This window comes from Flavobacterium sp. XN-5 (genome assembly GCF_008033395.2).
In the GTDB taxonomy this organism is placed as follows: domain Bacteria; phylum Bacteroidota; class Bacteroidia; order Flavobacteriales; family Flavobacteriaceae; genus Flavobacterium; species Flavobacterium hiemivividum.
The window spans coordinates 1-49,887 of sequence record NZ_VOGZ02000013.1; the positions used below are offsets into that span (position 1 = coordinate 1).

Sequence of the window (49,887 nt, forward strand, 5' to 3'; positions counted from 1 at the left end):
ACTTACGTGGGTGCTGATTTAACTATTGGTGCAAAAACCATCACGGTAACAGCAGCAGCAAAAAGCAAAACTTATGGTGACGCTGATCCTTCATTGACGTATACTTTTGCTCCCGCATTAGTAACAGGAGATAGCTTCAATGGAAGCTTAACCAGATCATCTGGTGAAAACATAGGTACGTATGCAATTAGCCAAGGAACAGTTGCTTTAAACGGTAATTATAATTTGACTTATGTGGGTGCTAATCTTACCATTGGTGCAAAACCAATTACAGTTACCGCTAATGCGTCTCAGTCTAAAGTTTACGGAACTGCTGATCCAGTTTATACCTATTCGGTTTCGCCAAGTTTAGTAAATGATGATTCATTTACGGGAGCTTTATCTAGAGCAACTGGTAACAGTGTTGGAACCTATGCTATTGCAAGTAGTTTGAATAATACAAACTACGCTATAACGTATGTGTCAGCTGATTTTACTATCACTGCCAAAGCAATAACGGTTACCGCTGCTGCTAAGACAAAAGTGTACGGTACGGTTGATCCTAGTTTGACTTACAGTGTTTCACCAAGTTTAGAAACCGGAGATTCATTTACGGGATCATTAACAAGAGCTGCAGGAAGTAATGTAGGGGCTTATGGAATTTCAAGTACTTTGAACAATACAAACTACGCTATAACATATGTGCCAGCTGATTTTACTATCACTGCCAAAGCAATAACGGTTACCGCTGCTGCTAAGACAAAAGTGTACGGTACGGTTGATCCTAGTTTGACTTACAGTGTTTCACCAAGTTTAGAAACAGGAGATTCATTTACGGGATCATTAACAAGAGCTGCAGGAGATAATGTAGGTACTTATGGAATTTCAAGTACTTTGAATAATACAAACTACGCTATAACGTATGTGTCAGCTGATTTTACTATCACTGCCAAAGCAATAACGGTTACCGCTGCTGCTAAGACAAAAGTGTACGGTACGGTTGATCCTAGTTTGACTTACAGTGTTTCACCAAGTTTAGAAACCGGAGATTCATTTACGGGATCATTAACAAGGGCTGCAGGAAGTAATGTAGGGGCTTATGGAATTACAAGTACTTTGAACAATACAAACTACGCTATAACGTATGCGTCAGCTGATTTTACTATCACTGCCAAAGCAATAACGGTTACCGCTTCTGCTAAGACAAAAGTATATGGTACGGTTGATCCTAGTTTGACTTATGTAGTTTCACCAAGTTTAGAAACGGGAGATTCATTTACGGGATCATTAACAAGAGCTGCAGGAGAGAATGTAGGGGCTTATGGAATTACAAGTACTTTGAATAATACAAACTACGCTATAACATATGTGCCAGCTGATTTTACTATCACTAAAGCCAATCAAACCATCACTTGGAACCAAACTGTGGGACTAGGCTGTGATGCAGTAACTACAGCTGTACTAACTGCAGCTTCTACAAGCGGTTTGCCAATAAGCTACACTTCTTCAAATGTTAATGTTGCCGCCGTTTCAAATGCGGTGTTAAGCTTTACTGATTTTGGTTCTGCAACGATTACTGCTACACAATCAGGAGATAGTAATTATAATGCTGCTTCTGTCATTACTATACCAGTTCTAAGAAGTCAACCAAATTTAATTAAAAGGCATTTCGACAATATTATTTTCTTTGATAATAGCTCTAATAGTTTTAAAGCGTATAGCTGGTATAAAAATGGAGTTTTAGTAGCTGGTCAAACGAGTCAGTACTTTAAGGACAATGGCGCTTTAAATGGGACTTATTATGCAAAAGCAACTAAAAATGATGGAACGGTAATAACAACTTGTCCACTTACTTTTTCACCTTCAATCGAACAAGAGTTCATCAAAATTGCACCTAACCCTGTTAGAAGTAACTCAAGCTACCAGCTGATCACTAATGTTACAGCTGCGAAGTTACAAAACGCACGTGTTACTGTGATTAGTATGCTAGGAAAGGTTTTGAGTGATACGGTAATTGATAAGAATACGGTAGAGTTGGTTGCGCCAAGCGTTGAGGGAATTTATATTGTAAAAATGACTTTGAGTAATGGTCAATACTTCACAAAAAATCTATTAGTTAAAAATTAAATTAAATAGTAAGAGTAGGAAGTCCTCATTCGATTAGAATGAGGATGGACTATTCTATTTATAAAAAAAACAGAAAAAAGTATGAAATTTGATGTTAAATATATTTTAGGAATTGCTATAATTCTATTCTCTACGGGAATGAATGCGCAGTTTTATGTGGGAGTTCAATCAGGAATTGCTAATCTTCAATCCGATGTAAAAGGAACAAAATCAGGTAATGAATTAGGTGGTGCATTAAAAGCAGGTTACATTTATTTTTTAACAGATCACATTGGTATTGGATCTGGAGTAGAGTTTGCACAATACAAGCAAAAGGTGTCTTTAAATCAAGGGGCAACAACGTTAACCAATTTTGAGGTTGATGCGTCAGGTTCTGCATTTGTTTACAATGTGACTTCAGCTAACTATAGAGAAGAGCAAACATTACAAGCGATTCAGATTCCGCTTTTTTTACAGTATAAAAGAAATATTAATAAAGGAGTTGACTTTAATTTTAGAGCTGGTGTTAAGTATTTTCTACCTGTAGCTTATAAGGTTGAATCATCGGCGTCATCTGTAAAAGGAGTTGGATATTATCCAGATGTTAATTTGTTAATTGATAATTTACCTGAATATGGTTTTGGAAGTCAAAGCAATTATTCTGCATCTGGAGAATACCAAACAAAAGGAGTTTTGATGAGTACATTTGAGTTAGGATTTACTTTCGAAATGGGTGAAAAGAACGCTTTGTATGCTGCAATGTTTCTTGACACCGGTTATGGGTCAGTTATTGATCAAAAACAAAACGAGTCTTACATAGGTTATAATCCAACAGCTGTTAATGATAGAAAAGCAAACGGATTGTATAGTACTGATAAAAATGCAAAAATTCAACCTGTAGCATTTGGTCTAACATTAGGATGGAATTTTAAATAGAATCATTTTTTATTTTTTAATAGAAGGCCTTGATGAAAAATCAAGGCCTTTTTTTGTTGATAACTTGCCTTCGTTCTTACTTGAAAAAAACTTAATTTTGAAATTCATTTTTTGTAATTTACATAAAATGTAATCACCTCATTTGCAGATATGTATTTAATATTCGATACCGAAACTACAGGATTACCAAAGCGCTGGGATGCGCCCATCACCGATACTAATAACTGGCCGCGTTGTATACAAATCGCATGGCAGCTGCATGACGATATGGGGAAACTCATCGAACATCAGGATTATTTAGTGAAACCGGATGGGTTTAATATTCCCTATGATGCAGAGCGAATTCACGGGATTTCTACTGAATTGGCTGAAGCAGAAGGGGTTTCTTTGGCAGAAGTATTGGAGAAATTCAACATAGCTTTAGGTAAGGCTAAATTTATTGTGGGTCAAAATCTAGGTTTTGACGTTAACATTATGGGTTGTGAGTTTCATCGTTTAGGGGTTGAAAGTCCAATGAGCGCGATGCCAGTTCTTGATACCTGTACTGAAGTTACTGCTTCCTTATTGAAATTACCTGGTGGTCGTGGAGGAAAATTCAAATTACCAACATTAACTGAATTACATCAGTATTTATTTAATAAACCATTCTCAGAAGCGCATAATGCCACTGCCGATGTTGAGGCAACTACGCGTTGTTTCTTGGAATTAATTAGAAGAGAGAATTATACGAAGGAGCAATTAGATGTTCCGGCTGGTTATTTCCAGGAGTTCCAAAGTAAAAATCCAAGGGAGATTCAACTTATTGGGTTAAAGCATATCAATTTAAAAGCAGCTTCTGATACTATTCGTCAGCAGTTTGGTGAAAAACAAACGGCAACGGTTTCTAAACAGGAACTTTCAGAAAATAAGAAAGTACTGGTTGATACGGATTTTGTGCATTTACATAACCACACTCAATTTTCGGTTTTACAATCTACAATAAGTATAGCGCAACTTGTTAAAGCAGCTTCGAAGGAAAAAATGCCTGCGGTTGCCATGACAGATCACGCTAACCTAATGGGAGCCTTTCACTTTGTGCGTGATATTTTAAATCATAATAAAGCGGCTGAAGCCAAAAATGCGGCCCTAATAGAAAATGGTGAGGAACCTACAGAGGTTCCTATGAAACCTATTGTGGGTTGCGAGTTTTTTGTTTGTGAAGATCATAAAGATAAATCTCGAAAAGACAATGGATACCAAATAGTGCTTTTAGCGAAGACCAAAAAAGGCTACCATAATTTGGCCAAAATGTCTTCGATCGCCTATACCCAAGGCTTTTATTATGTGCCTAGAATTGATAAAAAAGTCATTCAACAATACAAAGAGGACATCATTGTATTGTCTGGAAATCTTAATGGAGAAATCCCGAATAAGGTTTTAAATCTTGGAGAAAACCAAGCCGAAGAAGCCGTATTGTGGTGGAAAGAAGAGTTCAAGGAAGATTTCTATATGGAGGTGATGCGTCACAATCAAGAAGATGAAAATCGTGTGAATACAACTTTGATTTCTTTGGCCAGAAAGCACGATGTAAAAATTGTCGCGACAAACAACACCTTTTATATAGATAAAGAAAATGCCAATGCGCACGATATTTTGCTTTGTGTGCGTGAAGGCGAAAAGCAAACTACGCCAATAGGTCGTGGTCGTGGGTATCGTTTTGGTTTGCCAAATCAAGAATACTATTTCAAGACTGGTGATGAGATGAAGCAACTCTTTGCTGACTTGCCTGAAGCGATTTCGAACTTATCGGAAATTGTCGATAAAATCGAAGTATATAATTTGGCGCGGGAGGTTTTGTTACCAAAATTTGAAATTCCAGACGAGTTTTTAGTTCCAGAAGATGCTGTGGATGGTGGAGTGCGTGGAGAAAATGCTTATTTGAGACATCTTACTTACGAAGGTGCTAATAGAAGATATCCTGAAATTACAGAAGTAATCAGGGAGCGTTTGGATTTTGAATTGCTAACTATTTCTAACTCTGGTTATCCGGGATATTTCCTGATTGTGCAGGATTTAATTGCCGAAGCTCGAAGTATGGGCGTTTCGGTGGGGCCAGGCCGTGGATCTGCGGCTGGATCAGTAGTGGCTTATTGTTTGAAAATTACAAACATTGACCCTTTGATGTACAACCTGCTTTTTGAGCGTTTCCTGAATCCCGATCGTGTGTCTCTACCCGATATTGATATTGATTTTGATGACGAAGGCCGAAGCAGTGTAATGGATTATGTGATCCGGAAATACGGTTCAAAACAAGTGGCACAAATTATCACTTATGGTAAAATGGCGACTAAATCGGCGATTCGTGATACGGCTCGTGTGCTGGATTTACCTTTGTTTGAAGCCGATAAAATCGCCAAATTAATTCCGGGAATGATGCCTGGAAAATGGAATCTCGCCCGATTTTTAAATGAAGACGAGGCCTTAATAAGAAAAGCCGTTCGTCCCGAAGAGTTTGATAAAATTAAAGAATTAATTGCTCTAGCAGGCGAGGATGATTTAGGTGGAGAGACCATTCAGCAAGCCAAAGTGCTGGAGGGGAATTTAAGAAATACAGGAATACATGCCTGTGGGGTGATTATTACGCCAAGTGATATTACTGATTTTGTTCCTGTGGCTACTGCCAAAGATTCAGATCTGTATGTGACACAGTTTGACAACTCGGTTGTGGAAACCGCCGGATTGTTAAAAATGGACTTCTTGGGTTTGAAAACCCTAACACTTATAAAAGACACAGTCAAATTAGTAAAATATAGAAACGGAATCGATCTGGATCCAGATACCTTTCCTATCGATGATTTAAAAACATACGAGCTTTTCCAACGTGGAGAAACGGTGGGGATTTTCCAATATGAATCTGCCGGAATGCAGAAATACATGAAGGAATTGAAGCCAACGGTTTTTCCTGATTTGATTGCCATGAATGCCTTATACCGTCCGGGACCTATTGCTTATATCCCGAGTTTTGTAAAAAGGAAAAATGGTGAAGAGGAAATTATTTATGACCTTGAAGCCTGTGAGGAATTATTGAAAGATACTTATGGGATTACCGTTTATCAAGAACAGGTAATGCTTTTGTCCCAAAAACTAGCGGACTTCTCAAAAGGTGATGCCGATGTTTTGCGTAAAGCGATGGGAAAAAAGCAAAAGGATGTCTTGGATAAAATGAAACCTAAGTTCATTAGTCAGGCTGCGGCCAAAGGACATCCCGAAGACAAACTAGAAAAAATTTGGAAAGACTGGGAAGCCTTTGCTGAATATGCCTTTAACAAATCGCACTCCACTTGTTATGCTTGGATTGCCTACCAAACCGCCTATTTAAAAGCAAATTATCCTGCCGAATATATGGCTGCGGTACTTTCGAATAATATGAGTGACATTAAGCAAGTTTCTTTCTTTATGGAGGAATGTAAGCGAATGGGACTTGAAGTATTAGGACCAGATGTAAATGAATCGTTCTATAAATTTACCGTAAACGATAATTATGCGGTTCGTTTTGGTATGGGAGCCATCAAAGGAGTGGGAGCGGGAGCAGTAGCAACCATTGTCGAAAACAGAAAAGATGGTAAGTATAAGTCGGTTTTTGATTTAACCAAACGCATTGATTTGCGTGCTGCCAATAAAAAAGCCTTAGAAAATTTAATTCTGGCGGGTGGATTTGATTCTTTTGAGGGGACTCTACGATCACAATATTTTCATGATGACGGCGACGGAATCACCTTTTATGAAAAGGCAATAAAATATGGAGCTAAATTTCAGGAAAATGAGAACTCCTCTCAGGTAAGTTTGTTTGGAGAAAGTAGCGATGTGCAAATTGAAGAGCCGGTTATTCCGCCATGTGAGGATTGGAGCACCATGGAAAAGCTTGCTAAAGAGAAAGAAGTCGTAGGAATCTATATCTCTGGACACCCATTAGATGACTACAAATTTGAAATGAAGTATTTTTGTAATGCCAAGCTCGAAGCACTTAAAAACTTAGAGCTTCATGTGGGTAAGAATCTAACTTTTGGCGGAATCATAAATAACGTGCAACATCGTGTAGCTAAAAACGGAAAAGGCTGGGGAATATTTACCTTAGAGGGATATGATGAAAGCTATGAGTTTAAGATTTTTGGAGAAGAATACTTAAAGTTTCGTCATTTCTTTATTCAAAATAATTTCACCTATATGAAAGTTTTGGTCAAAGAAGGTTGGGTAAATCAAGATACGGGTAAGAGAAGTGAACCAAGAATACAATTCATGCTGGTGCAATATTTACAGGATGTACTCGATGATTTTGCAAAGAAACTAATAGTATTGCTTAACATTAGTGATTTGGATCCTGAGTTTATCCATAAGTTAGGACATCTTTTTTTCGAAAATAAAGGTGATAATCTAGTAACCTTCGAAATCATGGAATTGGAAAAAGTAAAAAAAATTGTGGAAGCTGCTCCAATTATTATTGAAAACGACGCCGACGATTTTATTGAAGATACGGATGCGATGGAAGTTTCTGAATCTATAGAGACGGAGGCGGCTAATGTTGTTGAAATCGAGGAAATTAAAGTGGTTACTAAACTGTCAATGGCCAGTAGGAAACTTAAAGTAAAGATTTCTAATGAGTTGTTATTCGAATTAGAGAAAATGCAAATTAATTTTAAACTTAATTAGGCTAGAAATGTTGCAAACACATAATTAATGGAGTTTATAGACTACTATAACGTTTGAAAAACGTCATTTTCTGCGATGAAAATGGCGTTTTTGCATTTTATTTTAATTATAAGAAAAACTGTTTTTGTGTAACTAGCTGGTTGTTATATGCATGCATAATATTTTGGTTTTTGAGGGTAATATTTAAGGAAATAGAGAATAATTCTTTAAATTTGGTAGCATTAAAAAAAAATAAATTATGAAAAAGAACCTATTTTTATTAGGATTTATGGCTTGCTCTTTGACGATGTTGGGCCAAACAGACAAAAAAGAAAGTTGGTATTTTAAAGCGGGTGCATCTTATTTTGGTCAAACTGCTGCAACTGAATTTCCAACCGTTGGAGGGAATTTACCTTTAAATAGAACTTACGTTGGTGGAAAATTAGTATCAGAAGAAAGTGTTACTGGATCTTTTGGAGAGGGTTTTAGAACTGGAGTTACTGCTGGTTATAGATTCAATACTCGTTTAGGAGTAGAGATGGGTGTGAACTACTATTCTAGTGCTGATAAAACAATGGCGCAAACAACTACTGACCAAATTTTTGTGGCTAATGGTAAGCCAGTTTATAACTTTAAATCAGTTGGACAAATTACAGCATTCGATTTAGCTCCGGCTTTGGTTTTGTTTCTAGGAGAACATGCAGGTTTTGAATCTTATTCTAAGGTAGGAGTTATTGTGCCTATTCATGGAGATTTAGAAATTACTACAGATGCAATAGCACCTACAGGTGTTGCGTCTCCTGCAACAGTAGCTGTCCATAGTGTTGATAAAGTAAAGCCTAACCCAACAATTGGTTTTATGGCGGCATTGGGTACTTCTTATAAATTAGGGAAAAACATATCTGTTTTTGGAGAGTTAGAATATCGCAACTTCACAGTACATGGTAAAACGAAGGAGACGATTGAGTTTACTCAAAATGGTCAAAACGCCTTAGCTGGTAGAACGCAAGCGCAAATACATACAAATTATCAAGATCGTTTAGATACTAATTCAAACAACGCTGCTACAAATCCAAATGGACTAGATAGCTCAAAACCAATGGATGAGTTAAGTTCTTACGTAGGAATTAGTGGTTTAGGCCTGACATTGGGACTAAAATACAGTCTATAAATTTTAAATACAATATTTTTAAATGAGACCTTCTGAAAAGAGGGTCTTTTTTTGTGTATTATAATGTACTATAAATGTTTTAGTACTGCTAGTCGCGGCATCCTTTTTATACCTCACTTGTTTCAGGATTCTGAAAAAAGTGCGGTATAAAAAGATACGGCGAAGAGCGGGAATAGCTTCTAAAAAATTATATAAATGGTTGTTTTTAATGATTTTTATAAATAAAGTCAATGCATATATAATCAAAACTAATTTGGGAATAGTGATTCTTTTGGTTTTAATGCCTAAATTTGTGTCCAAGTTTTGAATGAGATTAGAACTTTAAATTTTAAATATAAAAAATATGGCTTTAGCAATAACAGATGCTACTTTTGAAGAAGTAGTTTTGAAATCAGACAAACCAGTAATGGTGGATTTTTGGGCAGCATGGTGTGGACCTTGTAGAATGGTAGGACCAATCATTGACGAATTGAGTACTGAATATGACGGTAAAGTTGTAATTGGAAAAGTAGATGTTGATGCAAACCAAGAATTTGCTGCAAAATACGGTGTGAGAAATATTCCAACAGTTTTGGTTTTTCATAACGGCGAAGTAGTAGGGAAGCAAGTAGGTGTAGCTCCTAAGCAAACTTACGCTGATAGTTTAGACGCGTTGTTGTAATCGGTAGATTATAATTTATATACCCTCTGAAGTAATTCAGATAAAAAAGTTTGATGCAAGTCAAACTTTTTTTATTTTTAGTCTGTTTTAAATCTAAGTTTTGATGAAAATAAATTTCGTTTTCCTGTGTTTTGTCTCTTTATTGTTTTCTTGTCAGTCAGTAAAAAAGCCGATTTTGTTAGAGAGGGGAATATCTAAAGAATTGGCTGTCTTTCGTAAAAGTCAGGTTTCTGATGTTTCTTACGCTTTTTCATTCGATTTGCCAAAAGAAAAAGAAAGTCCTATTTCCTCTTCGTTAATTTTGAAACTAAAAATTAGTAGCCTTCAAGAACCATTGTATTTGGATTTTAATGAAAGCAAGGAAAACTTAAAAACGATTGTTGTAAACGGAAAAAACATTCCCGTTCTGCATGAGAAAGAACATGTGATTATTCCGAAAGAACAGCTGTTAAAAGGACAAAATACCATTGAAATTAAATTTATTGCTGGGAATCTATCCTTAAATAGAAATGAGGATTTTTTATATACCTTATTAGTTCCTGATAGAGCCAGTACTTTGTTTCCCTGTTTTGATCAACCTGATATTAAAGCTAGCTATACACTTACTTTGACGGCGCCAAAGGATTGGTCTGTTTTAGCAGGAGCTTCTGTTAAGAAAAAAACAGAACAAGGCGATTTCACTCATTATCAATTTGAAGAATCAGATAAGATGAGTACGTACTTGTTTTCTTTTGTTGCAGGTAATTTTAAAAGTGCTGCCCAAACGCTTGATGGTTTTCCTATGACGATGTTGTACCGAGAAAATAATCCTGAAAAAATAAAAGCAAGCACCGATACTATTTTTAATTTACACCACAGTGCAGTTAAATATTTAGAAAACTATACCAAATATGCATTTCCTTTTAAGAAAATGGACTTTGCCACTATTCCTGTATTTCAATATGGCGGAATGGAGCATGTGGGCGCCATACAATATAGGGAAGGTACCTTGTTTTTAGATAATAATGCGACAGATAGCGAAAAGCTGAAACGGGGTAAACTGATTGCTCACGAAACGGCACATATGTGGTTTGGAGATTTGGTGACGATGAAGTGGTTTAACGATGTATGGATGAAGGAAGTCTTTGCTAACTTCATGGCCGATAAAATTATGAATCCTGCTTTTCCACATATTAATCACGATTTGCAATTTCTTACAGCGCATTATTCTGCGGCTTATTCCGAGGATCGAACTCAGGGAACGCATCCCATTCGTCAGGGATTAGCAAACTTAAAAGATGCCGGTTCGCTTTATGGTGCAATTATCTACAATAAAGCACCTATTATGATGCGTCAGTTAGAAGCGGCTATAGGGAAAGATGCTTTTCAAAAAGGAATTCAAAAGTATATTTCTAGTTATGCTAATGATAATGCAGACTGGAATAATCTAGTGGAGATTCTAGATCAAGAAACGCCGAAAGATATTAAAAAGTGGAGTGCTGTCTGGGTGAATCAGCCGGGAAGGGCAATTTTTACTGATGAAATATCTTATGATGCGGATTCGAAAATCAAAAGTTTTGTAATCGAACAAAAAGCGGAGGACGGCTCTAATAATGTTTGGTCCCAAATTTTCGAAATTGGATTAGTCTATCCTGAAACTACTAAAGTAATTAGAGTGGCTGTTGAAGGCCGCTTTTCAGAAATAAAGGAAGTAGTAGGTTTGCAAAAGCCATTGGCGATTATCTATAATTATAATGGATTTGGCTATGGTGTGTTTCCATTGGAAAATAATGAAGTAAAAAGTATTCCAGTAATTAATAATGAGGTTGCCCGAGCTTACAGCTATATTAATCTATATGAGAATACGTTGACGGGAACTATACCACCTAAAGTGGCTTTTGATAATTGTCTAAAGGGAATTAGTATCGAAAAAAACGAGCTAATCGTAAAACTGCTTTCAGGCCAAATCAGTTCACTATATTGGAACTTCCTCACCGAGGAGCAACAACAAGAACGTCAAAATCAGCTGGAAGAAATAGTTTATGATAGACTTCAAGAAGATTTACCTTCGAATGTTAAAAAAACGTTGTTCGGTTTATTCGAAGAATTGGCCTATTCAGAAAGTGGTAAAGAAAAATTATATCAAATTTGGAACAAAGAATTGTTAATTTCTGGTTTAAAATTTAATGAAGATGATTATTTTGATATGGCTACTAATTTAGCGTTGTTTAAACATGATAAGTCAGCTCAAATCCTCTCAAAAACTAGAGAATTAATTCGCAACCCCGATAAGCAAAAACGATTTGATTTTTTACTACCTTCACTATCTAATGAGGAAGCAGTTAGAGATTCATTTATGGAATCAATGAAAGAGGAGAAGAATAGAGAGAAAGAATCATGGGTACAATCAGCTTTATCGAATATCCATCATCCATTGCGTCAGCAAAATTCGGTGAAATATTTAAAAAGTACTTTAGATTTGATTGAAGAAATCCAGCTAACGGGAGATATTTTTTTCCCAAAAGGATGGCTTAATAATAGTATTGGCAAATACACAAGTCCCGAAGCGTTAAATATTATGACCACGTTTTTAAAGGACAATACTGAATTTAGTCCTATTTTGAAAAGAAAATTACTGCAGGCTACAGATGATTTGTCGCGTGCGCAACTAATTAAAAAAGAATAAAATTAAGATAGAATCGCAAATAGAGAAGATTTCGAGTTTCCAACATCTAGAATTGTTGGCATACCAAGTTGTGGAAGGATTTATCTCCGGAATGCACAAGAGTCCTTTTCATGGATTTTCGGCTGAGTTTGCAGAGCATAAAGTGTATAATGTTGGCGAAAGCACGAAACACATAGACTGGAAGCTATTTGCTAGAACAGATCGCTTATATACGAAACGTTTTGAAGAAGAAACTAATTTACGATGTCATATTATAATTGACAATTCCTCGTCAATGCATTACCCAAAGTTAAAGAAGAGTCAAGAGTTTCATGAAAATAAAATTGGCTTCTCTGTTTTGGCTTCTGCAGTTTTAATGAATCTCTTAAAGAAGCAGCGGGACGCTATTGGATTAAGTGTGTTTTCGGATACTTTCGAATATTATGCGCCAGAGAAAGGCAGTGATCGGCATCACAGAATGGTGTTGAATGCGTTAGAAAATCTTTTAGTGGAATCGAAGGTTAAAAAAAGTACAAATACCATTAGTTTTTTACACCAGATCGCTGAGAAAATGCATCGACGCTCTATGATTATATTGTTTACAGACATGTTTCAGTCTGGATCAGGAGACGAGGCGCTTTTTAGTGCGCTGCAACATCTCAAGCATAACAAGCATAAAGTGGTTTTGTTTCATGTTATAGATAGCGCTACAGAGTTGAATTTTGATTTTGACAATACACCCAGGAAGTTTATAGATGTTGAGACTGGCGAATCTGTGTCGATTTTTGCCGATAATGTGAAGCAAGAATATGAAAAGCAGACTGCTTTATATTTTAAAAAACTGGCTTTAAGCTGTGCTCAAAATAAGATTAAGTATGTTCCGGTTAATGTTGGTGCTGATTTTGAAAAAATTTTACTGACGTATTTGGCTGAAAAACAAAACTTTGGATAATAGTAATAAAAAAAGACAAATTTTTTAACTATAAACCCTTGTGTAAGTCGAAAGTAATTGTATCTTTGCAACCGCAATAATGCTGAGGTCTGGTAGTTCAGTTGGTTAGAATACCTGCCTGTCACGCAGGGGGTCGCGGGTTCGAGTCCCGTCCAGACCGCATATTGGGGAGAGCCTTTCTTAACGGAAAGGCTTTTTTGCCCCATGAAAGTATCTAAAGTTAGTTGTGTTGTTTGGTCGAGTTGGTAGCAACGAGACCGGGTTTAGTAGTTAGACCAATGAAAAGCTTTCCATGTTTTTGAATTTATTCAGAACCTACGGATGGCTTTTTTGATTTTCTATAAGTTCGGTTTTCGGATCAATCCATTAATTATAGATATGTATCAAGTCCGATACCACTGGTGCAATAAAATATTGGGCCACGTTGAAAATAGTGTGACTAGGAAATTAATGGTTTAATAAAAAATCAAAGCCTTTGCTACAGTTACTAGTGTGAAATCCTGCCAAATATTTTTTGAACTGAAATTATTCTAGCGTTTTTGGAGTTTTTAGAGTCGAATAGTTTAAAGATTTAAAGTTTAAGAACTTGTTTACCGCTGCTAAAAAAGGATAAATCGTACTTTTACAAGCAAGTTAAAGCTGCTAAATAATTAATACTGGTCTGATGTTTAGTATTTTGGAAAAAGGTCGTTTATTATTGCTGTTTTTTTTGATTTTAGTGTTGGATTTAAACTAAAATGTATTGTATATTTGCAACCGCAATAACGCTGAGGTCTGGTAGTTCAGTTGGTTAGAATACCTGCCTGTCACGCAGGGGGTCGCGGGTTCGAGTCCCGTCCAGACCGCATAATAAGTAAAGCCTTTCTTAACGGAAAGGCTTTTTTTATGTCTAAAAAATATGTTGTGGAATTGTGGTAGATAATCTAGAGTTTGTGTTGAAGCAATTCAATATTGCGTGAACTGTAGTTTAACTTAAACTCTTCATCATTATCAAAGTTCTGCTTTTATTACTTTTGTGAAAGTAAAGCTTCTTCTTCTTCTTCTTCCCGCTTTTTTGGAGACAACTCGAGCTATGGGACAAAAATTTAAGGTAAGTTAATGCAATATTAGAATCTTTAGTTTGTATTACATTTTTTGTATTAAAAGTATTTTGCATTATTGAAATTTTCTCCGACACCATTAGCCTTGTTTTAAGATTTTATTAAAAGTAAGGTAAGTCTTATATTTTTTGATAAAAGACGTGTTTTGTCTATTAAAAATCACACTTAAACGAAATAAGTAGTACATTTAAGTCAGCTTGGTATGCCGCTTTAAGGTTCCTATTTTGAATTGTTTGAAAGTGCTGTATACTTTTTAATTTTTTTTGTCTTTATAGCACTTATTTTATTTGTGTTTTAATTTGGAAAAGAAATAGTCAAAAACACTTTAAGTATTGTGTTATGAAAAAATATATTTTATTAGTAGTCTTTTTATTCCTAGGTTTTTCAAGTATAGCGAATGCTCAAGTTAGAGCTAGCGCGACTGCTTCTGCGACTATAGTGACTCCGATTAAAATAGTTAAAAATTCAGATCTTAATTTTGGAAATTTCACTACTAATGGTGGGGCAGGTGCTGTGGTGTTAGCTGCGGGAAGTGTAGCGTCTAGAACAAGTTCTTCAAATGTTAAGATGCCGGCTGTTACAGGAAATGTCACTGCTGCAGTTTTTGCGGTTTCAGGAGAAGTAGGGTTTGTTTACAGTGTTACTTTGCCTGCTAGTGACCATATAATTTCGAATGGGACCGATAAAATGGTTGTTAATGAATTTACTTCCTCTGCTTTAAATACACTTTCAGCTGGAGAGGAAGTGATATATCTTGGGGCAACAGTTCATGTAGATGCTGGTCAAGAAATTGGTAGCTATTCAAGTGCGGATTCTGGCTTTGAGGTGGCTGTAAATTATAATTAAGCCAAAGTTTTTTGGCTTTTTATTATCTAATTTTTTTTTCTTCTTTTTTTAGATTTTTTCATTGGTTATTTTTGTTATAGAGTCGAGAGTCATTTTTTGCTTGAAACCGTGAATAATTAACTAATAGGCTATTTACAAATCGATTGAGTAGCTTTTTTTTACCTCCTGTACTCTCTTTATTTGCTGGGTTTCTAAGGCAACGTTTATTATTGATTTTATCACTCTTTTAAATTTTTTGGTCTTTTCGTGCTCATTAGTGGAAGCTATCTTTTCTATAGATAAAGAAACGCCTTCTTACTTAGTTTGATAGGGGCTTTAGGATTTATTTTACATTTTCATAAAACAACTGCAAATCTTTTCTATCGTAACAACTTTATAATAAGAACGCTATGCTGTTTATAGTATTGGTAATGTATTTCTTTTAATAAGGTGTATTTTTTTTGTTGATTATTATTGAATTAATGAAAAAGACGGTTCAATGTATAGAATAGTGTAGTTTAACGATTATGTAGGTTATTCATCGAGAATATTTTTAGCTTCGTTTTTATCACTGTTAATTTGCACCATCAAAATAAAACAAGTCGTTTTATTCTGATTAAAAAACATAAATAAAACAACGAAAAAGATATAATTCCCAAATTCTATCTGCAAAAATTAAAACCTACTTATTATGAAAAAGATTACATTATTAGCTATCCTAGCTATCGCAGCATTCTCAAACAAAGTAAACGCTCAAGCTACTGCAACTGCAACTGCTACTGCAATTATTGTTACTCCAATCGGGATTACAAAAACTTCGGGTGTTGATATGAGCTTTGGAAACGTAGCGGTAACTGGTACGGCAGGTACGGTTGTATTGTCAACTGCTGGCGCAAGAACCGCTATTGATGGGGTAACTCTTCCTAGTACAACGGGTACTGTTTCGGCAGCGTCTTTTGATGTTTCTGGTACAGCAGGATATACATATACTATTACTATACCGGAAACTATAACTCTTACCCGCGATAGTGGAAGTGAGACGATGACTGTAACAGCGATTAACAATAGTGTTGGTTCTACAGGAAAGCTTGACGTATCATCGGCTAAACAAAATATTAAAGTTGGGGGAACACTTAATGTAGGTGTTAATCAAGTTGCTGGTGTTTATAAAAATGATACAGCTTTGACTGTTACTGTAAACTACAACTAGATTTTAAATTGATAAAAAAGAAGCAAGTATCGCGTATAGTGGCACTTGCTTTTTTTTTGTCTATATTGCGACTGTTTTAAAAAAGGCGTATGTATATGATTTTGAAAGAGTGTTGCTTTAAAAAAAATCTTCTTAGATTTTTTATTTTTAGTTTGTTTAGTATATTGTCAATTAATAAAACGATAGCTCAAGGCGACTTAGTTATTTTTCCAAAAAGACTAGTTTTTGAGGAGGGAAATAGAACACAACAGATTAATCTTGCTAATGTCGGCAAGGATTCTGCGGTTTATAATGTTTCTTTTGTCGAGTTTAGGATGAACGAGTCAGGTGGTTTTGAAGAAATTAAGGAGCCTGATTTAGGGCAGCAATTTGCAAGTCCGTTTTTGAGACTGTATCCAAGGCAAGTTACTTTGGCGCCTAACGAATCTCAAACTGTTAAAGTGCAAGTAATAAATACTAGCAAACTCCAAGTAGGGGAATATCGATCCCATCTTTATTTTAGAGCAATAAAAAGTAGTAAGCCACTCGGTCAAGAAAAGACTGAAGGCGATCCTGCTGCTTTGTCTGTTAAAATAGAAGCTGTTTTTGGAGTTTCTATTGCCAGTATTATTCGCAAAGGGGAGTCAGACACTGCTGTTACTTTATCAGGATTAGAATATGTAGAAACGGCTGAGTCAGGCAGTGTTCTAAATTTCGATATTAATAGAAATGGTAATATGTCAACTTATGGCGATATTACGGTAAGCTATAATTCTCCAAAAAACATAGTGTATGAAGTGGGGAAGATAAACGGTATTGGCGTTTACACACCTGGAACTTTAAGGAAAAATCAAATGCGATTACAAAAACCGGAGGGGGTCAACTTCACTGGTGGAAAATTTAAAATTGTTTATACTGAGAACGAGAGCAAGGAAATTATTGCCGAAAAGGAATTGAACTTATAAAAATATAAATTATCTATAGTTGGAAAAAGTAGATTTACATATCGAGAAAAAATCATTATTTTTTATAGTGGTTTTCTTTTTGTTCCTAACTATTTCTTATGCTCAACCAGCACTCCCTCAGAGAACCATTACGGTACAGTCAACGCAACCAATCGATTTTGGAATTTTCTATGACACGGGTTCAGGTGGAACTATTACAGTAGATTATCAAGGGAATAGAACTACAACAGGTGGTCTTATTGCGCTTTCTGGGTCTGCTGCTAAACCTGCTATCTTTGAGGTAAAACTATGTCAGGGAAGAAACATAATCATCGACTATACTTTAACTACAACCTTAAGTAATGGGGTAGGATCGCCGCTAACATTAAATATAGGTCCAACAGAAAAGGGACCAAGAGGTGCTAGATTTTCAGTGAATACCAATTGTAATTTTATCACAACATTACGTGTTGGAGGCACACTTCATGTGCCTGCAGGTTCAGCTAAAGGTACCTATTCGGGTAATTTTGAAATGACTTTTACTCAAGAATAATCATAGCGATAAGCAATATAAAAATGAAAACTTCTTGTTGTATTTTGTGTAATAATCATCGTTATTTTTGGCTTTATGCCTTTTTTATGGTTGTAACTGTGATGCATACTCATGCACAGGGAAATTCTTTTCATGAAGAGGTAGCGTTATTTGCTGCTTTTGATGAAGTTCCTGTAGAAATTGTGGTTGATGGTAAATGGAGTTTTGAAACCAATGCAATTATTACAGATTCTAATCTACTATATATAAACGTTTCTGATTTGTTCAAGCACCTCAAAATAGTGTGCAATGAGAGTAAAGTTGGGAATAGTTTAGAGGGTTTTATCGAAAGTGAAACCAAAACCTACGCAATTGATTACAATACCAAGCAAATTAAAGTAGGTAGTAAAATAATTACGTCCAAAAATGGTCTGCTGGAAGAAATGGGTGTTAAATATATGGAAGCTTCTGTATTATCTGAAGTTTTTGGTTTAACATTGACATTCAATCCCAGATCGCTTTCTGCTAAATTAGTGTCTAGTTTTGAATTGCCTTATGTAAGAGAAATGCGCATTGAAAACAGTAGAAAGAATATTTCAAAATTGCAAGGACAGGAAATAGCCGTTGATACTATAATTCCTCGCAATTATAACTTGTTTAAATTCGGGATGTTAGACTGGGCTGTAAACTCTAATCAGACCGTAGACGAAGCCACTACTAATAATGTTATTTTAGGCGTTGGGGGTGAGTTGCTTTTTGGCGAAGCTAATATTTCGATTAATTATAATGATAGGTACAAATTTGATAATCGCCAACTGCAATACAGCTGGCGGTGGATTGACAATGATAAGAAAATTATTAAGCAAGCTCAAGTAGGTAAGATATACAATCAAAGTATAGCCTTTCTCGATTCACCAGTAATTGGAGCGACAATCAATAATTCACCTAATACCGTTAGAAAAGCAAATGGAACCTACGCTATTAACGAGTATACAGAGCCTAACTGGACGGTGGAGCTTTATATAAACGATGTTTTGGTCGATTATACTAAAGCCGATGCATCAGGATTGTATGTTTTTAATGTTCCCATTGTCTATGGCTATACAACTCTAAAATTAAAATTTTACGGACCTCTAGGGGAAGAACGTACAGAGGAGCGTGTTATGAATACGCCCTATACTTTCATACCAGCAAAAACTTTGGAATATAGTATGTCTGGAGGTTTTTTACAAGATGAGAATGGAAGTCGTTATGGAAAAGGGGATTTTAATTACGGTGTGAATCGCTTTTTAACTGTAGGAGGAGGCCTAGAGTATCTTTCGAGCATACCAAATAGTCCATTTATTCCTTTTGCAAAAGTGGCATTTCAGCCTTTTAGTACGATGGTTGTCAACTTAGAATATGACCATGATGTGAGAATGAAGGGGTTGTTGAATTATAATTTTACAAAAAGCGCTTTTTTAGAACTGGATTATACCAAATATGTAAAAGGACAGTTGGCAACGCGTTTTAATGCACAAGAGGAAAGGAAAATTAGAGTATCGGTTCCTTTTAAAATAAATCAATTTTCAGGTTTTTCTAAATTGAATTTTAGCCAATTTGTCTATGACTCTTTTAATTTCAATCAGCTCGATTTTGTATATTCAGCCTATTACAAACAATTAAGTTTTAATTCGTCAACATTAGTCAATTGGGTGGGGACAAAATCGCCTTATATGACTACTAATTTATCAATGTCGTATAGGATGTTGAATGGTTTTGTTTTACGTCCGTCAGTAGCCTATGATTTGAATGATAATATGTTGACGAGATATCGCGCCGAAATCGAGAAAAGAGTTTCTAAAATGTATTTTTCAGCATCTTATGAAAGGAATGTTGCGTCTAAAAATGATGCCGTTTTCCTAAACTTTAGATATGATTTGCCTTATGCCCGTACTGGTGTGTCTGCATTTTATAGCAATAATAATTTCAGTTTTTCCGAAAATGCGCAGGGAAGTTTGGCCTTTGGAGGAGACAATAATTATGTTCATGCTGGCAATAATTCAGCCTTAGGAAAAGGAGGTATCTTATTTTATCCATTTTTGGACCTGAATCAAAATGGAATATTAGACAAAGGAGAAAAAATGGTGTTGTTAACGACGGTTAAAGTAACAGCGGGTAAAGCGGTAATAAGTAAAAAAGATTCTATTGTTAGAGTTTCTGATTTGAATGCATTTGTCAGTTATAATGTAGAGTTTTCTAACGATGATTTAGAGAGTATATCCTGGAAGTTCAAACACAATACTTATCAGATATTGGTTGACCCTAACCAATACAAACGAGTTTTTGTACCGATTCTCTCTTTAGGGGAAGTAAACGGTACCGTTTATTTGAATCAAAAAGGCGCTACGAAAGGACAAGGCAGAGTAACGGTTCAGATTTATGATTCTCAAAGTAAAAAAGTAGCGGAAACCTTGAGTGAGTCCGATGGATATTTCAGTTATTTGGGATTGAAACCAGGTAATTATACCATACGAGTTGATGACCAACAGTTAGAAAAGCTGAATTATCAATCTTTTCCAAAAGAACATAAGATTGAAATAGCAGTTTCTGAGGATGGAACGATAGTGGACGGACTGGATTTTGAAATTAAAACTAAGGTAGCGACCGCTGAAATTGAGATGGAAGCTTCTGAGGTTAATGTCCAAATCAAGCCCAAGAAAATTTCTGAAGATCTAGCTACAAAACCTATAGAAAGTATTACTAATACTGAAGAAATTTTTTATAGTATTCAACTTGGATTGTATAAAGATCATACAAAACCAAAAGTGTTGGATAATCTAGACCTAGTTTTTTATGAAGATTTAGCAGATGGTAATGTTCAGTATTATTATGGGTTTTTTAGAACTCAGGAAAGAGCTCTTATTGCTAAGAATACGCTAATACTGAGAGGAATTAATGGAACGTCAATTGTTGCATATCAGTTTGGAAAAAAAATTGCGACTCCTGAGAAATCGGTAGTTAAAGAAGAAGAGTTAAAAGAAAGTCTTGTTCCCGTTGAAGCAAAAGAGCAAAGTAGCACTAAAAAGAATGCTGTTTTCAGGAAGATATCAGATGAAAAAGGGCTTTTTTATAGTGTTCAGATAGGAGTCTTTAAAAATTACGTACATTCGAACTGGTTTTCAAATTATAAACCAGTGTTTTATGAGTTTTTATCCAACGATAGGATTCGGTATATTTCGGGTAAATACAATTCGAAAAAGGAAGCTAAAGCTGCACAAAACAGAATAATAGCTAAGGGAATAAAAAAAGCTTATATTGTTAAATACAATGATGGAAAGAAGGTTGATACCAGTAATGGAGGACATTAATCAGAAATGAAGAAGCACTGAAAGTAAAAATAAATAGGTCAGTTCAGGATAAGTTGGATAGCGTTAGCTTTGAAAGCAAAGGAATAGCAGCTGAATTATAGAGTAAACAATTGAATAGAAATAAGTTAATTAATAAAAAGTTACATCTGTGACTTGAATTTAAATATGAAAAAAATTACTTTTTCAGAAAAAACAAAAATAACAATAGCTACAAATAGGTATGTAAAAATACTTTTTGTCTTGTTTTTGCTATTTGGATTTACTTCCGTTTTTGGACAATCAAAAACAACATTTACTACAGCAGGAACTACTAGTTTTACGGCGCCTCCAGGAATTACTGGTATTACGGTAGAAGCCTGGGGTGGTGGAGCAGGAGGTAGTAGTGATGCAACAGGAAGAGCAGGAGGAGGAGGGGCATATGCTTCAGGATTTGTCAGTGTTAATTCTGGGTCTGCACAAACAGTAACTGTTGGCGCAGGTGGTAGTGCAAATGGTAATGGCGGAAATTCTATTTTTGGTTTGAGTAGTGTGCTGGCTGCTGGTGCATTAGGACAAGCTGGCGGGGCAATCAATTCAAGTATTGGAACAATAAAATTTGCTGGTGGTGATGGAGGATTTGCAAATGGAAGTAGTGGTGGTGGTGGTGGTGGATCTGCTTTTGCGACAGCTAATGGAAATGATGGGGCTATAGGATCAGGGAGTTTTGGTGCAGCTGGGGGAACAGGTGCAGGAGCAGGTGGTCGCGGTGGAGGAAATCAAGTAAATGGAGGAAACGGGGTTGTTCCTGGCGGCGGCGGCGGCGGTGGCGGTAATAAGGCCAGTGGCGGTAACGGCGCAAGTGGCCAAGTTATTGTGGCATATTATTTATTAACAAGTACATCAACGGCAAGTTCTGTGTGTTTAGGTAATAACTTAACGATAACCATAAGTGGTAGTGCCGAAAGCTTACCAGTTGGAGATTATACCGTTACTTATGATTTAAGTTCGCCCAATGCTTCAACAAATAATAGCGCCACTATGACCGTAAGTGCCTCAGGAATAGGAAGGTTTGGAACAGTAGCATTAAATAATGTAGGAGAAACAACTATTACAATTACCTCTATCTCTTCTACTATTGGAGGTGTCGTATATAAAACGACCTATGATAGTACAGGAAATGCAAAAAATAAAGCAACAATTACAGTAAACCCAGCGTCAGTTGGTGGAACAGCAATAGCAACAACATCTACTGTTTGTTTAGGAAGTGGTGCTACTATTAATTTAACTGGAAGTACCGGAACAATTCAATGGCAACAATCCTCTAATGGAGATACAGAGTGGACTGCTGTAGCGGGAGGAAGTGGTGGAACTACTACTAGTTATACAACTCCTAATCTTAGTACGACAACCTATTATCGCGCTTTAGTAACTAGTGGGGTTTGTGCACCTGCGATTTCTACAACAGCTATGGTGATGATGTCGAATATTCCTGCTACTCCTGGAGCAATCACAGGTTCAGCTACTCAATGTTCTGGGGCCATCACGCAAATATATAGTATTGCAGCAGTACCTAATGCAAGCAGCTACGCATGGACAGTTCCAGGTGGATGGTCAATCACTAAGGGGCAGGGTACAAACGCTATTGAGGTTAGTGTTGGGACTGGTTCTGGAAACATTTCAGTAAACGCATTAAATACTTGCGGAACTAGTTCTGAAAGTGTTTATAAGTATATCACTGTTGGTTTAGTGCCTACGGCACCTGGGTCACCTAGGGCTGATAGTCCAACCTGTACCGGATTTATGGTTCAATGGGGATGGACTTCTAATGCAGTAAAATATTATCTCGATGTATCCACAAATAGTGGGTTTTCAACATTTGTATCAGTGTATAATAACTTAGATGTAGGAGATGTTCTAAAATATGGTTTAACCGGATTAAACCCTGGAACTACTTATTATTACAGAGTTAGAGCTGATAATAGCTGTGGTACCAGCCCTAGTTCAGAGACTATGACTTATGCTACAAGTCCTATTCCAATTACAGCTCCTGTTGTGACTATTGCAGATAATATACAATGTGCTTATGCAATGCTTTATTGGAATAAAGTTGATAATGCAACAGGATACTATTTAGATATCGCTAAAGATGCTAATTTTGTTAATTATGTTGGTGTTTATCAGAATTTTATCGTAGACGGTAATAATGGTAATAAGGGTGTTTCTAATCTCCCTTCCGGAGATTTATATTATAGAGTGAGAGCCTATAATAGCTGTGCAGTAACTGGAAATTCTAATACAGGAACCTTTAAAACAGCTACTCCTTTTGGAGGTACAATTTCTCCTGCTCAAACGATATGCTATGGGACCTCGCCAACCACTAATTTAACATTGAATGGAATCATACCTGCAAATGCAAAAGTATTGAATTGGCAAAGAGCAAGCGATGCAGCGTTTACTACTAATGTATCTAATATCGCTGAAACGACGAATATTTTAACTGTAAATAAGATGGGTGCGATAACGGAAAATACCTACTTTAGGGCATTCATAAATAATCCGACTCCCTATTGTAATTCATATTCTTCGCCAGTTTTAATAACTGTTAATAATGGAGGCTCTGGAGGTGTAACTCCTGGCACACCGGGTGCAATTGCAGGAACAATTAATCAGTGTTCTGGATTAGCAAATCAAGTTTATAGTATTGTCGCTGTTGCTAATGCTACAATTTATAATTGGACTGTCCCTACAGGATGGGCGATAACCGCAGGTGAGGGAACAACATCGATTTCTGTGACTACTGGAGCGGCTGGACAGAATGGAACTATAACGGTATCGGCTGGAAATGGCTGTGGTACAAGTGCAAACACAACTCTTGCGGTAACAGTCGCTACTTGCATAAACAAATGGAAAGGAAATATTAGTACGGATTGGAATAATGCCCGTAATTGGACACAGAACTTCGTTCCAGCTGCCGATGCCAGCATTGTTTTTGATGATGCTCCGGTAAACCATTTAGTATTAGACCAGAACCGATCGGTTACCAACATTACCAATGCACAATCTATTTATAGGGTGGTTTGTTATGGTTTTAAACTTACCCAAAAAGGGAATACTCTTTTTACAAACGGCGCACAAATTGATGCTTCAACTGCAGGTTCTGTAATGGAGTTCGCCGGTGCTGCTGCCCAATCAATTCCTGCGGGATCTTTTGTTAATGATGCCGTTTTTAATTTAACGGTAAACAACGTAAATAATGTAACAGTAAACGGGAATCTTCGTATATTAAATTTACTTAATGTTTCTGTAGGACGTTTGGACGCGTTTTCAAATTCACCAACTATTATATATGGAGGTTCTTCAGCGCAAACCATTGAAAGCGGTCAATACCTCAACGAAAAAATGTTTAATTTGAATATTGACAATGCAACTGGGGTTATCCTCAATACAAACTTTACCCTTGCTAATAATTTGACAATTGACTCCGCTAAAAAATTTATCGTTGATGCAGCCAAAAACTTAACGGTGACAGGAGCTATTGTAAACTCAGCAGCTACTTCTGGCTTAGTGTTAAAATCAACAGCCGCAGGTACAGCCTCATTAATTCATAATACAGATAATGTTCCTGCTACGGTACAAAGATATATTAGTGGGGCTAAAGAAGCTTGGCATTTTCTCTCTTCTCCTGTTTCTAATCAAACAATAGTGGGAAGTAGTTTGACTCCCTCTGGAACGTATGGCAATGGAACTGGTTATGACTTATATCTTTGGAATGAGCCAACTCCTTGCTGGATCTATCATAAAAACGATGAAGGCGGTTTAACGGTTGATCCTAAGAATCCAAAGTGGCCAGCGGTACATTCTTCGACAAATTTCATTCCTGGCCATGGCTATTTGTATAGTGTTCAGGCTACGAATCCAACTACTGAATTTGCAGGAAATTTAAATAATGGTAATGTCAATTGTCCTGTGACAAATAAGGGACCCAATCAAGGTGATAGCGTAAATGATGTTAGAGGGTTTAATTTAATTGGAAATCCATACCCTTCTTCAATTGATTGGTTAGCAACTTCAGGCTGGACGCGTGATGCTTTACTAGTTTCTGGTGGAGGTGGTTTTGACATGTGGATATGGAACCCTGTCACAAGTAATTACGGGGTGTACAATTCATTAACAGCTGAAGGGACAAATGGAGTGAAACAAAATATTGCTCCAATGCAAGGTTTTTTCGTTAGGGCGGCAACCAATGGTAATATTGGCATGACAAACAGTGTTAGAGGAACTACCGGTACAAGCAATTGGATGAGGATGAAAACAACCAAAGCTGAAATTGTTAAGGTCCAAATAGAATCCAATGATAATTATGGTTCTGACGAAATTTTACTTCAATTTGGCGCTCCTGCAAATGAGGCTGGTGCGGCAAAACTTTTTAGTACGGTTACAACAGCGCCTTCACTCTTTTTAAACCATGAGAAAAAGGAATTATCAGTGTTGAATTTAACTGATATTATCGAAAACTCGTCGGTTCCTCTGATGTTCAAAGCAGGAAAGGATGGTAATTATGCGTTGAGCATTAGTAATGAAAGCGCCTCTTATGATGTTCTATTATTAGAAGATAAGAAAACAAAGACGATTACTGATTTAAATGCCAATGCAACATATCAATTCAAAGGTTCAGTTAAAGACGCTGCAGACAGATTTGTACTCCATTTCGTGCCTATAATTCCAGAGGTGGTTAATTTACCGGCCACAATTTATTATGATGGAAATGAAATTAATGTGGACTTAACTTTGGTAGAGGGACAAACTGATATTAAAGTATATGATATGTTAGGTAGGTTATTAGTAGATAAAAAAGTGGAAGGAAAAATGATTCATAGTTTTGCTATCAAGGTAAAAAACGAGGTTTATATTGTTTTAGCAAATAGCAAAGGAAAATCTATCAGTCGAAAAGTTTTGGTTTACTAAGAACAGTTAGTAGCTTTTATAAAAAATCTATTCATGAAGTTGAATAGGTTTTTTTTGTATACGTGCTTTCCGCGTGAGGGATTGTAGCGGCATCCTTTTTATTCTGAACTTATTTCCAGATTCTGAAATAAGTTCAGGATAAAAAGATATAGCGCATAGCCCGACCCGATTTTTAGCGGGTCACGCCCTAATAAAACTACGTTTTAAGTGAGTGCTGATTTATTTAACTCTAAACAGATTGTCAGAATTAGCGCTTAAAAACCTTCCTTTAATGATACTGAATAATAGTATTGTCTAAGTTATAATTTGGAAAATTTGCTGCAGTAACAATCCACAAACATAAGCTCCATAAGTTCCCACAGCATAACCTAAAACTGCAAGTAACACACCTACAGGAGCTAAAAACGGACTAAATGCTGCAGCAACAATTGGTGCCGAAGCTGCTCCGCCAATATTCGCTTGACTTCCTACTGCCACATAAAAGAAAGGTGCTTTAATAATCTTGGCTACAATTATCATAACAATAATATGTGTGGTAATCCATATAATCCCCACAAGGAATAATAATGGATTGTCAAAAATAGCACCTAGATTCATGTGCGTTCCTATGGTTGCTACTAATATGTACAAGAATACCGTTCCTACCTTTGAGGCACCATAGCTTTCTATTTTTCGTGCTTTGGTAAACGATAATAAGACCCCTGCTGTTGTAGTGATAATTACCAGCCAGAAGAATTCATTAGTAAAAGAATATTTCTCTAATGCAGGATAGTTTTCCTTAAAAAATGGAGCCAGGATGTCGGCTAAAAAGTGTCCTATTCCAGTCAGTCCAAAAGCCACCATCAGAACGATCATTAGATTATTAGTCGTCAGCGGTGTTCTTTTACCAGCTTGTTCTTCTTCTAGTTTTTGTTCTAATTCGGCAATTGCAGCATTATCGGCTTTGAGCCATTTGTCAATTTTGTCTGATTTTTGAGCACCATAAAGAAGAAAGCCCATCCATAAATTAGCAACCAAAACATCTACTGCAATCATTTGAGCAAACATGCTTTTGCTTGCGCCAAATACTTCGAGCATGGCGGTTTGATTTGCACCACCACCAATCCAACTTCCGGCTATTGTAGATAATCCTTTCCAAACTTCTTCTCCGTTTGATAAAGCTACTTCAGGGAAAAAACTCCCTACAATATATAATGCTAATGGACCGCCTATAATTACACCTAAGGTCCCAGCAAAAAACATAATAATAGCTTTGCTTCCCAGTTTTTTTAATGCCACAAAATTGATGCTTAAAGTAAGCAACACTAAACTCGCGGGTAATAAATAGCGAGACGCAATATTATAAAGATTTGAAGTCTCTCCTGATATGATATTGAAGGTGTTGAAAAGTGCTGGTATAAAATAGCACAATAAAACCGAAGGAATTATGCTGTAGAATTTCTTGAAAAAAGGTTTCTCGCTGGAAGAAGTGATAAAAATAAAACCTAATATAGTCATAAGAATTCCTAGTACGACAGCATCGTTTGTTATTAGGGCAGTTGGATGTTCAATCATTGTTTTTTGGTTTGTATGGTTTTGATTAGCAAATCTAACATTTCGTTTTTAGTTGCAGCATCAATTTTTAATAGTTCGCTTGAATTTCTTCATTTTAAAAGAAAACGAAGGATTTAATTAGTTGTTACAAGTTTAAGCTTTAAATGGGAGCTTTTTTTTCAATAGAAAAGACTATCAGTAGCAAAGAAATAAATCCCCCTCAATTTCTTTAGTTTCCAATGTATTAATTTCGCTCTTCTAAGTTTTAAAACAAAACATCTTTGTAGCGCCAAACAATAGTAATGTATAGTCCTAAAAACAACACGCAAACTAAAAATTGCATGAAAGTAGATGCTAGAAAACCTATAATTGATCCTGTTGCTGCTCTTAAAGCTCGCTTTTGATTCTTAGAATCATAAATTAATTCTCCAATAAAAGCGCCTAAGAAGGGGCCGATCAAGAAACCAAAAGGAATAGGAGCGAAGATGCCGACAACCAGTCCGATATTTGTTCCCCAAATTCCATATTTACTTCCGCCAAAGTGCTTCGTTCCTTTAGCAGGAATAATGTAGTCTAAATAAGAAATCACGACCATAATCAATAAAGTAATACTAAGAATCCAATAGTTTGCAGGAACAGCATTGGTAAAATACAGTAATACAAGTCCCAGCCAACTAATTCCAGGACCTGGTAAAACTGGAATTATACTTCCTATAATGCCAATAAACATACAGCCAAAACCGAGAATTAAAAGAAAGGTATCCATAAATTTATTTTTAGTATTTTTGAAAAATAGAAAACGAACGCTTATTTACAGAACGCAAATGAGAAAATTAGCGGTGATAATTCTGATTTTATTTTTTGTCAATGCCGCTCTCACCCAATTTAAAGAGTACAAAGTCGCGGATTTGAAACAAAAAATATATTTAGCGAACAAAGCAAAAGTATTGAAATTTTCGATGAAAGATTTTGAACGTCTCTTTTTTCAGATAAAAAGGCAATAGCCGAAGCAAGTAAAAAAAAATGGTTTTCTGAAAGCTATGAAGATTATTCGCTTTCGAAACAATCTCAACAATAATAATTGTATTTTTATAGCCAAATACTCCCATTCAAAAACAAAACATTGAAGCACTATTATTTTTTTTTAGTACTCTTACTTTTTAACTCCTGTCAATATTTCGAAAAGCAAGTGCCTTCGGAAAAGGAATTATTGAATAAAGAGCTGAAAGCCATCAATTGGAAAGAAGTGGATGAGTATCCATCCTTTGTAGACTGCGAAAAATTAGAAAATAAATCACAGCGCCAACTCTGTTTTTTTGAGTTTTTAACCGAATTGATTCAGCAAAAACTGACCAGCGACACACTCTCCATCTTGTATCCTGAACTAGATACCATCGAAGTTAAAGTGACTATTTTTCCTAATGCCAAGATGAAATTTGAACCCCAGTTTCCTAAGGATTCAGTTGCTTACGATACCATTAAAATCGACAGTATTCTCCACGCGCGATTGGTTGATTTCCCTAAGGTTAATCCAGCAATTAAAAGAGGAATTCCGGTAAAAACGCAGTTTATACTTCCAGTAATTCTTAAAGTAGAGTAGTTTTTTAGTCTTAAGTTCGATCTACATTAGGAGCTATTTCCGGCTTTCGCTTTTATCTCGCTTCGTTTCACTCCGCGAGGATATCAGCTCTATCCGGGCTAGGGATTTAGTTTTTCACAACAACTATTTATAAAACTTAAAACCTACGTCCTTTCCATTCGTATTTTCCAAATAGCGAATATAAGGCAACACTCACGCTGAAGAAAGGATAAAATAAGCTGCTCAAAACTACGTAGCGCATTTTAGTTGTAGTCAAAAAAGAATGAGATTTGCGGATTAAAACAAGATCTAAAACAAATTTTAACAGCAATAATAAAACGATTGTCGGCCAGGAGAATAAATCTAAAATCCAGAACCCAATACCAACTACAATACTTAAATTCCCAGCAAAAACGGTCAATCCTAACACTTTCCCAAAACTACTTTGGTAAGAAGTTGTCTTCGATGCCCAGCGAACTCTTTGGTAAAATAATGCTGACCAACTGTCAACTGGTTTAGTAACCACAATATTACTTTTGGATTTTAAATAATGCACTCTTTCGGGGAACTTGGCGACCGCTTTTTGCAGCAAGAAAACATCATCTCCGCTAGCAATGGAGTTATTGCCTTCAAAACCATTCAACTCTTTAAATAGGGATTTTGTGTAAGCCAAGTTGGCACCATTGCACATAAAACCTTTCCCAATGCCAAAACTACCAATGGTAGCTCCCTGCAAACTCGTTAAATCCAACTGCTGAAAATGATGCAAGAACGAATTTCTACAATCATAGGTTACTGCTCCAGCAATCATACTCACATCATGATTCTGAATGTAATTGTCCAATGTCAACAACCAGTTTTCAGCCACCACGCAATCAGCATCCGTAGTGATAATCCAAGCGGTATTTAGCTGCTGCATTGCAGTCGTAATCGCATCTTTCTTGGGCGAATTAGAAACTCTATTATTTTTTATAACCCGTACTGAAAACTGAAAACCGAAAACTGAAAACTGTTCCTCAGATTCATCATCGACCAGAAGTACTTCAAACAGTTCCGTTGGGTAATTCAACTTCGAAAAGCTATCTAAAAGTAGAGGTAGCGTAGCCGCTTCATTTCTAAAAGGAACTACAATAGTGAATTTATTTATTGGCTTTAAGCCAACAAAATTAAAGGAAGTAATTTTTGTAAAACCATAGATTAACCATGCAATGGTAATGCAGTAAATAATTAAAATCAAGGGCAAAAAAAATGTAAACATATACTTGACGCATTAATTTTTATTTCCCCCTTCGGGGGTTAGTGGGACTTTAAAATTCAGCACATAATAACTGCCTATAATAACAGGAATAACCACATTTAGAAACCACATTAAGGTAGTGATAAAAATAACAATCCACTCATTTACGCGCAATATTCCGAAAATATAAATAGATACACCGCCTTTTACAGCAAAGTCTAGAAATTGAAAAGTAGGTAGGGAAGACGCTAGGAAATAAACAGCGGTGATCGCTGCCATTAATGTTAGATAAGGTAAATCAACATCAAAAGCCAAAAACAAGAAATAGTATTGATGCGAGAAAACGAAATAGCGGCAAACCGCCAAAAAAATATTTTTCTGATGAATTGATTTTGGGATTTGGTTAATCTTATGAATCAGTTTTTCGATGGAATATCCTTTTATAGTTAGTTTTTTTACTAAGAACAATGATCCGAAAATGAGAATTAAAACTCCAAAAAGGATGATTACCGTTTTTGTGGTAATGACATTGTATTGGACATTAAAATACAACAAACCAAAAACTCCAAGGAAAACAGTCAGTACCATCTGGATTCCGTTACAAATCAAGTTTAGAAACAGTACCTTCTTTGTTTCCGATTTTTCGAAAAACATGGCTTTTCCGGCATATTCGCCAACGCCATTTGGAGTAAACAGTCCAACAGTCAGGGCGGAGAGAACCTGTTTAGTAGCTTCTGCTTTAGAGATTTTGCGTATTACAGAAACTAGATTTTGCCATTTTAGAATCTCAAATAAACGATTTAATACACTCAACAACAATATGAAACTAATTCCCACAACCGACTGTTTTTTTTCGAATACAACTAGAAATTGGGCCCAATCGAGTTTGTTGTTATTTGCCAGCTGATTGTAAATAAAATAAAAGGCAACACCTACAATCAAAAGTTTGATTAGAAGTACGAGGAAATGCTTAGTTTTGTGAGGAATCGAAATCATTGATGTAAAGTAAAGCAAACTATTGTGAAAATGCTATTCGGATCGAGTTTGCTTATACCGGGTGAAGTAAAGAAAGTATTCCGCAAAGATTCACAAAGCAACAGCTGCATAAATATTTAAATTAGTTTTGCGACTCTCTGAGAATTCTTTGCTAGGCTCTGTGTAATAAAAAAAAAAATTGATCCTTCGCAGCAAAAAAAACGAACAAAATAATGGCAAACGAACGCATCATACTAGGTATTGACCCAGGAACCACCATAATGGGTTTTGGTTTAATACGGGTTATCAATAAAAAAATGGAGTTTATTCAGTTGAACGAACTGCAGTTGAATAAAATGGACGACCATTATATGAAACTGAGAAGAATTTTTGAGCGTACCATCGAATTGATTGACACCCATCATCCAGACGAAATTGCAATTGAAGCGCCTTTTTTTGGAAAAAATGTGCAGTCCATGTTAAAATTGGGAAGAGCGCAAGGCGTTGCAATGGCAGCAGGACTTTCGAGAGATATTCCCATTACTGAATACGAACCCAAGAAAATTAAAATGGCCATTACCGGAAACGGAAACGCAAGCAAGGAACAAGTAGCCAAGATGCTCCAGCAGTTACTAGGCTTGAAAGAATTGCCCAAAAATTTAGATAGTACAGATGGACTGGCAGCTGCGGTTTGCCACTTTTTTAACTCTGGAAAGGTGGTTGGAACAAAAAGTTATACGGGCTGGGATGCTTTTGTAAAACAAAATGAAGAACGAGTTAAAAAGTAGTGTTTACATATTTTAAAAGCACTGAACACTAAAAACGCGTAACAATAATTATGTCCGGAATCTACATACATATCCCTTTTTGCAAACAGGCTTGTCATTATTGTGACTTTCATTTTTCAACTTCGATGAATAAGAAGGAGGAAATGGTTTTGGCTTTGGCCAAAGAGATCAAAATGCGTAAAAGTGAATTCGAAAATGATACAATAGAGACTATTTATTTTGGAGGAGGCACGCCTTCGGTTTTGACTTCAACCGAAATTAATTTTCTGATTGATACTGTTTATGAAAATTATAAGGTGAATGAGGATCCAGAAATTACGCTAGAAGCAAATCCAGATGATTTGTCAAGTGAGCGAATTCTGGAATTATCAAAAAGTAAAATTAATCGTTTGAGTATTGGGATTCAATCGTTCTTTGAAGATGATTTGAAGATGATGAATCGCGCACACAATTCGGCGGAAGCCCAAAGATGTTTAGAAGAAGCCACAATATATTTTGATAATATTTCGCTTGATTTGATTTATGGAGTTCCCGGAATGAGCAATGAAAAATGGAAGCAAAACATTGAAAAAGCACTTTCTTTTGGGGTGCCGCACATTTCGAGTTATGCTTTGACTGTAGAACCCAAAACGGCGATGAATAAAATGATTCAAACCGGAAAGATCGAAGCACCCAAAGACGAAGTGGCTCAGGAACATTTCATGATTTTGGTGGAAACATTAGAGTCAAAAGGATTTATTCACTATGAATTGTCTAATTTCGGAAAAGAAAATTATTTTTCAAAAAACAATTCAGCCTACTGGTTGGGGGAAAAATACATGGGCATTGGTCCATCCGCACATAGTTACGATGGTATTTCTCGAAGTTGGAATGTAGCTAATAATCCACTTTATTTAAAAGCAATTCAGGATGACAAATTACCAAACGAAATAGAAACCTTATCAGAAGCCGACCGTTATAACGAGTACATTATGACCGGATTACGTACTATTTGGGGAGTTTCATTGGATAGAATTGAAAGTGAATTTGGACAAAGTTATTTAGATTATTTGATGAAACAAGCTCAGAAATTCTTAAATGATGACTTGGTTTTTATTGAGGATAATATTTTGAAACCCACTAAAAAAGGAAAGTTTTTGACAGATGGGATTGCGAGTGATCTATTCATCCTGAACTAGTTTCAGGATCTCATGATCTTAACTCAGAACGTGACGAACTAGTTTCGGGATTCTTTATAATTAAAATGGTGTTGTATGGAAAAAAGATTTACATATATTTTGACAAATAAAAATCAAACCGTTTTATATGTTGGAGCAACGTAGGATTTAAAAAAGAGAATTGAAAAACATATAAGTGGTACCGGAGCAGCCTTTACCAAAAAATATAATGCTACAATGCTAATTTATTTCGAGGAGTTCGAGGAGTATTCAGATGCTTTTATAAGGGAAAAACAATTGAAAAATTGGCACAAGGACTGGAAATTGAATGTAGTAAAACTAAGCAATCCCGAATTAAAAGATTTATATTTGAGTTTATAAATGTATCTCATGATGAGATGCTGAAATAAATTCAGCATAAATGATAGCAACGATCAACAATTTTCAAATAGATTTATCAAAACCCATTGATATTTCGATTCCGATAACTAATTCTGAAGCGAATCCAATTGCATGGTATATAGAAAAACCAGTAATTGAACCAGTACGTTTTGGAGAATGGGTAGGAAAAGTGTCTTCAGGAATGTCTTCTACAAATTTTAATACTATTTCTTACAATCCTCATGGACATGGAACCCACACCGAATGTCTGGGACACATTACGCGTGATTTTTATAGTATAAATCAATCCCTAAAACAGTTTTTTTTCATGGCTGAATTAATTTCGGTAGCACTCGAAGAAAAAGATGGAGATTTTATTATTAGTAAAGAAAAAATTGTAAAAGCTTTAAATCATGATAGGCCCGAAGCTATTGTTATTCGAACATTACCAAACGAAACTTCTAAATTGTCAAGAAAATATTCGCACACAAATCCGCCTTATTTAGATGAAGATGCGGCGCGTTTCATTCGCGAAAGCGGAATACAACACCTGCTTATTGATTTGCCAAGTGTCGATAAGGAAAAGGACGAAGGAAAATTATTGGCGCATAAAGCATTTTGGAATGTAACTGACGTGAATAATTTAAATTCGGATGCCCGATTAGAAGCTACTATTACGGAACTGATTTTTGTGCCTGATACTGTTGCAGATGGAAGTTACTTGCTCAACTTACAAATTGCTTCTTTTGAGAATGATGCAAGTCCAAGCAAACCCGTTTTATATGCTGTTGAGAATACTAAAACAGAGCTATGATAACCGTCTCTACCGATAAAAATAAATTAGACGTTCCGTTTATTCAGCATTTTCTAAAGGATATTTATTGGGCTGCGGCACGAACAATCGATGAAGTACAAACTACAATTGACCATTCATTTTGTTTTGGAATTTATCTTAATGAGAAGCAAATTGGTTTTGCCCGAGTAATTACGGATTATATAGTTTTTGCCTATGTGATGGATGTATTTATTACTGAAGAACATCGCGGCAAAGGATATTCTTCCATTTTAGTTGATGCCATGATGAAGGAACCACAATTAAAGCAAGTGCAAGTTTGGCGATTAGCAACTGCTGACGCACATTTTTTATATGAAAAATTCGGATTCACCCTTTTGGCAAAACCAGAAAGGATGATGGAAAAGATACTTAACTAATTTTTTAAAGTAGCGATAGATGAATTTAGAAACCTACTACGAATATTGTTTGAGTAAAAAAGGAGTGACAGAGCATTTTCCTTTCGATAAAGACACTTTAGTTTTTAAGGTGGGTGGAAAAATGTTTGCCTTATCGTCTTTGCAAAAATGGGAATCAGGGGAGCCAGCTGTGAATTTGAAATGTGATCCTGAGCGCGCTCTGGAGCTTAGAGCGCAGTATGACAGTATTAAACCTGGTTTTCATATGAGCAAAACGCATTGGAATACCGTTGCAATGCATCAAGATGTCCCTAATTCTCTTGTTAAAGAATTGATTGATCATTCTTATGAATTGGTCTTCAAAAGTTTAACAAAGAAATTACAAAATGAAATCTCAGAATTATCAAATTAGGTATTACTTTTGCATTCCAATTCTCACACTGCATTTTAAGAAAGTGTATTGGGAATTAGTACTGAGAAATATTCAATTGGGACAAAGAATTTTGAATTAAAAAACATGAAAGAACAGATAAAGAAATTTTTAAACGAGGAGCAAGACCCTAAAGCTATTGAAAAAATCACTTCAAAGCTGAATGATCTCCTTATGAAATATGAGGAAATAGGATATATTGCGGTTCAGAAAAAACCGGCACTTACCGTTTTTCCAGATAGTATTGTGGTGACAAACAAACGAATTATAATCTGTCAGCCTAAAAACTTAGGGCTATCGATGGATTTTACTGATTACACCTGGGATCAAATTGAAGGAACCTCTGTGAAAGAAAACATCTTAGGGTCGGAGTTTTCATTTTCGACCAAGACAGATATGGAAGTTTCAATCGACTATATTCCGAAAATTCAAGCTAGAAAGATATTTACTTATGCTAAAGAGCAAATAGATATTCTAAAAAGTGGAGCTGTTCCAAATGCTACAATAATTGAAGAAGTTGCCGCCGATGCTACTGATGAATTTGAGGATGTTGAAGAAATGGAAACCGTAGAGGTAACTAGTTTTATGGAGATAATGCCAAGCACTCCGCCGCCATTACCTACTGTTAACGAGTATTTTGATACTCGTATTGAAGCTCACAAGGAAACTCACAAAGAGAGTGGACTAGCTGGATTATCGCAAGATGAGCTTTTCGAAAAATTACAGAATTATAAAAAACTCTTGGATAACGGACTGATTTTACAAGGAGAATATGATAATTTCAAAAAGGAGATTTTGAGCTATATGTAGTTCTTAAGAATAAATAAAATTTAAGGCTGTCTTTTATAAGGCAGCCTTTTTTTTGAATTTAACTTTCATAGATGTTTAATGGTCTCGTTATGTTTTGCTGATTTTTTAAAGGGAGAAACCTTTATGAATTGTGGCATATTTTTATACTTTTATGGATTGGAATTGTAGTGTGTTTATTGGGATAAGTTGTAAAATTTCGTAGTTGTGCTAATTGTATGTCTTTTAAAAAAATATGCAATTATTAGTAAAGAAAATAGGATGACTACAATTAAATTGATGACCACACAATCAGCTGCTGTTCCAGCTAAAATCTTTCAATTATAAAATTATGCGATATAAATCGATTCCCGCTACTTTATTTGTTGCAAACAGAACGCAGTTTGCCAAAAAAATGAATGCAAATAGCATTGCGATGCTGTCTTCTAATGATGTGATGCCTAATAATGCTGATGATGTAATGGGTTTTGCCCAAAATAATGACTTATTTTATTTGTCAGGAATCGACCAGGATGAGACGATTTTAATACTATATCCAGATGCTATAAAAGAAGAAAACAGAGAAATATTATTCGTAAAAGAAGTAAGCGAGCAAAGTAAAATATGGGATGGTGATTTCTTGGCAAAAGAAGCTGTATCTCGTATTTCGGGCGTGAAAAATGTAAAGTGGACTCATGAAATGGAGAAAACTCTACAGCTTTTTGCTTTTGAAGCCGATACTTTTTATTTGGGGCATAATGAGCATATAAAAAGACTCACTTCAGAGATGACCACCAGACAGGATCGCCTGATTCACTGGTGTAAAGATAAATATCCATTGCATCAGTATGATCGAGCGGCCAAGATTACAAGAGAACTTCGCCCCATAAAGTCAGAGGAGGAAGTAGCGCTTATCAAAGAGGCAATCGCGATCAGTATAAAAGGATTTATAGGGATTTTAAAAGCAATTAAATCCAATACTCCAGAATATGCCCTGGAGGCTGAATTGACTTATGAGTTTGTAAAAAACGGAGCGACACGTCATGCTTTTAAGCCTATTGTAGCGTCGGGAAAAAATGCTTGCGCTTTGCATTATAATTCTAATGATGCAATTTGCAAAGACGGAGATATGGTATTGCTTGATTTTGGGGTTTGCTATGCAAATTACAATTCAGATACTACCAGATGTGTTCCTGTAAATGGAACTTTTTCGTCTCGTCAGCGCGCTGTATATGAGTCGGTTTTACATTGTTTAAAAGAAGGGTCGAAGCTCTTAAAGCCAGGAGTCTTTTCTGCTGACTATGAAAAACAAATGGCAGCATTAGTCGAAAAAGAATTAGTAAAATTAGGACTAATTACTCCCGATGAAATCGCAAATCAAGATGTGGATGCTCCGGTGTATAAAAAGTATTTCATGCATGGAACCGCGCATCATCTGGGATTAGACGTGCATGATGTGGGACTGTATTCTCGCGCCTTCGAAAAAGGAATGGTGCTTACCTGCGAACCGGGAATATATATTCCCGCGGAAGGAATAGGTTGTCGTTTAGAAAACGATTATTTAATTACTGCCGATGGAAGTATAAACCTTTCGGAAGCCATGCCTATAGAGGTTGATGACATTGAAGAGATCATCAGAATGGCGAATTCTTAATAATTAGATGTTAGGATTAAGAGAAAGCTAGTACAATTTTCGAAAAATAAATTAATTATAAAGATGAATAAGATTAAATATATAGTAGTATTATTATTAGTTAGCCTTAATTTTCAATTTGGTTTTGCACAAACTGATGTAGCTGTAGGTACTGATTTGGAGAAAAGTTTAATGGAATTGTTTCCAAAAGCAGAAATTAAAAAAATAAAGAATTTAGATGGGTATTCTGAATCCTATCAATTGATTTTAGACCAGCCCTTGGATCATTCCCATCCAGAAAGGGGGACATTTAAACATTTTATCTACTTGTCGCATCTTGATGTTAAGAAACCTATGGTTATTGAGACTGAAGGTTATGCGGCGCGTTATGTTAAAAATGAAGTCAGCAGTTTATTGAATGCGAATCAGCTTATTGTTGAATATCGGTTTTATGGAAAATCCAGACCCAATCCTATTCCTTGGGAGTATTTGACAAATGATCAAGCCATTGCCGACTATCATTCGATAGTTCAAAAATTAAAGCAACTGTATAGCGGAAAATGGATTTCGACGGGAATCAGTAAAGGCGGAGAAACGACCCTTATTTATAAATCGAAGTATCCAAAAGATGTAGATGTAGCGATGCCTTATGTGGCGCCCCTAATCAAGACTCAGGAAGATCCACGCACCGTAGAACATTATACGTCTAAAGTTGGTACGGCTGAATGTCGCGCAAATATAGTGCAGTTTCAAAGAGCATTACTACTTAATAGAACAGCACTTTTGAAAGAAATAAAAGAACATGCTGCTAAAGAAAAAATGCAGTTCACTGAATTGTCCATTGAAGAAGCCTTAGAATATGGAGCCTTAGAATTTCCGTTTTCTTTCTGGCAATGGGGCGCAAACTGTGCTGATATTCCGGATACTAATTCTACCGCCAAAGAGCTATTTGATTATTTTAATAAAGTGGTAGGAATTAGCTTTTACAATGATGAACAATACTATAACTTATTGCCGTCTTATTACCAACACATGAGTGAATTGGGTTATTATGGTTTTGATTTTACACCAGTAAAGGATTTGTTGCAAGTGGTTAAAAGTACATCCAATATGCGTTTTGCACCCAAAGACGTTGCGATTAATTACAATCCAAAATACATCAAAAAAGTTAGGAAGTTTGTAGAGAGAAAAGGGGATAAGATTCTTTATATTTATGGCGGAGATGATACTTGGGGAGCATGCGCTCCAACTCCTAAACGCAGGCTTGACGCACTTAAAATGGTGTTGCCTGGAGGAAGTCACAGTGCTAGGGTAAAAGATTTCCCAAAGGAAGACCAACAGAAAATTATGAAAACGCTAGAGCGCTGGTTACAATAACAATAAATGGACTATTTTTTTAGGATAGCCCATTTTTTTATAAAGTTTTCTTCTGTTTTTCTACAAAATTGTGTGCTTGTAATTCCAGTAATTCGGTCGCTTTCTTGCGCTGTAAATCATATAAATTTTTGTCTTGAGCAATATCCTCATATACTTTATCGTGCATAGCAGCACTCGTTTTTACAAGTAAATTTCGCTGGTATTTGTCTTGCTCTAAAGTTGCTTTTAAGGCTGTTTCTAAATCTTCCAATTTAAAATCATATTCTCCTTTTGGCGACAATAATTTAGCAATAATAGGGGAGGTTTCAATTGCGAGAAAAAGCAACATGATAAACAAGGAGGGAAGTGAGGGCAGCTTATTTAATGCATTGATTCGGGCCATTAATCCATCAAATCCGTCAATGATAGGTTGGGTTTCGGTGATTTTTTTATCTAAGTCCGCTTGAAGTAGCGTTGCAGTTTTTTCTTTTTCAGCAATTTTTTCTAAGTTGTTTTTTCGAATAGTATCTAATTCGGCGGAAGCCAGATTGTGTTTGGCGATCTTTTCTTTAAAAACGGGTCCTTTTCCTAGCTTTTTAGTTCCTGCTGTTCCTTCGGCTTCAGTAATGTATGTTTCATATAGTGTATTAACCTCGGTTTCTTTTTTCGAAATATCTGACTTTAAGCTCTCAATCTCGGCCTTGTTTTTAGCTAGATCGGATTGAAAATAATTAGCCACTTCTTTCTTGTTTTCGAGAGTCATAGCATTTTTCTCTTTCAATAGAACGGTGTTGATTTCTTTTTCGAAAATTTTAATCTCTAATGGTTTCGAAATAACTATGGCGATGATAATTGCCAAAATAATTCTTGGCGTAGCTTGTAGAAATTCGCTGCCAAATTTATCTCTTTTTCGAATAGTAGAAACAATAAAACGATCTAGATTGAAGATGAGTAAACCCCACACCAGTCCAAAGAGTAAGGCGGGGTAGACGCTGTCAAAAACTGTAAATAAGGCATAAGTACTGGCGATAAAGGCCATTACTGCGGTAAAGAAAACGGTGGCGCCAATACCTGCGTATTTGGTTTGCTCACCTTGAGAACAGCCTTCAAGAATTTCTTCGTCGGCTCCTGAACAGAGAATAAAGAATTGTTTTAACATGATTGATTTTTTTTGATTGATTTGCCAGTGGACCTTAATTTTGTCTGGCTGATGATTGCAAATTTAACGCCAAAAAAATTAAACTATTGTAAATATCTGATTTGTTTTTGTTTAGGAGTTTATAGAAATCAAAAAGAGCTGTCCTATGAGAACAGCTCTTTTCTTTATTGAATTATAATTAACTTATGCTTTTGGCGCTCCTGCCATTATTTCAGGATTTGCAAACTCTTCAAATTTAGCAAAGTTGGCTTTAAATTTTTGACCTAATTCTATCGATTTTTGGTCGTATAATTCTTTATCTTCCCAGGTATTTCTCGGATTTAAAATTTCACTAGGAACTTCAGGACAAGATTGCGGAATTGCAATTCCAAAAACGGCGTGATCTTTATACTCTACTGCATCTAATTCTCCGTTTAAAGCGGCAGTAATCATAGCGCGAGTGTATTTTAATTTCATTCTGCTACCAGTTCCATAAGGTCCGCCAGTCCATCCTGTGTTGATTAGCCAAACTTTTACATCGGCTTCTTGGATTTTTTTACTCAACATTTCAGCATATTTCGTTGGGTGAAGCGGCATAAAAGGTGCTCCAAAGCAAGCAGAAAAATTAGGTTGAGGTTCAGTAACTCCAGCTTCAGTTCCAGCAACTTTTGCAGTATAACCAGAGATGAAGTGATAAGCAGCTTGTCCAGGTGTTAATCTAGAAATAGGAGGCAAGATTCCGAATGAATCTGCAGTAAGAAAAAAAATATTTTTTGGGTTACTACCTATTGATCCTGGTTGAATATTGTCAATATGATAGATTGGGTAACTTACTCTTGTATTAGGGGTGATAGAAATATCATTATAATCGACTTTGTTAGTCCCTTTTTCGAAAATGACATTTTCTAAAATAGATCCTCTTTTAATTGCTCTAAAAATGTCTGGTTCGTTCTCTTCAGAAAGATTGATCACTTTTGCATAGCATCCGCCTTCAAAATTGAAAACTGTATTTTCACTAGTCCATCCATGTTCGTCATCACCAATTAATTTTCTTTTTGGATCTGCAGATAGTGTTGTTTTTCCAGTTCCTGACAATCCAAAGAAGATAGCTGTATCATCATTGTCACCTACGTTTGCACTACAATGCATCGGCAAAGTGTTTTTATCAACCGGTAATATAAAGTTTAAGGCAGAAAAAATTCCTTTTTTCATTTCACCTGTATATCCAGTACCACCTATAAGTGCAATTTTTTTAGTAAAATCTAAAATAGCAAAATTAGGTTGACGCGTTCCATCAGTTGCTGGATCAGCAAGGAAACTTGGAACACATATTACAGTCCATTGTGGTGTGAAATTTTCAAGTTCCTCTTGTTCGGGTCTCAAAAACATATTGTAACAAAATAAATTTGCCCAAGGTGTTTCAGTAACTACACGAACATTTAATCTATAATTAGGATCAGCACATACATAAGAATCTCTAACGAATAGTTCTTTGTTAGATAAGTACGAAGTAACTTTTTTATGAAGTGCTTCAAAAGCTGTTGGTTCAAAAGGAATATTCACTTTTCCCCACCAAACTTTGTTTTCAGTTACGCTATCTTTAACGATAAAACGGTCTAAAGGCGAGCGCCCTGTAAATTCCCCTGTATTGATAGCTAGTGCGCCAGTCGAAGTTTCGATTCCTTGACCTAAAGCGATGGTCATGTCATGTAATTCGTTGGCTGATAATTGGTAATGAATCTTTGCGTTTTCAATTCCTAGGTCAACAAGCGAAATCGATTGCGTAAACGGTGTGTTATTATTCATAAAATTATGTATTGTGTTGTTTAGTTTAACTGCTACAAAAGTATAAATTATATCTTAGATATGTTTTGATAATCTAAGTTTTATGTTTTTTTGTTAAAATAATTCAACAATAAGGTTCCCCAAGCTAGAATTAATAAGAGTCCGCCCACAGGGGTTATGAATCCTATCACTTTAAAATCGAAGGAGGTCATGCTATTTGTGGCCAATAAATAAATCGAACCTGAAAAGAAAAGGACACCAGAAATAATTAAGTAGTAGATGATTTTCTTAGTTTTTTCAGTTAGGTCTGGTAACAGGCCAATAAAAATTAAAAACAAGGCATGATACATTTGATAACGAACTCCTGTTTCAAAAGTAATTAGCTGATCGGCAGATAAAACTTGTTTTAATGCATGTGCTCCAAATGCTCCTAATATAATTGCAATCATTCCAAAAAGTGCGCCGGTTGAAATTAATTTCTTATTCATTATTCTGGGATTTTTTAACTGTAAAAGTATTCCTTATCTGAGGAATCTAAAAGTTATTTGACAGATACTTTCGGTTTTTTCTTGTTTTTTAACACATAGTAGTTGTTGTAAATATAACATTTATGTATGTTTGTGTTATATTTACATATATTTATGAGAAACATTTTAGTAATTGGTGCAGGTAGATCTGCATCTTCGTTGATACAATATCTTTTAAATAAGTCAATAGAAGAGGATTTGCACCTTATTATTGGTGATTTGTCATTAGAACTGGCACAAAAGAAAACATGTAACCATCCAAATGCCACTGCAATTACTTTGGATATTTTTGATGCCAATCAAAGGAAAGAAGCAATTCAAAAGGCTGATATTGTCATTTCTATGTTGCCTGCTCATTTGCATATTGAGGTTGCTAGAGATTGTGTTGTCTATAAAAAGAACATGGTTACGGCATCTTATGTTAGTAATGAAATGCAGGAACTCGATGTGGCAGTCAAAGAGAATAATCTTATTTTCATGAATGAGGTAGGTCTTGATCCTGGAATTGATCACATGAGTGCCATGAAAGTCATTGACGAGATAGGAGATAAAGGCGGTAAAATGCTTTTATTCGAATCTTTTTGTGGTGGACTTGTAGCTCCAGAATCAGACACAAATCGTTGGAATTATAAATTTACTTGGGCTCCTCGGAATGTTGTCTTGGCTGGACAGGGTGGTTGCGCTAAGTTTATTCAAGAAGGGACTTATAAATACATTCCCTATTGCAACTTATTTAGAAGAACTGAATTCTTAGATGTAGAAGGCTACGGTCGCTTTGAGGCTTATTCGAATCGAGATTCCTTGAAATATAGAAGTGTTTATGGACTGGACAATGTGCTAACTTTATATAGAGGAACCATTCGTAGAGTAGGGTTTTCTAAAGCATGGAATATGTTTGTGCAGCTTGGTATGACAGATGATGGTTATATAATGGAAGATTCTGAAAATATGAGTTACCGTCAGTTTGTGAATTCTTTTTTACCGTATCATCCAACGGATTCTGTAGAAATTAAGACACGATTGATTTTAAAAATCGATCAAGATGATGTTATGTGGGACAAATTGCTGGAATTAGATTTATTCAATAGCAACAAAAAAGTGGGACTTAAAAATGCTACCCCTGCACAGATATTAGAAAAAATATTAAGTGATAAATGGACCTTGGAAGCAGACGATAAGGATATGATTGTGATGTACCATAAATTCGGATATGAATTAGATGGTGTCAAAAAGCAAATCGATTCTAAAATGGTTTGCATTGGCGAAGACCAAACTTATACCGCTATGGCAAAAACCGTTGGTTTACCGGTTGCGATGGCGACTTTGCTTATATTAAATGGCAAGATTAAAACTCCTGGAGTACAACTTCCTATTAAAAAGGAAGTGTATCTACCCATTTTAAAAGAACTAGAAGAGTATGGTGTTGTTTTTAAAGAGCAATCGATGCCTTATTTTGGATACAAGCCAGATAAAACCAGTTAGTTAGTAGTTTAATTTGTAGTTAGATAAATCCGCTTCTTGATGAAGCGGATTTGTTGTTTATAGACTATTGCTCCGTGTTAATTGTTATTGGTAAACTGTATAATGTTCGAACTGCTTTTCCATTGATTTTTCCAGGAATCCATTTGGGGCATGATTCTAAAACCCTTACTGCTTCTTTACCGGTTCCGTAACCAATATCTCGGAGTATTTTAAAATCATTCAGACTGCCGTCTATCTCCACTATAAAAGTTATGTATACCTTTCCTTTTAAATTGGGTTGTGATGGCGCTTTAAAATTTTCAGCCACGAATTGGTAGAATTTGTCCATTCCTCCCGGGAAAGTTGGTTTTTCATTTACTGAAGCTGTATTGTGGATTCCATTTTCCGGAACCTCTACAGTGGTTATTTCAACGTATTTTGGGCTTACTGCATTTTTGAGATCATTAAGTTGCTTACTGTTTTCCTGTTCATTTACTGATGTTACACGCGGCGGTGGAGGTGGTGGAATGTTTTTCTTTTCCTCAGAGGTAAGTTCGCTGAATTTTTTATCGCTTACAATATTTCCTTTTTCATCTTTAATTAAAAAGATTGTGTTTTCGAAATATTTCTCGATTCCCGTAACAGGAGTCTTTGATTTGATTGTAGTTTCTGATGTCTTTTCTTGTTCTACATTTTTTGTGCAAGAAAAGAAAAGAATAAATGAAAATAAAGGAGCTATCGCTATTTTTTTTAGCATTGCCCTAGATGTTGATGTGGTTTTAGTCATCATAATTAATCTTTTTTTAGTTACTGAATAATTCAAATTACTGGCCAAGTAATAGGTTTGGTTCGCGCTTGCCTTTGTGATTAATAAGTTTTGGTAAAACGGAACATTATTATGCGATTGAACCACTTTCTCATCAGCGAGGAATTCATGGTTGAGTTGTATGGCTTTTTTGTAGAAAATGAAAATAGGGTTGAACCAAAAGACGGCTTTCAAAGTTTCTAAGAGTAAAATATCTAAAGTGTGTTTTTGGTTTACGTGAATTAGTTCGTGGGTGTATAATTCGGCTTCAATTTTTCTATTGTGGTAATCCGTTTCATTGATGAAAATGCTGTTCATGAAAGTGTAAGGCAGTGTTTTTTCTTTAAGTAAAACCAAGTTTACATTTTTGTAATTAATTTCAGTGCCTGATTTTGATTTAGCATTCAATTTTAAGATGTTTCTAATGAATCTAAAAAGTAATACTGAAGTTATTACGCCATAAATGCTCCAAATGGCAATTATCCAGTAATTTGTTGAATCTTCAACAGAAGTCATAGTTGCTCCTTCCATTGTGATTGCATTTTTGGAGGTAAAAGGAGTTGTGATTTCTTGAATCACTTCAATGGTTATAAATGGGATTGTGAATGAGAAAATAATGGCAAACAATAAGTAAAACCTATTGAAATGGTGCATTTTTTCATTTTCCAATGCTAAATGGTACACGGCAAGCAGCACAAATAATGATGCAGTCGATTTGATGATGAAGTCTATCATTTTTTCTTTTTTTGAATGGCACAGTCTACTATTTTTTTAAGTTCCTCTAATTCTTTCTCAGATAAATTAGTTTCTGTAGTAAAGAAAGAAGCAAATTGCGATGCGGAATCGTTAAAGAAATTCTTTATCAATCCGTTGACATGTTTCGAGAAATAGTCCGTTTTTTTGACCAAGGGAAAATATTCTCTAGAGTTTCCAAATTCAGTGTAAGCCACAAAATCTTTATCAATCATTCTTTTTAGTAAAGTGGCCACGGTTGTGGTTTTTGGTTTTGGCTCTGGAAATGCTTCAAGCAAATCTTTCATAAAAGCTTTCTCTAGCTTCCAGAGGTGTTCCATCAATTGTTCTTCGGCGTTAGTGAGTTGTTGCATTTTTTTTAATTTTTATTTAAATATTGTTTCAGAAACAAGCTTGCCTTTGTCATAATTTCGTTTCATTATCATTTTGCCGTTAGTATTATAGAAATTCCAACTTCCGCTGTAATACCAATGGGCGTATTTAGTACAGGTGTCTAAAACTGTTTTTCCTTGGGATTGTATTTTTCCATTTTGGTGATAGAATCTGGTAAAAGAGCTGTTACCTTTATGTTTTTCCCTTTTGATTATTTTTCCATCTAGATAATAGCGCCATTTTTTTATTGGATCATCATTTCGGTATTTTCCAATGGATTTATATTGGGCGCTGTCTATTGAATATTTTTCTATCCAAATACCTTCTCTTTTTCTTTCGACGGTTTGATTCAGTAGTTTCGATTTGCATGAAAACATACTTATTATGCAAATAAAAAAGATTATACGTTTTTTCATTTTCTTTGGCTCTACAAAAATAGATTCAGTTCTACAAATGTAGAATATAAAATTAATAAAACAACTTTTTTTTTTAATTATGTTGATTTATAATGAGTTAATATTTTTTTTAACTGTGTTCAAGTGCCAGTAGCGGTATTTTCTTTTTATATGTTTTTTTCGAAGTAGGAGAAAAAAGACTTAAAGCTTCGATATTCTCCAATGTTGCAGGTGAGTTTTGATTTATTATAGAGGTATTTTTGTTCCCAGACTAAATCTAACACAGTAGATTGTTAGTTTGGATGTAATTTCTTTTTTTTCGAATATAATAATCGTTTTTCTGACTAGATCAACAGCTAGCAGCCGTATTTTATGGTAAATTTGTAAATACGATCAATTAAAACAAAAACTATGAAAACTAAAGTATTATTAATAGCATGTGCTCTCTTTGGGTTTCAAATGGGTTTTGCTCAGGAATTCAAGACAGTAGCGATTGATTCTGTAAAATCAATGTCTATTGATCTTGTAACGCAAAAAAGCATTGATAAAGAAGTGGCCAGGGAAAAATCAAAAGCAGATAGAGCAATAAGAGACCAAGAAAGAGCAGAGAAAAGCCGTCAAAAAGCGGAGAAAAAAAGAGAAAGAGCTGAGAAAGCAAGGGAGAAAGCAATCAAAAAAGAAGAAAAGCAAGAGCGAAAAATTGAAAAAGCCGACAAAACAGTTCAGAAATTAAACAGCAAACTTGACAGGGCTAAAAATGATTTGGATAAAATGGAGGCTAAATTAGATAAAACGATGTCAAGAGGAAAGCTTTCGGAGGTTGAAATTGAAAAGGGGAATCTGAAAATTAGCAAGCAACGTCTTAAAATTCAAGAGTTGGAAGTTGATATCGCTAAAGCGGAAAATAAGTTTAAAAAACTAAACAATTAACTATAGTCCTCAATTTCGGTTGGGGATTTTTTTGTGACCTTGGGAAATGTGAATGTTATTGCTTTATGTTGATGGCAAAGCTTGATTTTTAATTTTACTTGCGTTAAGGATTGAAGTGAAAATCCTTTTTATGCGAAGGAACGTAGCATAAAAAGATTGTAACGAAAAGCCTGACCTTGTTGCTGACTCGAGTTGCTTTGTTTAACAAATTGTTCAGCAACAAGGTAACGCCCAAAAAAAAATCCGCTCACTGCTGAACGGATTTTGTGGATTGATGTGGAAACAGCTTATTTGCTTAACTCTACAAAGTATTTGTAAAATAAGGGAATAGTTTCGATTCCTTTTAGATAGTTGAATACCCCGAAATGTTCGTTTGGCGAGTGAATCGCATCACTGTCCAAACCAAATCCCATTAAGATGGTTTTACTTTTTAGTTCTTTTTCGAATAATGCAACGATAGGAATACTTCCTCCAGAGCGAACTGGAATAGCCGGAACACCAAAGGTCTCAGTGTAAGCCATATTTGCCGCTTTGTAGCCAATGCTGTCAATAGGCGTCACATATCCTTGGCCGCCGTGATGTGGTTTAACTTTTACGGTCACACCAGCAGGAGCAATGCTCGTGAAGTGTTTAGTGAATAATTCAGTGATTTGTTCCCAATCTTGATTTGGAACCAAACGCATTGATATTTTTGCAAAAGCTTGGCTGGCGATTACCGTTTTTGCTCCTTCTCCTGTATATCCACCCCAAATACCGTTAACGTCTAATGTTGGACGTATTGAGTTTCTTTCGTTAGTGGTATACCCTTTTTCGCCGTAAACGTCGTTTAGGTCTAATGCTTTTTTATAGTTTTCTAAGTTGAATGGGGCTTTACCCATTTCGGCTCTTTCTTCAAGAGACAATTCCTCTACATTATCATAAAATCCAGGAATGGTAATGTGATTATTTTCATCATGTAGAGAGGCAATCATTTTTGACAAGATATTAATAGGATTAGCAACAGCTCCTCCATAAAGTCCAGAGTGTAAATCACGGTTAGGTCCCGTTACTTCTACTTCTACATAGCTTAAACCTCTTAATCCAGTCGTGATAGACGGTTGCTGATTAGAAATCATTCCAGTATCAGAAATCAAAATCACATCGTTTTTAAGTTTTTCAACATTGTTTTCAACGAAAGTCTTTAGATTGACGCTGCCTACTTCTTCTTCTCCTTCAATCATGAATTTCACGTTGCATGGCAGGGTGTTGCTTTGGATCATGTATTCGAATGCTTTTACATGCATATACATCTGACCTTTGTCGTCGCAAGCACCACGTGCAAATATGGCTCCTTCGGGATGGATTTCGGTTTTTTTGATCACCGGTTCAAAGGGAGGAGAGGTCCAAAGTTCGATTGGATCCGCGGGTTGAACGTCATAATGACCGTAAACTAGAATCGTTGGTAAGCTTGGGTCAATCATTTTTTCACCATATACGATAGGGTATCCAGCAGTTTCGCAAATTTCGACTTTGTCACATCCTGCTTTTTCTAAGCTGATTTTTACAGCCTCAGAAGTGTCAATTACATCTTGAGAGTAGGCTGTGTCTGCGCTTACAGATGGTATTTTTAATAATTCAATTAATTCGTTAAGGAAACGCTCCTTGTTTTCTTGTACGTATGACTTGATATTTTCCATGTATGGGCTTAATTTTTAGATAAATCAAAAGTACAAAAAAGAGAATGATAAATTTTTTAAAAAAATGTTTTGATTATTCGAACTTATGACTATATTTGCACCCACAATTACACGCGGATATGGTGAAATTGGTAGACATGCCAGACTTAGGATCTGGTGCCGCAAGGCGTGTAGGTTCGAGTCCTATTATCCGCACTAAAAGCTTCTCAGTTGAGAAGCTTTTTTTATGTCTAAAAGTGAACAAGAATCCGTTGCTTATGCCGAAAATAGAATTTCCGGACTTTGTAAATAGTTTAGTTAATCTAAATAGAATAAGCTCCAATTCTCCAAGCTTGCTAAATTGATGTTCTAATATTGATATTTTTTTTGCATTTAGGGACTTGGAAGAAGGATTGATGGTTTTAGATTTTTCTGTAAATAATAGTGAGATTTTTATAATGAACCACATATGGTTTTGATTCATTATAAAGTGGAAAGTATAGGTTCGTTCCTTATTATAAAAAAGCTACTACTCCTTGTATATAGGTATAACCTCTTTCTTCAGAAGCTATTTCCCGCTCCCGAGACTTCGGGACGCTACAATCTACTTCGCCATCGCTTCTCGTGCGAAAAGACGAGAAGGGACTGGCTTGATAGGATTTCCACTGCTATGGGGGCTAGGTGAGTTTTTGTTGGCAGGGGAATTTAGTGAGTATCGGTAAAGTCACTAAAAATACAACACCTACATGTAGTGGTATAGAAAGCAAAACTACTAATTAAAGTAGTTGTCAAGAGTAAGAAGCTTGTCCTGCTAATTGCAAAGTATTAGCAAACATGCTGTATTCACAACGAAACAAGGCAAACTACATCAGTATAGCCTCCCTTTCCTTCGGAGATTCCCGACGAGATGAGAAAACTTTCCACTTCAAGATTCCTATTTCCAGCGAGTTAAGTCATGTGTTGCGAAAACATAAAAAAATAGTCAATAAAAAGTATTGTTTAACGCTATAAAGGTGCTACTT

The 49,887-nt window shown here is 35.7% G+C and carries 35 protein-coding genes, 3 tRNA genes and 1 pseudogene; 28 read left to right on the forward strand and 11 right to left on the reverse strand.

The genetic code is table 11. The annotated features are described in order from the left end of the window. The 15 genes from FQU23_RS15635 to FQU23_RS15705 form a co-directional block, all read left to right on the forward strand. On the forward strand, nucleotides 1–2,106 hold a 2,106-nt coding region (locus FQU23_RS15635), incomplete at its 5' end, for an MBG domain-containing protein (protein WP_147674672.1). Nucleotides 2,107–2,187: 81 nt separating this feature from the next. Continuing rightward, a complete protein-coding gene (locus FQU23_RS15640; RefSeq protein WP_147674673.1) occupies nucleotides 2,188–3,021 on the forward strand; it encodes a hypothetical protein in 834 nt (277 codons plus the stop codon). A 150-nt stretch (nucleotides 3,022–3,171) separates the two neighbouring features. Further along, the gene (dnaE, locus tag FQU23_RS15645) at nucleotides 3,172–7,707 is read left to right on the forward strand and encodes a DNA polymerase III subunit alpha (RefSeq protein ID WP_147674674.1); all 4,536 of its coding nucleotides are present in this window, start codon (nucleotides 3,172–3,174) and stop codon (nucleotides 7,705–7,707) included. A 238-nt stretch (nucleotides 7,708–7,945) separates the two neighbouring features. Beyond that, nucleotides 7,946–8,857, forward strand: a complete 912-nt coding sequence (locus tag FQU23_RS15650) for an outer membrane beta-barrel protein (RefSeq protein ID WP_147674675.1) — start codon at nucleotides 7,946–7,948, stop codon at nucleotides 8,855–8,857. Nucleotides 8,858–9,200: 343 nt separating this feature from the next. Further along, the gene (gene trxA, locus FQU23_RS15655; RefSeq protein ID WP_073244015.1) at nucleotides 9,201–9,518 is read left to right on the forward strand and encodes a thioredoxin; all 318 of its coding nucleotides are present in this window, start codon (nucleotides 9,201–9,203) and stop codon (nucleotides 9,516–9,518) included. Nucleotides 9,519–9,621: 103 nt separating this feature from the next. Then, on the forward strand, nucleotides 9,622–12,183 hold the full coding sequence (locus FQU23_RS15660) for a M1 family metallopeptidase (protein ID WP_147674676.1): 2,562 nt from the start codon (nucleotides 9,622–9,624) through the stop codon (nucleotides 12,181–12,183). Between the two features lies 1 nt (nucleotide 12,184). Next, nucleotides 12,185–13,114 carry a DUF58 domain-containing protein gene (locus tag FQU23_RS15665; RefSeq protein ID WP_147674677.1) on the forward strand — a complete coding sequence of 310 codons (930 nt, stop codon included), beginning with the start codon at nucleotides 12,185–12,187 and terminating at the stop codon, nucleotides 13,112–13,114. Nucleotides 13,115–13,200: 86 nt separating this feature from the next. Then, nucleotides 13,201–13,274 (forward strand) — tRNA-Asp (locus tag FQU23_RS15670). Between the two features lie 611 nt (nucleotides 13,275–13,885). Continuing rightward, nucleotides 13,886–13,959 (forward strand) — tRNA-Asp (locus tag FQU23_RS15675). A 594-nt stretch (nucleotides 13,960–14,553) separates the two neighbouring features. Further along, the gene (locus FQU23_RS15680; RefSeq protein ID WP_147674678.1) at nucleotides 14,554–15,060 is read left to right on the forward strand and encodes a DUF4402 domain-containing protein; all 507 of its coding nucleotides are present in this window, start codon (nucleotides 14,554–14,556) and stop codon (nucleotides 15,058–15,060) included. Between the two features lie 670 nt (nucleotides 15,061–15,730). Then, the gene (locus FQU23_RS15685; protein ID WP_147674679.1) at nucleotides 15,731–16,249 is read left to right on the forward strand and encodes a DUF4402 domain-containing protein; all 519 of its coding nucleotides are present in this window, start codon (nucleotides 15,731–15,733) and stop codon (nucleotides 16,247–16,249) included. Nucleotides 16,250–16,413: 164 nt separating this feature from the next. Next, entirely contained in the window at nucleotides 16,414–17,193 is a 780-nt protein-coding gene (locus FQU23_RS15690; RefSeq protein ID WP_147674680.1) for a molecular chaperone, read from the forward strand. Nucleotides 17,194–17,212: 19 nt separating this feature from the next. Continuing rightward, the gene (locus FQU23_RS15695) at nucleotides 17,213–17,725 is read left to right on the forward strand and encodes a DUF4402 domain-containing protein (protein ID WP_147674681.1); all 513 of its coding nucleotides are present in this window, start codon (nucleotides 17,213–17,215) and stop codon (nucleotides 17,723–17,725) included. A gap of 23 nt (nucleotides 17,726–17,748) precedes the next feature. Next, nucleotides 17,749–21,054: a hypothetical protein gene (locus tag FQU23_RS15700; RefSeq protein WP_147674682.1), complete on the forward strand. Its 3,306-nt coding sequence runs from the start codon at nucleotides 17,749–17,751 to the stop codon at nucleotides 21,052–21,054. A 165-nt stretch (nucleotides 21,055–21,219) separates the two neighbouring features. Continuing rightward, on the forward strand, nucleotides 21,220–25,998 hold the full coding sequence (locus FQU23_RS15705; RefSeq protein WP_147674683.1) for a fibronectin type III domain-containing protein: 4,779 nt from the start codon (nucleotides 21,220–21,222) through the stop codon (nucleotides 25,996–25,998). A gap of 294 nt (nucleotides 25,999–26,292) precedes the next feature. On the opposite strand, the gene FQU23_RS15710 is transcribed toward FQU23_RS15705, so the two are convergent. Together FQU23_RS15710 and FQU23_RS15715 are read right to left on the reverse strand one after the other, a co-directional pair. Then, nucleotides 26,293–27,552, reverse strand: a complete 1,260-nt coding sequence (locus FQU23_RS15710; RefSeq protein WP_207917114.1) for a DUF819 domain-containing protein — start codon at nucleotides 27,550–27,552, stop codon at nucleotides 26,293–26,295. 244 nt (nucleotides 27,553–27,796) lie between these two features. Continuing rightward, nucleotides 27,797–28,297 carry a DUF456 domain-containing protein gene (locus FQU23_RS15715; protein ID WP_147674684.1) on the reverse strand — a complete coding sequence of 167 codons (501 nt, stop codon included), beginning with the start codon at nucleotides 28,295–28,297 and terminating at the stop codon, nucleotides 27,797–27,799. 357 nt (nucleotides 28,298–28,654) lie between these two features. Here FQU23_RS15715 and FQU23_RS15720 point away from each other — a divergent pair, with 357 nt between their 5' ends. Then, nucleotides 28,655–29,131: a hypothetical protein gene (locus FQU23_RS15720; RefSeq protein WP_132112797.1), complete on the forward strand. Its 477-nt coding sequence runs from the start codon at nucleotides 28,655–28,657 to the stop codon at nucleotides 29,129–29,131. A 136-nt stretch (nucleotides 29,132–29,267) separates the two neighbouring features. Here the strand turns inward: FQU23_RS15720 and FQU23_RS15725 are convergent, their stop codons facing one another. Continuing rightward, a complete protein-coding gene (locus tag FQU23_RS15725) occupies nucleotides 29,268–30,368 on the reverse strand; it encodes a glycosyltransferase family 2 protein (protein ID WP_147674685.1) in 1,101 nt (366 codons plus the stop codon). Between the two features lie 12 nt (nucleotides 30,369–30,380). Continuing rightward, entirely contained in the window at nucleotides 30,381–31,343 is a 963-nt protein-coding gene (locus FQU23_RS15730) for a lysylphosphatidylglycerol synthase domain-containing protein (RefSeq protein WP_147674686.1), read from the reverse strand. A 212-nt stretch (nucleotides 31,344–31,555) separates the two neighbouring features. On the opposite strand from FQU23_RS15730, the gene ruvC reads away from it, so the two are divergent. The 9 genes and pseudogenes from ruvC to FQU23_RS15775 all read left to right on the forward strand — a co-directional run bounded on the left by ruvC (nucleotide 31,556) and on the right by FQU23_RS15775 (nucleotide 39,065). Beyond that, nucleotides 31,556–32,110 carry a crossover junction endodeoxyribonuclease RuvC gene (gene ruvC, locus FQU23_RS15735; RefSeq protein WP_132112791.1) on the forward strand — a complete coding sequence of 185 codons (555 nt, stop codon included), beginning with the start codon at nucleotides 31,556–31,558 and terminating at the stop codon, nucleotides 32,108–32,110. A gap of 50 nt (nucleotides 32,111–32,160) precedes the next feature. Then, nucleotides 32,161–33,288, forward strand: coding sequence for a radical SAM family heme chaperone HemW (hemW, locus tag FQU23_RS15740; protein WP_147674687.1), 1,128 nt, complete (start codon nucleotides 32,161–32,163; stop codon nucleotides 33,286–33,288). A 156-nt stretch (nucleotides 33,289–33,444) separates the two neighbouring features. After that, nucleotides 33,445–33,648, forward strand: a pseudogene (locus FQU23_RS16280) (GIY-YIG nuclease family protein); the annotation flags it as partial. Between the two features lie 40 nt (nucleotides 33,649–33,688). Next, nucleotides 33,689–34,462 carry a cyclase family protein gene (locus tag FQU23_RS15750; protein ID WP_147674688.1) on the forward strand — a complete coding sequence of 258 codons (774 nt, stop codon included), beginning with the start codon at nucleotides 33,689–33,691 and terminating at the stop codon, nucleotides 34,460–34,462. After that, on the forward strand, nucleotides 34,459–34,860 hold the full coding sequence (locus FQU23_RS15755; RefSeq protein ID WP_147674689.1) for a GNAT family N-acetyltransferase: 402 nt from the start codon (nucleotides 34,459–34,461) through the stop codon (nucleotides 34,858–34,860). The genes FQU23_RS15750 and FQU23_RS15755 overlap by 4 nt, the downstream gene beginning before the upstream one ends. 19 nt (nucleotides 34,861–34,879) lie before the next feature. Next, a complete protein-coding gene (locus tag FQU23_RS15760; protein WP_147674690.1) occupies nucleotides 34,880–35,251 on the forward strand; it encodes an MmcQ/YjbR family DNA-binding protein in 372 nt (123 codons plus the stop codon). A 105-nt stretch (nucleotides 35,252–35,356) separates the two neighbouring features. Continuing rightward, on the forward strand, nucleotides 35,357–36,079 hold the full coding sequence (locus FQU23_RS15765) for a PH domain-containing protein (RefSeq protein WP_147674691.1): 723 nt from the start codon (nucleotides 35,357–35,359) through the stop codon (nucleotides 36,077–36,079). Between the two features lie 328 nt (nucleotides 36,080–36,407). Further along, nucleotides 36,408–37,709 carry an aminopeptidase P family protein gene (locus FQU23_RS15770; protein WP_147674692.1) on the forward strand — a complete coding sequence of 434 codons (1,302 nt, stop codon included), beginning with the start codon at nucleotides 36,408–36,410 and terminating at the stop codon, nucleotides 37,707–37,709. Between the two features lie 63 nt (nucleotides 37,710–37,772). Further along, a complete protein-coding gene (locus FQU23_RS15775; protein ID WP_147674693.1) occupies nucleotides 37,773–39,065 on the forward strand; it encodes a S28 family serine protease in 1,293 nt (430 codons plus the stop codon). A 37-nt stretch (nucleotides 39,066–39,102) separates the two neighbouring features. Here FQU23_RS15775 and FQU23_RS15780 read toward each other — a convergent pair whose 3' ends face one another. The 3 genes from FQU23_RS15780 to FQU23_RS15790 all read right to left on the reverse strand — a co-directional run bounded on the left by FQU23_RS15780 (nucleotide 39,103) and on the right by FQU23_RS15790 (nucleotide 42,455). Beyond that, nucleotides 39,103–40,203 carry a DUF4407 domain-containing protein gene (locus FQU23_RS15780; protein WP_147674694.1) on the reverse strand — a complete coding sequence of 367 codons (1,101 nt, stop codon included), beginning with the start codon at nucleotides 40,201–40,203 and terminating at the stop codon, nucleotides 39,103–39,105. A gap of 183 nt (nucleotides 40,204–40,386) precedes the next feature. Next, entirely contained in the window at nucleotides 40,387–41,988 is a 1,602-nt protein-coding gene (pckA, locus tag FQU23_RS15785) for a phosphoenolpyruvate carboxykinase (ATP) (RefSeq protein WP_147674695.1), read from the reverse strand. An 80-nt stretch (nucleotides 41,989–42,068) separates the two neighbouring features. Continuing rightward, nucleotides 42,069–42,455, reverse strand: a complete 387-nt coding sequence (locus FQU23_RS15790) for a DUF423 domain-containing protein (RefSeq protein WP_132112767.1) — start codon at nucleotides 42,453–42,455, stop codon at nucleotides 42,069–42,071. A 153-nt stretch (nucleotides 42,456–42,608) separates the two neighbouring features. Here FQU23_RS15790 and FQU23_RS15795 point away from each other — a divergent pair, with 153 nt between their 5' ends. Beyond that, complete coding sequence (locus FQU23_RS15795; protein ID WP_147674696.1) at nucleotides 42,609–43,976, forward strand: saccharopine dehydrogenase family protein; 1,368 nt, start codon at nucleotides 42,609–42,611, stop codon at nucleotides 43,974–43,976. A gap of 64 nt (nucleotides 43,977–44,040) precedes the next feature. Here the strand turns inward: FQU23_RS15795 and FQU23_RS15800 are convergent, their stop codons facing one another. The 3 genes from FQU23_RS15800 to FQU23_RS15810 are packed head-to-tail and all read right to left on the reverse strand — an operon-like array spanning nucleotide 44,041 to nucleotide 46,262. Beyond that, nucleotides 44,041–45,495, reverse strand: coding sequence for a M56 family metallopeptidase (locus FQU23_RS15800; protein WP_147674697.1), 1,455 nt, complete (start codon nucleotides 45,493–45,495; stop codon nucleotides 44,041–44,043). Beyond that, nucleotides 45,492–45,866, reverse strand: coding sequence for a BlaI/MecI/CopY family transcriptional regulator (locus FQU23_RS15805; protein WP_147674698.1), 375 nt, complete (start codon nucleotides 45,864–45,866; stop codon nucleotides 45,492–45,494). Before FQU23_RS15805 ends, FQU23_RS15800 begins: the two co-directional genes overlap by 4 nt. Nucleotides 45,867–45,878: 12 nt before the next feature. After that, complete coding sequence (locus tag FQU23_RS15810) at nucleotides 45,879–46,262, reverse strand: hypothetical protein (RefSeq protein WP_147674699.1); 384 nt, start codon at nucleotides 46,260–46,262, stop codon at nucleotides 45,879–45,881. Between the two features lie 429 nt (nucleotides 46,263–46,691). Here FQU23_RS15810 and FQU23_RS15815 point away from each other — a divergent pair, with 429 nt between their 5' ends. After that, the gene (locus FQU23_RS15815) at nucleotides 46,692–47,210 is read left to right on the forward strand and encodes a hypothetical protein (protein WP_147674700.1); all 519 of its coding nucleotides are present in this window, start codon (nucleotides 46,692–46,694) and stop codon (nucleotides 47,208–47,210) included. Nucleotides 47,211–47,497: 287 nt separating this feature from the next. Here the strand turns inward: FQU23_RS15815 and FQU23_RS15820 are convergent, their stop codons facing one another. Then, the gene (locus FQU23_RS15820; RefSeq protein WP_147674701.1) at nucleotides 47,498–48,886 is read right to left on the reverse strand and encodes a dipeptidase; all 1,389 of its coding nucleotides are present in this window, start codon (nucleotides 48,884–48,886) and stop codon (nucleotides 47,498–47,500) included. Between the two features lie 113 nt (nucleotides 48,887–48,999). Between FQU23_RS15820 and FQU23_RS15825 the strand changes: the two genes are divergently transcribed. Further along, nucleotides 49,000–49,081: transfer RNA gene (locus tag FQU23_RS15825), tRNA-Leu, on the forward strand. The last annotated feature ends 806 nt before the right edge of the window (nucleotides 49,082–49,887 follow it).

Excerpts from the sequence above, each read along its gene's own strand:
- FQU23_RS15750 (WP_147674688.1), top strand. The coding sequence starts at position 33,689 with ATGATAGCAACGATCAACAATTTTCAAATAGATTTATCAAAACCCATT.
- FQU23_RS15755 (WP_147674689.1), top strand. The coding sequence starts at position 34,459 with ATGATAACCGTCTCTACCGATAAAAATAAATTAGACGTTCCGTTTATT.
- FQU23_RS15725 (WP_147674685.1), bottom strand. The coding sequence starts at position 30,368 with ATGTTTACATTTTTTTTGCCCTTGATTTTAATTATTTACTGCATTACC.
- trxA (WP_073244015.1), top strand. The coding sequence starts at position 9,201 with ATGGCTTTAGCAATAACAGATGCTACTTTTGAAGAAGTAGTTTTGAAA.
- hemW (WP_147674687.1), top strand. The coding sequence starts at position 32,161 with ATGTCCGGAATCTACATACATATCCCTTTTTGCAAACAGGCTTGTCAT.
- FQU23_RS15705 (WP_147674683.1), top strand. The coding sequence starts at position 21,220 with ATGAAAAAAATTACTTTTTCAGAAAAAACAAAAATAACAATAGCTACA.
- FQU23_RS15770 (WP_147674692.1), top strand. The coding sequence starts at position 36,408 with ATGCGATATAAATCGATTCCCGCTACTTTATTTGTTGCAAACAGAACG.
- FQU23_RS15775 (WP_147674693.1), top strand. The coding sequence starts at position 37,773 with ATGAATAAGATTAAATATATAGTAGTATTATTATTAGTTAGCCTTAAT.
- FQU23_RS15815 (WP_147674700.1), top strand. The coding sequence starts at position 46,692 with ATGAAAACTAAAGTATTATTAATAGCATGTGCTCTCTTTGGGTTTCAA.
- FQU23_RS15800 (WP_147674697.1), bottom strand. The coding sequence starts at position 45,495 with ATGATAGACTTCATCATCAAATCGACTGCATCATTATTTGTGCTGCTT.
- ruvC (WP_132112791.1), top strand. The coding sequence starts at position 31,556 with ATGGCAAACGAACGCATCATACTAGGTATTGACCCAGGAACCACCATA.
- FQU23_RS15640 (WP_147674673.1), top strand. The coding sequence starts at position 2,188 with ATGAAATTTGATGTTAAATATATTTTAGGAATTGCTATAATTCTATTC.
- FQU23_RS15710 (WP_207917114.1), bottom strand. The coding sequence starts at position 27,552 with ATGATTGAACATCCAACTGCCCTAATAACAAACGATGCTGTCGTACTA.
- FQU23_RS15790 (WP_132112767.1), bottom strand. The coding sequence starts at position 42,455 with ATGAATAAGAAATTAATTTCAACCGGCGCACTTTTTGGAATGATTGCA.
- FQU23_RS15650 (WP_147674675.1), top strand. The coding sequence starts at position 7,946 with ATGAAAAAGAACCTATTTTTATTAGGATTTATGGCTTGCTCTTTGACG.
- FQU23_RS15795 (WP_147674696.1), top strand. The coding sequence starts at position 42,609 with ATGAGAAACATTTTAGTAATTGGTGCAGGTAGATCTGCATCTTCGTTG.
- pckA (WP_147674695.1), bottom strand. The coding sequence starts at position 41,988 with ATGAATAATAACACACCGTTTACGCAATCGATTTCGCTTGTTGACCTA.
- FQU23_RS15715 (WP_147674684.1), bottom strand. The coding sequence starts at position 28,297 with ATGGATACCTTTCTTTTAATTCTCGGTTTTGGCTGTATGTTTATTGGC.
- FQU23_RS15760 (WP_147674690.1), top strand. The coding sequence starts at position 34,880 with ATGAATTTAGAAACCTACTACGAATATTGTTTGAGTAAAAAAGGAGTG.
- FQU23_RS15805 (WP_147674698.1), bottom strand. The coding sequence starts at position 45,866 with ATGCAACAACTCACTAACGCCGAAGAACAATTGATGGAACACCTCTGG.
- FQU23_RS15700 (WP_147674682.1), top strand. The coding sequence starts at position 17,749 with ATGAAAACTTCTTGTTGTATTTTGTGTAATAATCATCGTTATTTTTGG.
- FQU23_RS15685 (WP_147674679.1), top strand. The coding sequence starts at position 15,731 with ATGAAAAAGATTACATTATTAGCTATCCTAGCTATCGCAGCATTCTCA.
- FQU23_RS15780 (WP_147674694.1), bottom strand. The coding sequence starts at position 40,203 with ATGTTAAAACAATTCTTTATTCTCTGTTCAGGAGCCGACGAAGAAATT.
- FQU23_RS15810 (WP_147674699.1), bottom strand. The coding sequence starts at position 46,262 with ATGTTTTCATGCAAATCGAAACTACTGAATCAAACCGTCGAAAGAAAA.
- FQU23_RS15820 (WP_147674701.1), bottom strand. The coding sequence starts at position 48,886 with ATGGAAAATATCAAGTCATACGTACAAGAAAACAAGGAGCGTTTCCTT.
- FQU23_RS15730 (WP_147674686.1), bottom strand. The coding sequence starts at position 31,343 with ATGATTTCGATTCCTCACAAAACTAAGCATTTCCTCGTACTTCTAATC.
- FQU23_RS15660 (WP_147674676.1), top strand. The coding sequence starts at position 9,622 with ATGAAAATAAATTTCGTTTTCCTGTGTTTTGTCTCTTTATTGTTTTCT.
- dnaE (WP_147674674.1), top strand. The coding sequence starts at position 3,172 with ATGTATTTAATATTCGATACCGAAACTACAGGATTACCAAAGCGCTGG.
- FQU23_RS15765 (WP_147674691.1), top strand. The coding sequence starts at position 35,357 with ATGAAAGAACAGATAAAGAAATTTTTAAACGAGGAGCAAGACCCTAAA.
- FQU23_RS15680 (WP_147674678.1), top strand. The coding sequence starts at position 14,554 with ATGAAAAAATATATTTTATTAGTAGTCTTTTTATTCCTAGGTTTTTCA.